Genomic DNA, 56619 nt, shown 5'->3' with positions numbered 1-56619 from the left:
CCACCGCGGCCTGGCGCAGCTGATACCCACCGCGTTCCGCGACCACCTGGTCCTCGGCTACGAGATCGTCAAATGGGACGGCGATCTCGGCCGCATGGCCGCCTACCAGCCGCTGTCGACGGAGATCGCCGAAGAAAAAGTGCGGCTGCTGCAGGAGCACTACGCCTCGCAGCGCCACCGGCCCTGGTACGACCGCGAAGCCTTCCTCGGTCTTGCGCGAATCCGCGGCATCGAATGCCACGAGCGATACGCCGAGGCGTTCGCCGTCACCAAACTCACGCTCAACCTGGGGGGTTGAACCATGCGCGTACTCCTTACCGGACACCAGGGATACCTGGGCACCGTGATGGCCCCGGTCCTCACCGCCGCCGGACACGAGGTCGTCGGCCTCGACTCCGGCCTGTTCGCCGACTCCGTCCTCGGCGACACACCCGCCGACCCGCAGGGGCACCGGGTCGACCTGCGCGACGTCACGGCGGAACACGTGGCCGGAGTGGACGCGGTGATCCACCTGGCCGCCCTGTCCAACGACCCGCTGGGCTCGCTGGCGCCGGAACTCACCTACGACATCAACCACCACGCCTCCGTACGGCTGGCCCGGCTGGCCCGCGACGCCGGTGTGCGGCGCTTCCTGTACGCGTCGACATGCTCGGTCTACGGCGCCGCAGGCGGCGACGACCTGGTGGGCGAGGACGCCCCGCTGCGCCCGGTGACGCCGTACGCGGAGTCCAAGGTGCGGGTGGAGGACGACCTGCACGCGCTGGCCGACGACGACTTCACCCCGGTGTACATGCGCAACGCCACCGCTTTCGGCTACTCGCCCCGGCTGCGCGCCGACATCGTGCTGAACAACCTGGTGGGCCACGCGCTGCTCTCCGGCGAGGTGCTGGTGCTCTCCGACGGCACCCCTTGGCGCCCGCTGGTGCACGCCGCCGACATCGCGCGGGCCTTCACGGCCGCGCTGACCGCCCCGCGCGAGGCGGTGCACGACCGCGCGTTCAACATCGGCAGCGAGACCAACAACGTCACGGTCGCCGAGATCGCCGAGCAGGTCGCCGAGGCGGTGCCCGGCGCGAAGGTGCGGATCACCGGGGAGAACGGGGCCGACCCGCGCTCCTACCGGGTGGACTTCTCCCGGTTCCGCGCCGCCATCCCCGGCTTCGACATCGAGTGGTCGGTCAAGCGCGGCGCGCTCGAACTCGCCGATGCCTACCGGAAGTTCGCACTGACCAAGGAGGACTTCGACCAGCGCTTCACCCGGCTCGCCGTGCTGCGCGCGGCATCCGAGGCCGGCACCGTCGACGACACCCTGCGGTGGCGCCGATGACCCCTCCCGGCGAAGAGATGCACGCCCTGGTGGAGCGGATGTACCCGCTGTGCCGGAGCATCACCGGCGACGGTGTCCGCGCCACCCTGGACATCGTCGGCGAGTACCTCCCGCTGCAGGTGCACGAGGTGCCGACCGGGACGCAGGTGCTGGACTGGACGGTGCCGCAGGAGTGGAACATCCGCGACGCGTACATCGCCGATAGCACCGGCCGACGGGTCGTCGACTTCGCCGCGTCCAGCCTGCACGTGCTCGGCTACAGCATCCCGGTGTCGGCGACCATGCCGCTGTCCGAGTTGCGCGACCACCTGCACACCCTGCCGGACCAGCCGTCCTGGGTGCCGTACCGGACCAGCTACTACAAGCCGGAGTGGGGCTTCTGCCTGGCCCAGGAGACGCTGGACGCGATGCCGGACGGCGAGTACGAGGTCCGCATCGACTCCACGCTCGCCGACGGCCACCTCACCTACGCCGAGCACGTGGTCCCCGGGCAGGTCTCCGACGAGGTGATCGTCTCCTGCCACGTCTGCCACCCCTCGCTGGCCAACGACAACCTGGCCGGCATCGCGGTGGCGACGTTCCTGGCCCGCGCGCTCGCCGAGGAAACGCCGTACTACACCTACCGGTTCATCTTCGCGCCCGGCACCATCGGGGCGATCACCTGGCTGGCCCGCAACGCCGAGCGGGTGGAGCGGGTCAAGCACGGCGTCGTGCTGGCCTGCGCCGGGGACCGGGGCCAGTTGACGTACAAGCAGAGCAGGCGCGGCGACGCGGAGATCGACCGGGTGATGCGGTACGTGCTGACCGCATCCGAACGCCCGCACCAGGTCAACGAGTTCACGCCGTACGGCTACGACGAGCGGCAGTACTGCTCGCCCGGGTTCAACCTCGGTGTGGGCTCGCTCACCCGGACCCCGTACGCGGGCTACCCCGAGTACCACACCTCGGCGGACAACCCGGACTTCGTCTCCCCGGAGGCGATGGCGGACACCCTCGCGGTCTGCCGCGAGGCGTTCGCCGTCCTCGACCGCAACCGGCAGTACATCAACCTCAGCCCGTACGGCGAACCGCAGTTGGGCCGGCGCGGGCTGTACGACGCTCTCGGTGGCCGCAGCGACACCAGGCAGGCCCAGATGGCCATGCTCTGGGTGCTCAACCTCTCCGACGGCGAGCACAGTCTGCTGGACGTCGCCGAGCGGTCCGGGCTGCCGTTCGACACCGTCGCCGCCGCGGCCGATGCCCTGCACGGCGCCGGTCTGATCAAGGCGTGACGCCGATGACGATCGAGGGGGAGAAGACGACCAGACCGGCCGGGTCCGCCAAGCGGGCCCTGGTCGGCCGGCTGTCCTGGGGGCTGGCCGACCAGGCGGCCTCCAGCATGTCCAACTTCGCGGTGGGCATCTACGTGGCCCGCTCGCTGGGGGTGACCGCGTTCGGCGTGTTCAGCCTGGCCTGGGTGACGTACGGCGTGGTGCTCAACGTCTCCCGCGGCCTGTCCACCGACCCGCTCGTGGTGCGCTTCAGCGGTGCCCCGGACGCGTCCTGGCGCGGGGCGGTGGCCCGGTCGACCGGGACCGCACTCGGCGTCGGTACCGCCATCGGCGCGGTGTGTCTGGCGGCCGGGCTCGGTCTCGGCGGCAGGCTGGGGCCCGCGTTCGCCTGCCTCGGCGTCATGATGCCGGGGCTGCTGCTGCAGGACGCCTGGCGGTTCGGGTTCTTCGCCGCAGGCAACGGGCGCAAGGCGTTCGTCAACGACGTCGTGTGGGGCGTCGCGCTCGTCCCCGCCATGGTCGTCGCGGCCCATGTGGGCAGCGTGGCCGCCTTCGTGCTCGCCTGGGGCGCGTCCGCCGCCGTGGCCGCCGCGTACGGCTGCATCCAGTCCGGCATCAGGCCCCGGATGGCGGAAGCACGCGGGTGGCTTCGCGAACAGCGCGATCTCGGCTACCGGTACCTGGTCGAGAACGTCAGCCTCAGCGGCGCCAGCCAGCTGCGGGCCTACGGACTCGGCGCGATCGTCGGGGTCGGCGCGGTGGGTGCGGTGCGGGGCGCCGAACTCCTGATGGGCCCGTTCCTCGCCGTGCTGATGGGCCTGTCGCTGGTCACCGTCCCGGAGGCGGCACGCGTGCTGCGCCAGGCCCCGCACCGCCTCGGCGCGTTCTGCCTCCGGCTGGGCGGTGGACAGGCCGGCGCCGCGCTCCTGTGGGGCGGGGCCCTGCTGCTGATGCCCGACCGGCTCGGCGACCTCGTGCTCGGCGATGTGTGGCGCTCCTCCTCGCATCTCATCCTGGCGATCACCTTCAGCGTCGCGGGCGCGGGCCTGGGCACCGGCGCGGCAGCCGGGCTGCGCGCGCTCGGCGCGGCCCGGCGCAGCCTGCGCTGCCAGCTGTTCGCCTCCGTCTGCTACGTCGGCGGCGGGCTCGGCGGCGCCGCCCTGGCCGGCACGGTCGGCTCGGCCTGGGGTGTCGCTGCCGCGACCCTCAGCGGCTCGGCCGTGTGGTGGCTGCAACTGCGGTCGGCCCTGCGTGAGTGCGACCACAACTCCGTTCCCGAAGTGAGGACCTCATGACGGCCCAACCCAGGCTGAGCATCGGCCTGCCCGTGTACAACGGCGAGGAGTATCTCGCCGAGTCGCTCGACGCCCTGCTCGGGCAGACCTACGAGGACTTCGAGCTGGTCGTCTCCGACAACGCCTCGACCGACGGAACCGAGGACATCTGCCGCAAGTACGCCGCGCAGGACTCCCGCATCCGCTACATCCGGCTGCCCCGCAACGTCGGGGCCACCCCGAACCACAACTACGTCTTCACCCAGTGCCGCGGCGAGTTGTTCAAGTGGGCCTCGCACGACGACCTCTACGCCCGCGACCTGCTGCGGCGCTGCATCGAGGCCCTCGACGAGCAGCCCGACGTCATCCTCGCCCACGCCGACCAGGCCGTCATCGACGGCGACGGCCAGGTCAAGGTGCCCTACGAGTACACGCTCGCCACCGACTCCCCGCACGCGCCGGACCGCTTCCGCAGCCTGCTGTTCGAGCCGGGCGGCGACGACTTCTACGGGGTGATGCGGGCCGACATGCTGCGCCGGGTCAAGCCGCTCGACAGCTACCACCACGCGGACCGCACCTTCGTCGCCGAGATCACCCTGCACGGGCGCTTCCACCAGGTGCCGGAGCTGCTGTACTTCCGTCGCGACCACCCCAACCGGGCCGAGCGGGCAAACCCGTCCAAGCGCGCCCGGTGCGTCAACCTGGACCCGCGCCGGGCGGGCCCGCTGCACCCGACGCCCCGGCTGCTCGCCGAGTACCTCTGGGGCTTCGCCGCGGCGATCCGACGGGCGCCGCTGTCCCCGGCCGACCGGCGCGAGTGCTACCGGCACATGGGCGCCTGGATGACCAGCCGGGTCCGGCCGGGCGCCGGCGAGCGCGTCGAGGACCGTGCCCCGATCGACCCGGCGGCGCTCAGCGTCTCCGTCGACGCCCTCGTCGCGGGCCGCGAAGGGCGGCGGGCATGAAGACGGCACCACGGGTGGGCGTATTCGGCCTCCTCGGCTCCGGCAACCTCGGCAACGACGGCTCGCTGGAAGCGGTACTCGGATACCTGCGCACCGAGCACCCGGACGCGGCCGTGGACGCCCTGTGCGGCGGGCCCGAGGCCGTGACCACCCGGTTCGGGATCCCCGCCACACGGCTGCACTGGAACCGCGCGGAGTACCGCACCGCGTCACGCGCGGGCGCAGTCGCGTCGAAGGGCCTGGGCAAACTCGTCGACGTCTTCCGCACCGCCGCGTGGGTGCGACGGCACGACGTGGTGATCGTGCCGGGCATGGGCGTCCTGGAGGCCACGCTGCCGCTGCGGCCCTGGGGCTTCCCGTACTCGCTGTTCCTGCTCTGCGCGAGCGGCCGGCTGCTCGGCACCCGGGTCGCCCTGGTCAGCGTCGGCGCCGCCGAGATCCGCAACCGGCCCACCCGGGCCCTGGTGCGCTGGTCGGCGCGGCTGGCCGCGTACCGCTCCTACCGGGACGCCCAGTCCCGTGACGCGATGCGGGCGATGGGCGTGGACACCGCACGCGACGAGGTCTATCCCGACCTCGCGTTCTCCCTGCCGACGCCGACGGCGAGCGCACCCTCGGGCTCACCGGGCACGGTCTGCCTGGGCGTCATGGACTTCCACGGCGGGAACGACGACCGCGCCCGCGCCGACGAGATCTACCGGCGCTACCTCGACGGGACGATCCGTTTCGTCCGCACGCTGGTCGAGGAGGGCAGGCCCATCCGGCTGCTCACCGGCGACCAGTGCGATGTGGCGGTGGTCGAGGCGATCCTCGACGCGGTGGACTCGCCGCTGGTCACTGCCGCCGAACCGGCGTCACTGGCCGACCTGATGAAGGAGATGGCGGTGGCCGACACCGTGGTCGCGGTCCGCTATCACAACCTGATCTGCGCGCTGAAGACCGGAACCCCGGTGCTCGCCCTGAGCTATGCGGCCAAGAGCGACGCGCTCATGGACCGGATGGGCCTGGGCGCCTTCTGCCACCCCGCGCGCGAGGTCGACGCCGACCGGCTGCTCGAACAGTTCCGGACGCTGGAGAAGCGATCGGGAGAGCTGCGCCAAGTCCTCGCCGAGCGCAACCAGGCCGCGGCAGAGCAACTCGCCGAGCAGTTCGCCGCGTTGACCGCGGCGCTGTTCCCGACGACCGACCCCTCTCACACCCTGCGGAAGGCTTGATGAAAGCGACCGAAGTCCCGGAGATCGCCGGCGCGTACCTGTTCGAGCCCACGCCGTACGCCGACGAACGCGGTTTCTTCTGCCGCACCTTCGACGCCGACGTGGTCCGCTCGGTGGGCCTCGACCCGAACGCCTTCGTCCAGGACAGCGTCTCCCGCTCGGTCCGTGGTGTGCTGCGCGGCCTGCACCTGCGCTCCGGCGCGGGCGAGGCCAAGCTGGTGCGCTGCTCGTACGGGAAGATCTTCGACGTCGTCGTGGACCTGCGCCCGGAGTCTGCGACGTACCGCAACTGGGTCTCTTTCGAGCTGTCCGGTGAGACGCAGAAGACCGTGTACATCCCGGCGGGATGTGCCCACGGCTTCCAGGCTCTTACCGAAATCGCAGACACCTCTTACCGTATCGATCGTCAGCACGATCCGTCCGAGGACGTGACGATCGCCTTCGACGACCCGGAACTAGCCATCCCCTGGCCGCTGCCGGTCACGTCGATGTCCCAGCGGGACCGTGAGGCGCCTAGCCTCAGCGAGGTCCTGAAGCACAAGGAGGGTGAAGTCGGTTGACCACCGAACACACCGTAGAGACATCGGAGTTCGTCCTGCCCCGGTCGCGGGCGGCGAACGAGCGGCTGCACGCCATGATCCCCGGAGGCGCGCACACCTACGCCAAAGGCGACGACCAGTACCCCGAGAACCTGGCCCCGGTCATCAGCCACGGCCGCGGCGCCCATGTGTGGGACGTCGACGGCAACCGCTACATCGAGTACGGCTCCGGCCTGCGCTCGGTCAGCCTCGGCCACGCCCACCCACGCGTGACCGAGGCGGTGCGGCGGGAGATCGACCGCGGCAGCAACTTCGTCCGGCCGTCCATGGTGGAGGTCGAGGCCGCGGAGCGCTTCCTGGCCACGGTGCCGACCGCCGAGATGGTGAAGTTCGCGAAGAACGGCTCCGACGCCACCACCGCCGCGGTGCGCCTGGCCCGCGCCGCCACCGGCCGCCCGCGGGTGGCCCTGTGCGCCGACCATCCGTTCTTCTCCACCGACGACTGGTTCATCGGCACCACACCGATGTCCGCCGGCATTCCGGAGGCGACGAACGAGCTCACCGTCTCCTTTCCCTACGGGGATCTGGCTGCCACGGAGGAACTCCTCACCCGGTACCAGGACGAGGTCGCCTGCCTGATCCTCGAACCCGCCACCCAGACCGAACCGCCGCCCGGCTACCTCGCCGGGCTGCGCGAGCTGGCCGACCGGCACGGCTGCGTGCTGATCTTCGACGAGATGATCACCGGCTTCCGCTGGTCCGAGTCGGGCGCCCAGGGCCTGTACGGCGTCGTCCCCGACCTCTCCACGTTCGGCAAGGCGCTGGGCAACGGGTTCGCCGTCTCCGCGCTGGCCGGGCGTCGCGAGCTGATGGAGCGGGGCGGGCTTCGGCACTCCGGCGAGCGGGTGTTCCTGCTGTCCACCACGCACGGGGCGGAAACGCATTCGCTGGCCGCCGCGATGGCCGTGCAGAGCATCTACGCCGAAGAGGGCGTCACCGCTCGGCTGCACGCCCTCGGCGAGCGGCTGGCGGCCGGGGTCCGCGAGGCCGCGGCCGGCATGGGCGTCGGCGAGCACATCGTCGTGCGGGGCCGGGCCAGCAACCTGGTCTTCGCCACCCTCGACGAGAACGGGCAGCCGTCCCAGGAGTACCGCACCCTGTTTCTGCGCCGGCTCCTCGAAGGCGGGGTGCTGGCACCGTCGTTCGTGGTGAGCAGCGCGCTCAGCGACGCCGACATCGATCACACCGTCGATGTGGTGGCCCAGGCATGTGCGGTCTACCGGAAGGCACTGGACGCCGGTGACCCCACCCCCTGGCTGGCCGGACGACCGGTGAAGCCGGTGTTCCGCCGCCTGGCGTGACGTCAGCGATGTTCCAGCCGACCGGCGTCGGCCGTGCGAACGGCCCGCCGGTCGGCCACACGGTCGACCAGCCATGCGGTCGGCGGTACCACCGCCAGTGCGGTGCACCAGCCGCCCAGCGCGTCGGTCGGGTAGTGCGCACCCAGGGCGACCTGCGCCCAGCCCATCGCGGCGCCGGCCACCAGCGCCGCGCCGAGCACGAGTGACATGCCGGCCGCCCTGCCGAGGCCGAGCCTGCCGGTCGCGGGCAGCGCCGCCGTGAGGGCGAGCGCGGTGAAGAAGGCGGTGTGCCCGCTCGGGTAGGACAGATTGTCGGCGCCGTGGATGGTCCGTCCCGCCACGTGCTTGAGCAGCGTCGCCGTCCCCACGGTGATGCCGACACCGGCCACGGCGAGCACCGCGACGCGAGGACGCCGAAGCAGCAGGCAGCCCACGACGGCGGCCACGATCACCATCGCCGACCCGGCGGGTTCCCCCAGGAAGTCCAAGGTCAGAGCGACGTACCGCCACGGTGGCCGGACACTGTCCGCGGTCGGTGGGAAGATCCACCGGTCCACCCTGCCGGGCTCGCCGTGACCGGCGTACAGGACCCCGATCGCGGCGACCACCAGGGCGGCGAGGACCGCTGTCAGCCCGAGCCAGGGCCGCAGCGACGGGGGCAGTACCGCGGCCTCCGGCCGGCCGGTCACACGCTCACCGCGCCCGGTCGGCCCACGCCGACGTCCAGGTCCGCTCCTGCCAGGCGATCCAACGCGAGCCCCCCGTCGTGTCCTGTTCCCCCACGCGATCATAACTGCCGCGTGGAAGCCCGTTCCGGGCCTTTACGACTCTGTGGGGGCCGTCAGACTGCGCGTCGGGCGGGGGGCTGCGTACGTCCGCTCCTACGGGTAGTTGGTCAGGTCGGCCACGTTGGTGCCGGAGTTGGACGGGCCGCCCGTGTTGTTGATGACGTGGCTGATGGTGCCCGTGCCGCCGAGGGAGACCGTCACCATGCTGGTGAAGCGGACGCCGGAATTGTTCGGCGCCTCGATGGCGTGCGCGGCCACGACAGCGGGGTTGACGTTGAAGTAGCAGTAGCTGCCGAGGCCGTAGGCCTGGTGGCTGGTGACCGAGTCGGCGACCTTGTAGGCCGCGTAGCCCTGGGTGGAGCCGTTCATCCAGGCCGCCTGGTTCGGCGGGTCGTAGGGCATCTCGTTCTGGAAGAAGTACGTGCGGCCGCCGTTGCCGTTCCAGACGGTCTGGTACTTCTGGAAGTGCTCGACGAACAGGCCGTACATCGTCACGTTGTCCCCGTTGACGATCATTCCGGTGTCCGCGGTGTTGCTGGTCCAGCCGACACCGCTGCCGTGGTCGGCCCGCCAGATCCACATGTGGTCGCCGATGACGTTGTCGCTGTTGACGATCAGGGCGGTGGTCACCTTGCCGACGCCCGCGCCGCCGACGCGGAAGTAGACGTCGTGCAGGGAGGTCGGGTCGGCCGTGTGGGAGGCGGAAGAGCCGCTGGGCCCGACCTCCAGCAGGGAGGGCGAGTTGGTCGTGCCCGCGTCGAACAGCAGGCCCGCGATCTTCACCCCGTCGACGTCGGCGACCTTCATGGCGGTGATGCCGTTGTCGGGGACGAAGGTGGCCAGGCCCAGGCCGAGGACGACCGTGTCGGCACGGTTGATCTGCAGGGTCTGGTCGAGGTGGTAGACACCGGGGGTGACCAGGAGGTTCTTGCCCGCCGCGAGGGCGGAGTTGATCTGCGAGGCGGTGGCGCCCGGCTTGACGACGTAGAAGGAGTCCAGCGAGAGCGAGGAGCCCGAGGTGCCGCCCGTCCAGCTGGTGCCCGAGGAATCGGACCGCAGGGACGGCACGAACACCTGGTAGTTGCCGGCTCCGTCGAGGTACAGGAACGGCTTCTCGCGGGAGACCGGGCTCTGGGCGACCGTCGTGTACGGCGGGTTGGGGAAGCTGGTGCCGGGGACTCCGGTGCTGCCGGTGAACACCATGTTCCAGTTGGAGCCGGTCCAGCTGCCCAGCTGGGAGTTGCGGGTCAGCCACTGCTGCTGGCTGCCGGAGTTGACCTGGCCGTCGATCTTGCTGTCGGCGAGGAGACCGCCGCTGGACCAGCCGCCGTCGTCCAGGGCGAGATTGCCGCGCAGGTGCATCCGGCGGTACGGCGCCGCCTGTGAGACCGCCCAGCGGTCGGCGCCGCCGGCCGGGTTGACCGACAGGTTCTCCGCGCCGCGCCAGAAGTTCTGGGTGGCGTTGCCCTGGAACCAGTCGGCCTCGGCGTGCACCGCACCGTTGATCGTCACCGCGTCGGGGGAGAGGCCCAGGCCCAGCACCTGCGTGGAGAAGCCGACGTTGACGTCGGCGCTGTAGGCGCCCGGCTTGAACAGCACGGCGTAGCGCTGGGAGCCGAACTGGTTGGTCTCCTGCTGCTGGAAGATCGTGTTCAGCCTGCTCTGGATCGTCGAGGACGACATCGACGGGTCGAAGACGACCACGTTCGGACCCAGGTCGGGGTCGGCGGCCGACTGGGCCACGGGGACGACCTGGAAGCGCTGGGCCGCGGTGCCGTTGCAGGTGTACTGCACGAACTGCACGCTGTCGGCGGTCGAGGCCGCGGGGTCGTCGAGGCACTTGCCGCTGTTGCGGTTGACGAAGTGGTAGGCGCCGCCGCCCTCGTCCACCGGCAGCCACTGCTGGTTGGCGCCGCCGCCGTAGGTCCACAGGTGGACCGGGGCGTTGTCGGCCGTGGAGACGTCGGCGACGTCCGCGACCTGGCCCGTGTCGTTGGCGTTGTTGATCCGGACGTATCCGTCGCTCGTGGCGGTGAAGCTCCACCGCTGGGCCGCGGTGCCGTTGCACGAGTACTGCTGCACGACGGTGCCGTTGGCGGTGGCGGCCGCCTTGGCGTCGAGGCAGCGGCCGCTCGCGGCGTTCATGACGGTCGCGAAACCGGTGGGCAGGGCGGTGGCCGCGGCGTGCGCGGGGGCGCCGGTGAGCAGGGACGCGGCAGCCGTGGCCACCACTGCGGCCGCGGCGGATCTGCCGCGCCGGGGGAGGGAAGGCATGGGTTGTTCTCCTGGTCTCGTGCGGGGAGGTCAGCCGGTGTATCCGGCGAGGACGCGGGTGTAGTCCCAGTCGGACTGGCTCACGCCGGAGCAGCTGTCGGCGGAGCCGCCGGTGCAGGGCCGGTCGCGGTTGGCGGACCAGAACGTGAGCCGGGCCAGATGGTGCTGCTGGGCGTAGCCGAGGATGGTCCGGAAGTCGGCCACCGTGACGGTCTCGTTGTTGTCGGTGATGCCGTTCATGGACGAGATGCCCATGTCCCGGTAGGCCGTGTCGTCGCTGTAGCCGTACGCGTTCTTCAGCGCGTTCTTGAGCCCTTCCGCGGCCTGGGTGGTGAGGCTGCCCATGTTCTGGCCGGCCCCGCCGAAGTCGAACGGCATGATGGCCCAGGCGTCGACGGTCAGCCCGGAGGACGCGGCCCGGTTGATCAGGCTCGTGTCGGGACCGCTCTGCCCGGTGCCGATGGTGATGTACACCTTCAGGCCGGGGTTGGCGGCCTTCACGGTCTTCAGCGCGTCCACGGTCCGCTGCTGCACGGTTCCGTTGCTGTAGGCGTCGGCTTCCAGGTCGATGTCGATGGCCTTGAGGCCGCCGTAGGCGTTGATGACCTTCTGGTACGCCGCCGCCAGCTCGCTCGCGCCGGCGCAGGAGCTCTCCAGCTTGTTGCCGCTGTAGCCGCCGAAGGAGGGGATCACGTCGCCGCCGTTGCCGCGCACGGTGTTGATCGTCTGCTGGTCGACACCGCCGGTCAGCGCCCGGCTGCCGTCCCACTGCGGGTTGCAGTAGCCGTTGCTGAGGACGAAGGCGAGCGTGTAGTACTTCACGCCGGTCGCGTTGGTGATCGTGGTGGGGCTCGGCGGGTCGCCCCAGCCGTTGTAGAGGTACGGCGCCACGGCCATCGGCGCGGACGGGGCGGTGCCGTCACCGGCCGCGGGAGCGGTCCACTTCTGGTTGGCGCCGCCCGTGCAGGTCCAGATCTGGGCGCGGGCGCCGTTGGCCGAGGAGTTGTCGGTGACGTCGAGGCACTTGTTCGCCTGCGGGTTGACGATGTCGTGGGCGGCGCTGACGGTCCACTTCTGGTTGGCGCCGCCGGTACAGGTCCACAGCTGGAGCTTGGCGCCGTCGGCGGTCGAGTTGCCGGTCACGTCAAGGCACTTGCCGAGGGCGCGGAGGGTGCCGTCGGAGCCGACGGTCCACTGCTGGGCGGCGGTGCCGTTGCAGTCGTAGAGCTGGACGGCCGTACCGTCCGCGGGGTTGGCGCCGGCGACGTCCAGGCACTTGCCGGCCAGCCCGGTGATCGTGCCGGTGGCGGCGTGGGCGGGGGACGCGGCGAGCAGGCCGGTGGACAGGGTGAGAGCGGTGACCGCCAGGGCGGCGGATGCGGGGAGCGGCCTGGGTCTGGGCATGGCGGGGGAGCCCTTTCGTGGGGGGTGGGGTGCTCGGGCCGCGTTCACCTTGTGAACGGGCGAGTGCACGCGCGGGGTTGGGGCTGCCGGTGAAACTAAAGGTATGGACCACTTTCGTCAAGGTGTGAAGTAAGAGTTGATGTAAGGGAGTTGTCGCACCCGGACCCCGGCCCCGAGCCGGATCTCGGGAGACAGTGTCCGCCCGCGCTCTGTGTGCGTGCGGACACTGCCGCGTTGAGCGGCGGAGCGTCAGCTGCGCAGGAGCCGCAGGTCGATCACGTCCGCCATGGCCTTCATGCCCGTGTCGTTGGGGTGGATGTGGTCGCCGGAGTCGTACGACGGGTTGAGGGCGGCCGGGTTGGCGGGGTCACGCATGGCCCGGTCGAAGTCGATGACGCCGTCGAAGGCGCCGCCGGTGCGGATCCACCGGTTGACGCTCTGTCGGATCGCCTCGGCGGCGGGCGTGTAGTAGCCGTTGCCCTGGTCGGGCATCAGGGTCGCGCCGATGATGTCGACGTGCGCGGTGTGTGCCTGGTCGATCAGGGTGCGGTAGCCGTTGATGAGGTCCTGGGCGGTGAGCGGCCGGCCGTCGGGGCCGGCGTTGTTGCCGATGTCGTTGATGCCTTCGAAGAGGATGACGTCCTTGACGCCCGGTTGTCCGAGGGCGTCGTGACCGAAGCGCTTGAGGGCGCTGACCCCCTGCCACAGGTTCGGGACGTCGGTGAGGACCCGGTTGCCGCCGATGCCGGCGTCGACGACGCTCAGCCTCTGCGGGCCCGGTCCGGCGCCGAGCCGGCGGCCGAGGAAGTCGGGCCACCGGGTGTAGGTGCCGGTCGAGGAGTGGTAGCCGTCCGTGATGGAGTCGCCGATGGCAACGACGGTGCCCCTCGCGCTCGATGACAGAACGTCGAGGCCCGCGAGGTAGTACCACGAGGTCGTGGTCGTGCCGAACGCGGCGGCGCTGTCGTCACCCGTGTGGTTGCCCGAGGCGATGTAGGTGGTGTCGAAGGCGTCGGAGTGCCAGGTCGACATACCTGGCGCACCGGGGACGTAGAGGCTGACGAGCAGGTTCTCGCCGACGCCGACCGGGATCGGGACGACGTCACTGACCGCCTCCTCGCCGGCCGGGATCGTGAGGCGGCGGGAGCCGGCGAAGGTGACGTTGCGGATGGTTCCGCGTGTCGCCTCGCCGCCGTCGGCCTGGACGGCCACGTCCACCTCGCCGACATCGAGGGGGGCGCTGCTGAACCGGTTGGACAGGGTGATGCGTGCGCCCGAGCCCGCGACACTGCTGTGCACCACCATCCGGATGGTCTGGTTGTCGAAGGACGGGCCGCCCGTCGTCATGCTGGGCGACCAGGCACTGACCCTGGTGGCTCTGGCCTGCGACGAGGAGGTGGCCGCGCCTGCCACCGTGGCGGTGCTCAACGGAACGACCGTGAGTGCCACGCCGGTCAGGGCGCCGCACACGGACAGCAGTGATCTGCGACGCGGTGGGCGACCCGCCGCCGGTCTTCCCTTTGCAGAGGACATCGTCGTTCTCTCCGCTCTTGTCGTGGTCCCATCGGGAGTAGGGCCGGACCGGACTCAGCCGAAGTTGCTCAGCGTGACGGACGCCCCGGGCTTGAGGCTGACCTTCCGAGCAGTGCCGCCCGCGAAGACGGTCGTGTCGCGGCCGCCGACGCTCCTCAGCGTCAGCTGCGTGACCTTGCCGCCTCGCCACGTGAGGTCGGCGACGAAGCCGCCGCGGACACCGACGCCGGACACCGAGCCGGAAGCCGCCCAGGCGGCGGGCAGGGCGGGCAGCAACTCGACGTGACCGGGGCGCGAAGAGAGCAGCATCTCGATCATCGCGGAGGGGGTGCCGAAGTTCGCGTCGATCTGGAAGATGCCGCGGCCCCCTCCCATGTCCATGATGTCGAAGAGGTTGGACGCGCTGCCGTTGCTGCCGTTCACCGACGGCTTCAGGTTGTTGACGACCAGCTGGTAGGCCTTCTCCGCGTTCTTCAGCCGCGCCCAGCACAGGCTGCGCCAGGCGTTGGACCAGCCGTAGCTGTTCATGCCGCGGGCGGTCAGCAGGGCCTTCGCGCCGGCGAGGATGTCCTTCGGGGTGGAGTCGTCCGGGCGGATCCGGTCGCCGGGGAAGAGACCGAACAGCGGGGAGAGATGACGGTGTGTGGTCTCGCCGAGGTTGTCGGGCGACATCCACTCCTCCAGCCAGCCGGTCGTGGGGCTGACCACGGGCAGGTAGAGGCGCTCACGCAGGCCGTCGACGGTCGTGCCGTAGGAGAGGTCCTTGCCGAGTACGCGGGTGGCGGTGCGGTAGTTGCCGAAGAGGTTCCAGACCGCTTCCTGGGCGTAGGTGATGCCCTTGGCGTCCTGCGGGCCCTGCTCGGGCGACCAGTCGCTGTCGTCGATGAGGACTTCGCGCGGGGCTCCCGAGGCGTCGGTGACGGTCGTGGTGATCAGGCGGGCCTCCCAGAACTCCACGGCGCCCTTGAGGAGGGGATAGATCCTTTCGAGGTAGGCGCGGTCCTGGGTGAACTCGTAGTGCTCGAACAGGTTCTGGCAGATCCAGGCATTGCCTGCGGGGTGCCACCACCAACCGCTGCCGCCGTATGGGTTGGTGGAGAAGGCCACAGCCCAACCGGCAACCTTTCCGCTGGAGTTGCGGAACCTGTTGGCCGAGGTGGCGAACAGTCGCTGCGTGACGTCCGTCCACGAGGGCAGCTGTGCGAGGCAGTAGTCCGCGAAGGCGTCGAAGCAGCCGGACAGTCCCGTCCGGTCGGCCATCCAGTAGTTCATCTGGACGTTGATGTCGGTGTGGTAGTCGCCCATCCAGTCGGGGTCGTTGCCGTCCAGCCAAGGGCCTTGCAGGCCCATCGGCAGGCTGCCCCGCGATCCGGAGATCATCAGGTAGCGGCCGAACTGCAGGTAGGCCGCCTCGAGTTCGGGGTCGGGGACGTCGTCCCGGTAGCGCGCCTGCACCCGCTGCCAGGTGTCCAGCCTGCGCTGGGCGGCGGACGACGTACCGAGATTGATGTCCTGCTGCTCGAACACCGGCCGGAAGTCGGCGACATGGGTGTGCAGCAGGGTGCTCGCGGAGTGGCCGGCGGCGGCCAGGACCTTGGTTCGCGCCAGGCGTTCCGGTTCCACGGACGGGTCGCGGAACCCGGCGGCCGCGTCAGGGGCGTAGTTGGTGCCCCCGCTGACCACGACGGTCAGGTCCTTGCAGTGGCGGAACGAGATCGACGTACCGTCGACGGCGACCGTGCCCGCGCTGCTGTGGGCCGTGACGGCGGCGCCGTACTTCAACCCGTTGGCGAAGGACGCCCCGAACGAGGCACAGGGCTCCGTGCGGTCGGCCGTGGTGGTCTCGCCGTGCGTGCCGGTGAGGGAGACGGTGCCGGTGTAACTGCCGCCGCCCTGCTGGGAGAAGTACAGGACGATGACGTCGTCCGGGCGGCTGGCGAAGACCTGCCGCTGGTAGGTGACGCCGGACAGGTCGTACGAGGCGCTGACGAAGCCCTGGGCCAGGTCGAGGGTACGACGGTAGTTGTCGACCGAGCCCAGGTCGTGCGCGGGGATGTCGACGGTGAGTTCGGCCAGCAGGGTCAGCGAGCCGAAGTCGTCACGGCCGTAGGGGAATTGGCCGTCGCTCTGCAGGGTGTCGTTGAGGCCGCCGGTCCACAGGGTGGAGTCGGTGATCGTCAGCAGTTCGGCGGCGGGGTCGTTGCTCGTGAGCGCTCCGAGGCGCCCGTTGCCGACGGGCAGACCCTGTTGGATCATCGAGGTGCGGGATCCGGGGGCCTGCCACCACAGCTGGTTCTTCGCGGCGGCGGCCGGGGACAGCAAGGGGGAGGAGGCGGGCCGGACGGGGGCCGCCGAGGCGGTGAAGGCGGGCAGACCGCCGAGGGCGGCGACCGCGCCGGCCGTGGTGGCGAAGGTGAGAAAGCGTCTGCGGCTCGGGTGATCGTTGGGTGAATCGGGGTGCTGAGTGTCCACGTTGTGCACTCCATGTCCGGGGGAAGGGCGCATGCGGGAACGACGGACGGGGGCCGTCGGGAGGCGTACTGATCAGGACGGGAGGCTTATCAGGCGGACTTGGGTACGTCGATCCGGTCGATGTCGGGGGAGTAGTCCCAGCCGCTGTCGAAGGTGATCGTGTTGGAGCCCGCCTTGAGGGCCAGCTGGACGCTGACGGTCTCGACCGTGTTCCAGTCACCGGTGGACGGGAACCTCAGACTGGTGCCGTGGCCGCTGTTGGAGTAGACGGTCACCGAGCGGGCATCGCCGCTGACGTAGCCGACGTTGACGGTGTAGATGCCGTCCTTCTTCACCGTGATGTCGTTGAACTGCAGCTTGCTGTCGAGGTAGAGGTCGCCGACTTTCTTGCCGCCGGAGCAGGCCTCGCAGGAGGCGACGGAGGCGTTGCCGGTCAGGGTGTTGTTGCCGGACTCGGCCTCGTAACGGGTGGTCGCGAGGGGAGTGCCGCCGGGCTTCACGGTGAACAGCCGGGAGCCGTGCGCGGGCAGCGTCGAGGTGATCCGGTTCTTGTACGTGCCGAGGTTCTGGTGGTTCCACAGGTCCCGCACGGCGGCCGCGCCGGTGAAGCCGAAGGACGCCCAGTCCGCGGTGACGGAGGCCGGCGAGCCGCCGAGGTTGAACAGCGCGACGGTGTAGCTGCCGTCGGGGTTCCTGGTCCCCCAGACCTGCTGGTCGCCCATCGGGGTGAGGGGACGCGCGACGGGCGAGGTGTTCTGGTCGACGCCTATGACCTCCTGGTTGGTGAGCAGGGAGAGGCCGTAGCTGTCGAGCTGAGTGAGGTCGTCACCGGTGAACAGGGGCGACTTGTTGATGGCCCACAGCGTCATGTAGCTCTGCCGCTCGGCCTTGGTGAGGCCGTCCATCGCACCGTTGCCGACGTCGATCGCGTCGAGGTCGTTCCAGCCGCCGGGGCCCGCCTCGCGGCTCCACGCGGGGGCGTCGTTCCACCGGTCGTTGACCGAGTTCTCCCAGGTGACCAGGGTGTTGCAGTAGCACTCCACATCGGTGTCGATGCGCCAGCCGTTGGAGTACTTCTTCCAGTCCGCGGCGTGGGAGATGTCGAGCGACCAGGACAGCTCCAGGTGGATCGGCCGCCCGGTGTCGGCGATGGCCCGGTGCCAGGCGGCGACGTCGGCGACGTTGTTGTAGTTGTCACCGGACTTGGACGAGCCGGGGCCCACCCCGTCCAGCTTGAGGAAGTCGTAGCCCCAGCCAGCGAGCAGCTGCGCCTGCGCGTCGATGTACTGCTGCGCGCAGGGGTTGTCGAAGTTCAGCTTGTAGGCGCTGTCCCAGCCGTTGGTGGTGCGCAGGTCCGGGTAGACGACGTCCGCGGTGGTGCAGCCCGGGGCGTCGTGGATCGGTGTCCTGCCGTCGCCGTACGCCCCCTTCTCCAGGCCGACGGGCAGATAGATGCCGGCCTTGAGACCCTTGGCGTGGATGTGGTCGGCGACCGACTTCATGCCGTGCGGGAAGCGCACAGGGTCGGGGGTCTGCCGGCCGTACTGGTCGAACTCGGAGGTCCAGTTCTTGTCCATCCACCAGCCGGCGTCGATGTTGACGTGGTCGTAGCCGTATTTCTTGAGGGTGGCGGCCAGGGCGTCGGTCTGCTTCAGTACGTTCGCCTCGGTGAGGTAGCTGTAGTTGCCGTCAGGGTTCAGGCCCGGGTACTGGGAGGACTGCATGCTCCAACTCGACCAGCCCATGTAGGGCTTGGCCGCCGGGCCGGAGGGGGTGTCGGCCGCGACCGGAGCCGAACTGGCCGCTGTGACCCCGGACGTGGAGGCGAGGGGCGCTGCCTGAGTGGCGGCGGCCGGGACCACGGCGCCGAGCCCGGCCGTGACGGCCAGGACCAGCACGGCTCTGAGGGGACGGCGCGTGAAGACGGGGAGGGCTCTGGAGGGGGATGAGGGCATGGCTCGCCTCCTGCTTGTGCGGTGAGTGGAGTGGTGCGGCGGTACCCGGCGGGGGCGGGGTATCGGTGATTTCGGGCTAAGGGAGGCCGGTGACCGTCGCGGACTGCGGGCTGCGGCTCTGCAGCATCGTGGCTACTCCTCGTACGTCTCCGACCCCATGAAGGACTGGATCGCGGTGGCCGCGGCCCCGCGCGCCCACTCCTCGAAGGGCAGCGGACGGGTCATCACGTCACACTGCGAAGCGGTACCGAAGGCGGACGCGGCGAACGCGTCCCGGATGCCTTCGGCGAACAGGTCGTACGCGGCCAGGCCCTCCCCGGAGATGACCACCCGCTCGGGGCCGAGGAGGTTCACCAGGGAGGCGATGGCCTTGCCGATGGCCTCGCCGGCCTGCGCATAGACCGCTCGGGCACCGGGGTCTCCGCCATGGGCCAGGTCCAACGCCTCGCCCACATCACTCAGTTGCCTGCCCGTGGCCGCGCTCACCGCGCGGAGGATCGCGGGGTCCGCCGCGATCGCCTCCACGCACCCGCGGTTGCCGCAGTGGCAGAGCGGCCCCCTCGGGTCGAGGGACAGATGCCCGATCTCACCGGCCACGCCGTGCGCGCCCGACACCACCCGCCCGTGCACCACCAGGCCACAGCCGATGCCGGCACCCACGGTCACCAGGGCGAAGTCCGAGAGCCCGACTCCGGCCCCGAACCAGTGCTCGGCGACCGTGAGCGCCCGCACATCGTTGTCGACGGTGACCGGCAGACCGGTCGCGGTAGCGGCGAGCTCGGCGAGCGGTACGTCACGCCATTCCAGGAAGGGCGAGTAGCGGACCACACCGTTCGCGCGGTCCACGTCCCCCGAGATCGCGATGCCCAGCCCCCGTACCTGCACACCGAATCCGACGGCCTCGATGAGCAACTCCTGGACCAGCGCGGTGATGGCGGGCAGCACGGCCTCAGGCTCGCGCCCCGTGAGGGCCACGTGCCGGGACACGCGGATACGGCAGCACAGGTCGGCCAGCACGCCGATGATCTCGTCGCCGGTCACCTTCACCCCGATGAACAGCGCCCTTCCCGCGTCCACCGACACCAGGGTGGCCGGACGCCCCACCGCGGGCCGCGCCTCTTCGTCCGCGCCCTCGACGAGATAACCGAGTTCCATCAGCGGACGGACGGCCTTGGTGACCGCGGCCGCAGAGAGCTTGGTGCGCCGCCCCACCTCGGCCCGGGTGAGCGGGCCGTGGGAGAGCAGCGTGGTGAAGACCAGGGAGGCGGCCGGAGTCATGCTGGGGGCCGACTCCCGGGAGAAGGTCGGGCGCATGGCCGGAAACCTAAGGTCGGATCTTTTCCGCTGTCAATGAAAAAACCATTCTTCCTCTGAGTATTGGGAAGAGCGCTATAGATCCATCGAAGACATTGTCTATCGTCGCCATCTGTCAGGGAATCGAAGGTTTAGATCTTCAAGGCACCGCTCCGGCAGGGCGGGATCTTGCACATCCATGTGTCACCCGTCAGTATGGTTACGTGAATCATGCATTTCCCTGCGGGACGCTCCCTCTGGACTTCGTCGGCACGTTGCGGGCGCGACGCAACGGCGAGCCGCTCGAGAAGCTCGCCACTCCCGAGCTGCTCGACGACTGGTTCCTGGAGTCCGGGATGCTCGATCTGGCACCCGGGGCGAGCGAGGCCGACCTCTCCCTCGCCGTGGAGCTGCGTGAGGCGATCTACTCCCTGGTGGCGGCCCGTATCGAACGGCGGCCGTTGCCCGCCGAGGCGGTCGCCGAGGTGAACCTGCAGGCGTCCGGTCTCCCCGTGACCGTGCGGCTCGGTCCCGACGGTGCCACCCGTACCGGCACGGTTGTCCAAGGGCTCGCCGCCCTCGCCCGTGAAACCGTCGAGATCATCGGCGGTGAGGAGGCCGCGCTGCTGCGCGAGTGTTCCCGCCCCGAGTGCACCCAGGTCTACCTCGACCGTTCACGGGGCCGCCGGCGGGAGTGGTGCGCCATGCGGACCTGCGGAAACAGGGTCAAGGCCGCCGCGTACCGGGCGCGCCAGCACGGCGCGAAGAGCTGACGCCGGGGGAGTGGAGGGTTGTGACCGGTCCATCAGCCACCTCTCTCCGGGCGCGGTACGTCGAACAAGCCGTGTCCGACCTGGCGGAGAACCGCCGCCGACAGCGCGAACTGACCGAGAAGATCAAGATGTTGAAGCAGGAGGAAGCCCTCCTGACGGACATCCTCCGGCTCGCCGAACGGAGCGAGGAGGCGAGCCCTTCTCCGGCGCGTCCGCTCGGAGATGTCCTGATCGAACTGCTCGGCACCCAGGACCGGCCGCGATCGGCGAGGGCTCTGTGTGACGCGCTGAAGGAGCGGCATCCGGACCGTTCGCCCACCCCGCAGGTCGTGCGCGGCACCCTCGAGTCACTCGTCGCGAAGGGGCGGGTGCGTCGCCACAAGCGGGAGCGGGCGGTGTCGTACTCCCTTGCGGAGCACACGACGGACTGACGTCCCCCTGTTCAGAGGTGGTCCGCGTCGACCACGGCCTGGGCGAAGGCCGTCGGTGCCTCCTGGGGCAGGTTGTGGCCGATGCCGGTCAGTGTCCGGTGCTCGTACTTGCCGGTGAACTTGTCGCGGTACATGGCACCGTTGCCGGGCAGGGTGAAGGGGTCCTTCTCGGGGTCGAGGGTGAGGGTGGGCACCGCGATGGGCGGTGCCGTGGCCAGCTTCTCCTCGTAGCGGTCGTAGCGGGGTTCGCCCTCGGCCACGCTGAGCCGCCAGCGGTAGTTGTGGATGACGACCGCCGCGTAGTCGGGATTGTCGAAGGCGGCCGCGGTGCGCGCGAAGGTGGCGTCGTCGAAGGCCCAGGTCGGCGAGACGACATCCCAGACCAGCCGGGTCAGCTGGGTGCGGTGGTCGTGGTCCTCCATGGCCTTCTTGCCGCGCTCGGTGGCGAAGTAGAACTGGTACCACCATGTGTGTTCCGCGGCCGCCGCGAGCGGTTCGAGCTGGGCCTTGCGGTCGGTGATGAGGTAACCGCTCACCGAGACCAGGGCCTTGACGCGCTCGGGCCACAGCGCGGCGAGGATGTCGCCGGTCCGTGAGCCCCAGTCGAAGCCTGCGATCACCGCCTTGTGGATCTTGAGGGCGTCCATCAGCGCGATGATGTCCAGGGCGATCGCCGACTGCTGTCCGTTGCGGAAGGTGCGGGAGGACAGGAACCGGGTGGTGCCGTGGCCACGGAGGTAGGGCACGATCACGCGGTAGCCCTCGGCCGCAAGGAGCGGAGCGACATCGACGTAACTGTGGATGTCGTACGGCCAGCCGTGCAGGCAGATGACCACCGGGCCGTGAACGGGGCCCAGTTCGGCATAACCGACGTCCAGCAGGCCGGCCTTGACCTGTTTGAGCGAGGGAAACGAGGTGTGCGTGCCCGCGGTGGCCGAGAGGCCCGGCGCGGCGCTCGAAACACCCTGAAGGCCGGCCAGTGAGGCGGCGGCCGCTCCCGTGCCCAGACCCATGGCCGTGTTGAAAGTACGCCTGTTGATCATCTGAAGCCTCCCGCGTATTGGGGCAAGTCCCGCACGGCTGCCGCGAGTTCGGCGGCAGGGCGACTCTGGCACAGGCTGCATCACCTGTCAAAGCGGTTACGAAGTGAGATGGATAACCGATTGGAAGGGTGACGAGTCTTGTCGCCCCAGCCGTCACCTGTCAGAGTGGTTACTCGATCGAGGCATCGACCGATGAAGAAATGGAGTTCGGCCATGAACAAGGAACCGACGACGGACCCGGCCGCGTCATCGCGGCACGCGCGCTACGGCACGCTCCCCGAGCGCATCCGCTTCGAGGACATGACCGAAGAGGTGGAAGCCGGCCACGGGGGCGGGGTCGCCTCGTACCACCCCGAGGGCGCCTGGAAGTACTACTCGTGCCTGGCCCTGGACCTGGGGCTGTAGGCGTCCGTTCGTCATGACAGGAAAGCCAATGAGACGACTTCTGACCCTTGTCGCGGCCGGAGTGCCGTTGGCGGTGGCCTTGTGTCTGCCGACCGGAGCCTCCGCCGACAGCCGGGGCTCCGCCGCCCCCTTCAACTGCTCGACCGTCTCCGTGCGGGCCCCGGCCGGCACCGAGGCGGAGTCCGTGACGGTGACCCGCCAGGAGGGCGGCACCGTGAACGGGACCGGGATCCTGGGCGGTTCGGTCACCGGCGTACCGGCCTACTGCGAAGTGACCGTCACCCTCACCCATCCCGGCGACGGTGACCACGCCAAGGTGCGGACATGGCTGCCCGCGCAGGGCTGGAACGGCCGTTTCCAGGCGCTCGGCGGCAGTGCCTACGCCGCCGGGGACAACGGAGTGGGCCTGGGTACGGCGATCAAGAACGGCTATGCCGCCGCCACCACCGACGCAGGCGTGGGCGACGTCCTGGACACGGGCTGGGCGCTGAACAGCAAGGGGCAGGTCGACACCGCGCTGCTGAAGAACTTCGCCGACCGCTCCCAGCACGAGATGGCGCTCGTCGGCAAGCAGGTCGTCGACGAGGTCTACGGCAAGGCCGCCTCCTACTCCTACTGGAACGGCTGCTCCACCGGAGGACGCCAGGGCTATATGGAGGCCCAGCGCCACCCGGACGACTTCGACGGCATCCTCGCCGACGCACCCGCCGTCAACTGGGACGAGTTCGAGGTCGCCACCCTGTGGCCGCAGGTGGTGATGAACGAGGAGAAGACCCGCCCGGGCATCTGCAAGCTCAACGCCTTCAACCAGGCCGCCCTCAAGGCCTGCGACCAACTGGACGGAATCAAGGACGGCCTGGTCGCCGACGCCGAGCGGTGCACCTACGATCCCCGCAGTCTGATCGGCACCAAGGTCGTCTGCGCCGGCAAGGAGGAGACCGTCACGGCAGCCGACGCGGCCGTGGTGCGCAAGATCTGGGACGGCCCGCGGACCAGCTCGGGCAAGAGGCTCTGGTACGGCCTGCCGGTCGGCGCCGACTTCACGTATCTCGCGGGCGACGCCCCGTTCTCCGTCCCGGCCGCCTGGGTCGCGTCATGGGTGAGGAAACAGCCCTCCTTCGACACCTCGAAGCTGACGTACGACCAGTTCACGCAGGTGTTCAGGCAGTCCCAGGACGAGTACGGCAAGCTCATCGGTACGGACGACCCGGATCTGTCCGCGTTCCGTGACGCCGGGGGCAAGCTCCTCACCTACCACGGTCAGGCGGACCAGCTGATCCCCACCCGGGGCACTGTCGACTACCGCGAGCGCGTCGAGCGGAAGCTGGGCGGCCCGCACCGGGTCGACGACTTCTACCGCCTCTTCCTCGCTCCGGGCACCGCCCACTGTGCGCTCAAGGGCGCGGTGGACGACCTGGCGGCTCTGACGAAGTGGGTCGAGCAGGGCAAGGCACCCGCCACACTCACCGCGTCCCTGACCAACGCCTCCGGCCGGACGCTCACCCGCGACCTGTGCCGCTACCCCTTGATCTCCCACTACAAGGGGCAGGGCGACCCGGCGGGCGCCGACAGCTTCCGCTGCGTCCCGCCGCACCGGCACTGACCGGCCTCGCTGCATCAACCGTGCAGCCCACCTTCCCGACACATCCCGACCCAAGAGGGGGTCCCGTCATGGCAGTCAGCTACACAGCCGTCGTCAATGTCACCGGAGAGGGCCGCAACGGCGGCACCGTCCGCTCGCAGGACGGCCTCCTGGACCACAGCCTGGCCATACCCAAGGAACTCGGCGGGGCGGGCGACGCCACCAACCCGGAACAGCTCTTCGCCGCCGGCTGGGCGGCCTGCTTCCTCGGCGCCCTGCGCCGTGCCGCCGCCATCCGCAGGATCAAGCTCACCAGCACCGCCATCACCTCCGAGATCACGCTCACGCACGGCGACGACGGCGAGTTCACCCTCTCCGCCACGCTCAACCCCGTTCTCGGCGGGGTCGACGAGCACACCGCCCGTGAGCTCGCGGAGGCCGCCCACCGGATCTGCCCGTACTCCAAGGCCACCCGCGACAACATCCCCGTGACCATCAACGTGAGCACGACCTCTCAGAACGGTGACGTGCGGTGAAGGCCCGCAAGGGTACGAAGCCTGTCGGCGGACGGCGGTTCGCGACGGTTGCCGCCGCGACACTCGTAGCGGGTGCCATGGCCGGTACGCTCGCCGCCACCGCGAACGGCGCATCCCGGCCTGCTGGGGAGGGCGTGCAGGCCAGGCCGACCATCGTCCTGGAACACGGTGCCTTCGCCGACGGCTCCAGCTGGAACGGCGTGATGCGAAGACTGCACGCGGACGGCTACTCGGTCGTCGCGGCAGCCAACCCCCTACGCGGTCCGCACAGCGACGCTGCCGCCCTGCGTACCGTCCTCGACCACGTCAAGGGCCCCAAGATCCTCGTCGGCCACTCCTACGGCGGCTCGGTGATCAGCGAGGCCGCCGCCGACGACCCCCAGGTCAAGGCCCTGGTCTACGTCGCGGCCTTTCTCCCGGCACCCGGCGAGAACGCCCTCGGTCTGACCAACGAGTACCCGGGCTCCACCCTCCCCGACGCCCTCGACCCCGTTCCCTCCACCAATGCCGACGGCACCACCGGAACCGACCTCTACATCCAGCAGGACAAGTTCCGCCACCAGTTCGCCGCCGACGTCCCCGCGAACCAGGCCGCCCTGATGGCCGCCGCCCAACGGCCCATCGCCCAGGCGGCGCTGGAGGAGAAGGCCACCGTCGCCGCCTGGAAGGACAAGCCCGCCTGGGACGTCGTCACCACGCAGGACCTCAACATCCCTGCCGCCGTTCAGCGCTTCATGGCCCGGCGCGCCCACGCCCACACCATCGAGGTCGCCGCCTCGCACTCGGTGGCCGTATCGCATCCCCGGCTGGTCGCCGATGTCATCGAAAGGGCGGCACGGGTCACGCGCTGAGGCCCTCGCCGCCGAGGCACGCGGTTGCTGCGCCGGCCCTCTCGGCCGGCGCAGCAACCGGCAGGTCCCCCAGGCCCGTTGCCCGCACAGCGGTTGTCACGAGGCAATCTGCACCTTGCTGTGATCGCCGAGGACGAAACGGTGGGAAGCGGGCTTGCGGGGCGCGGGAGTGACCTCGACGTTGCGGCCGATGAGGGAGGCCTCCACCCGTCGGACGCCGCTCACCGAGGAGTCGCGCAGCACGATGGAGTACTCGATCTCACTGTCCTCGATCCGGCAGTCGCCGGCGATCGAGGTGAACGGGCCGATGTACGAGTCGGTGATCACGGCGTTCGCACCGACGACGGCCGGGCCCACGATCCGGCTGCCGGTCACCTTCGCCCCCGGCTCGATCCGCACCCGGCCGATGATCTCGCTGTCGGCGTCGACCGTGCCGTCGATCCGGCGCTCCAGGCGCTCCAGCACCGAGCGGTTGACCTCGAGCATGTCGGTGACGTTCCCGGTGTCCTTCCAGTATCCGGAGATGGTCGTGGAGCGCACCTCACGCCCGTCGTCGATCAGCCACTGAATGGCATCCGTGATCTCCAGCTCGCCGCGCGAGGACGGCTCGATCGACCGCACCGCCTCATGGATCGCCGGGGTGAACAGATAGACGCCGACCAGCGCCAGCTCGCTCTTGGGATGCGCGGGCTTCTCCTCCAGGCCGGTCACCTGGCCCGACGCGTCCAGTTCGGCCACCCCGAACGCGGTCGGGTTCGGCACCTTCGTCAGCAGGATCTGCGCCTGGGGCCGGTCCGTGCGGAAGGCGTCCACGAGATCCGTGATGCCGCCGACGACGAAGTTGTCGCCGAGGTACATCACGAAGTCGTCCTCACCGAGGAACTCGCGGGAGATCAGCACCGCATGGGCGAGCCCCAGCGGCGCCGCCTGCGGGATGTAGGTGACGTCGATGCCGAACGCGGAACCGTCCCCGACCGCCTCCCGGATCTCCTCCGCGGTGTCCCCGACGACGATCCCGACCTGGGTGATGCCGGCCTCGGCGATCGCCTCCAGGCCGTAGAACAGCACCGGCTTGTTCGCGACCGGTACGAGCTGCTTGGCCGACGTATAGGTGATGGGGCGCAAACGGGTGCCTGAACCACCGGATAACAGAAGTGCCTTCATTCGGATGACCCTACTCAGGCCGGAGTCGCTGACGAGGGCATTCCGTGCGTCTACGTCTTCCGCACAGGGGTGGTTCGCCAGGTGAAATGTGCTTCACTGGTGGCCGGCGGAGTCGCACAAGGACGGAGGCCGCCCAGTGGCGGCTGCCTGAGGAGCCATCATGAGCAGTGCGGAGTTTCCAGAGGCCGGCACCACGGCGGGCGCGGTGCGCGGCCGCCGCGAGGGGGGCCTTGCCGTCTTCCGCGGCATCCCGTATGCGCAGCCGCCGGTGGGCGAGGCCCGCTTCGCGGCGCCGCGACCGGCGGAGCGCTGGGACGGCGTCCGGGAGGCGTACGCGTTCGGTCCGCCGCCCCCGCAGGAGCCGCTCGGACCCGACGCGGAGCCCGTCGGTACGCCCGGGGCCGGTGACGACTGGCTGACGGTCAACGTCTGGACGCCGGAAGCGGACCCGGCGGCGCGACGGCCCGTGATGGTGTGGTTCTACGGCGGCGCCTACAAGTTCGGCTCCTCCGACGACCCCGCCTACGACGCCGGTCGCCTGGCCCGGGACGGCGAGCTGGTCGTGGTGACCTTCAACTACCGCGTGGGCATGGAGGGGTTCGCGCGCATCGAGGGCGCCCCGGCGAACCGGGGACTGCTCGACCAGGTGGCCGCCCTGGAGTGGGTGCGGGAGAACATCACGGCCTTCGGCGGCGACCCGGACCAGGTCACCGTCTTCGGCGAATCGGCCGGCGCCGGATCCATCGCCTCGCTGCTGGCCATGCCGCGCGCCCGGGGCCTCTTTCGGCGGGCCGTCGCGCAGAGCGTGCCGGGCACGTTCTTCTCGGACGCGCTGGCCGCGGACATCGCCCAGGCCCTCGCGGGCGAGCTGGGGCTGCGCCCGACGGTGGCCGACCTGTCCGGGGTGGACCCGCGCAAACTGACCGAGGCGGGGGCCGCGTTGAGCGCCCGCATGCGCGAGTACCTCCACCGGTGGGGTCCGGTCGCCCTCACGCCGACGCCGTATTCCCCCGTCGTCGACGGCGAGATCCTGCCCACCGCACCCTGGGAGGCACTGGCGGGTGGATCCGCACGGGACATCGAGCTCATCGCCGGCCACAACCGGGACGAATACCGGCTCTTCCTCCTGCTCGCCGGGCTGCTCGGCCAGGTGGACGACAACCTCGCGTCGATGGCGCTGGCGCTGTTCGGCCCCACACCGGACGCCGGGCAGGCCTACCGGGCCGCCTTCCCGGAGGCCTCCGCGGAGACCTTGTTCGAACTCGTCCAGTCCGACCGGCTGTTCCGCATGCCCACGCTGCACCTCGCTCAGGCACAGGTGGCGGGCGGTGGCCGGGCGCACCTGTACGAACTCACCTGGTCCGCCCCGGCGAACGGCGGCGCCCTGGGTGCCTGTCACGGCCTGGACGTGCCCTTGACCTTCGGTGTGTACGGCGGCTTGGGAGCCATGCTCGTCGGACCCGTCCCCACACCCGAGACCGAGGCACTCTCCGCACGCTTCCGCTCGGCCTGGACCGCCTTCGCCGCCACCGGCGACCCGGGCTGGCCCGCCTACGACGACGCACGGCGCCTGGTCCAACTCCTCGACGCCGAACCCACGGTGGCCGCCTACCCCGAGGAAGCCTCCCGGCGTCTCTGGGAGCGGCACACGTTCGCCCCCTTGGGCCTGGCGACGCCGTAACGGAGCCTGCTCGGGACGAACGCCTGTCGAGCCGGCTCGGCATCTGACGACGGCTGCGGAGCCTACGGCAGGTGCCCCAGTTGCCGGGCAACGGCGTCCCGCGCGGGAGCAGACAGCAGTGAGCCGGCACGTGTGAGGAAGCCGTACAGCCCGGGGCCGTACTGCTTGGCCAGTTCCGCGTTGTGTGCCAGTACGTCGAGTTCGTTGGCGGCCGTGATGTCGAGGAACGCCCTCAGGTCGTCGGGGGAGGGCTGGTGTTCGCGGCCGGTGAAGCGGTCCCGGAAGGTGACCGCCGGGCTGCCGTCGATGCGTGGGTAGACGGCGGCGCGGTCACAGCCGGCGTACAGGTACACCAGTCCCTCCGCCCGGTCACCGATCAGGTCGACGAGCGTTGCCCGTTCGGTGAGGGGCAGCAGGGACGTGGCGAAGCCGTCGGTTCCGTAGGTCGCGTGACACAGCCCCGCGGTCCGGATCTCGGGGCCGGCTCCCCATGCGGCCAGCATCTCCTGGACCCGCAGCAGGTGCTCGAGCAGTGTGCCGCCCGGGTGGGGTAATCGGCCGGCTCCATGGCCGCGCAGGAATTCCTCGACTGCCGCCTGATTCCCTCCGCCGCTCGGGGACCGGAGCCGGGCCTGTGTCATGGTCGGACGTCCTCTCACGTGTGGTGATCTCGCAAGGAGGATCAGCCTATGGCGCGGTGTTCACCAGCTGATTCCGGCCGCCACCGGCAGGTGGTCGCTGCCGGTGGCCGGCAGCACCCACGAGCTGTCCGGCTGCACGCCGCGGACCAGGATCTGGTCGATCCGCGCCACCGGGAACCTCGCCGGCCAGCTGAAGCCGAAGCCGTCCCCGGCCAGCTGCTGCGCGGAGCGCAGTTGCGAGGTGAGGCCGGCGAACGCGCGGTCGTCGGTGGTGCCGTTGAGATCGCCGAGCAGCACCACCCGCTCGCTCTTCTCGGCGGCGACGGCCTTGGCGAGCATCTGCGCGTTCCTGTCCCGCGAGTCCGTCGCGAAGCCCGCTCGCGGATTCACCCGTGCGGATCCCAGGTGGGCCACATACACCGCCAGCGGACCGTGGTGCGTGGCCACCGTGGTGCGCAGCGCCCGGTTGTAGGTCAGCTTGACGGAGGCCGGTTTGGTGGCCGCCAACGGCCCGTAGTCCATCCCGGTGTCGATCGGCCGGGTGTCCGAGATCGGCAGCTTGCTCCACAGCCCGACCGTGCCCAGCACCGTGTGGTACGGGTACGCCTTCGCCAGTCCCTTCTCGTAGACGCCCCGCGCCTGGGGGGTGAGCTCCTCCAGCGCCAGCACGTCCGCCCCTGAGGCGATCAGGTCGCGGGCGGTACCGGCCGGGTCGGGGTTGTCGGCGCCGACGTTGTGGCCGGCCACGGTGAGGTCGCTGCCCGGGTGGGACTTGTCGCCGAGCATCCCGCCGAAGAGGTGCAGCCACACCGTCACCGGCAGCAGCAGCGCGGCCACCGCGGAGGCGGAGCGGCGCCAGATCGCCCCGGCCAGCAGCACCGGGACGAACACGCCGAACCAGGGCAGGAAGGTCTCCACCAGGCTGCCGAGGTTCCCCACCCGGTTGGGGATCTCGGCGTGCAGCAGCATGAGCAGTCCGAGCAGCAGCGCCGACGCCGCCAGGACCGGGCCGCGCTTCCAGGGCTCGGGCCGGGACGCTCTGCGGATCGCCTGCCGGAGGGGCCCGCTCCAGGCACGGGAGCCGGTGTCCCGGCGGTCGGCGCCGTCGTGTCCGGTCTCCGCCGCGTCCACCTGCGTCATCGTCCGTCCTCGCTCACTGCCGGTCACTGCTGCATCCTCGGGTCCTCGGTGGGGTCGGCATACATCCGCGGACAGCCACGAGCGATCGCACTGATCCGCAGTTCGTAGTGCCAGGTTTCGTTCCGGTAGATCTGGCACAGCCCGTACTCGGCGCCGTGCCGGGACAGCCACGCCGTCGCATCCGAACGCCCGAGGTCGACGGCGTCTCCCGTGACGTGCGGAGAGGTCGCCGCGGTGGCCACCCATCGGGCGGCCTCGTTCTCGGATCCGTACGTGGCGACCGCCTGTCGCAGCAGCTGGTTCTGGTACGCCGTGGAACGCCAGCCGCTGTTGACGTAGAAGGTGACTCCGTCGTGAGCGGCAGCCGACGCCGCCCGGCGCAGGGCCTTGAGCAGCTCCGGATCGAGCTTGGCCACAGCCGGAATCGTGTCGTTGAAGACCGTCACGCCGTCGGGGACGATCCCGTCGGCTTCGCCCAGCGCACCGCCGTGCTCACCGCGACGAGCATCTGAAGGCAATTCGGCCGACGGAGGCGAAAGCGACGAGGAGGACGAGGACTTCGGCACCCGGTAGCCGAGGACCGCGGTCATCACCGCTATGACCACGATCAGGCCGACGACCATCAGGCCGCGCGTCCGGCGGTTCGTTGTGGGTGCCGATGACGGGATTCGAGTCATACCCCCAGTCAAGGCAGCACGGTGTTGCCGGCACGTATGTGGTTTTCGATATGCCGGCGATATGCGCCGGCCCGGAGCGTAAATGACGTGCGGGTGCCGGGTGTCGAGGACGAACCTGGTCCGGCAGAAGCCATCGGGGGGCACAGCGGGCCTTCCCGTTGTCGGTCGTACGAGAGGTCCCTGTGCCGTTCTCCTCCTCCGCCGTATCCGACCCGGGTCGACAAGGGGCGACAAACCTGTGGCGGGACGGCGACTTCCGCCGCCTCTGGGCGGGCCAGACCGTCTCCCAACTGGGCGAGCAGGCAAGCCTGGTGGTTCTGCCGCTCCTCGCCGTCCTGACGCTCAACGCCGACCCCGGCCAGTTGGGCGCCCTGCGCGCGGCGGGCCAGGCGCCGATCCTGCTGCTGTCGCTGTTCGTGGGCGCGTGGGTGGACAGATGGCGGACCCGTACGGTGATGGTGCTGACGGACGCCGGTCGGGCCCTGGTACTGGGCGCCGCCGCCGTGGCCGGGCTTCTCGGATGGCTCGGCCTGCCGGAGCTGCTGGTGGTCGCCTTCGCCGTCGGGGCTCTGTCCGTGTTCTTCGACATGGCCTACCAGGCGTCCCTGGTACGGCTGGTGGAACGCGATCAGTTGGTACGGGGCAACAGCGCGCTCGAGGGCAGCCGGTCCGCCGCGCAGATCGGCGGGCCCGCTCTCGGCGGTGCGTTGGTGTCCGTGCTGTCGGCGCCGATCGCCGTCGCCGCCGGCGCGGTGTGCTTCGTCCTGTCGTTCCTGTCGATTCGACGGATGGGGCGCGGCGAAGCGGTCCCGGAACGCTTGGAGCGTCCTCCGCGGCTGTGGCGGCGCATCCAGGAGGGCCTGCGCTTCGTCGTCGGCGACGCCCTGCTGCGGACCGTGTGCCTCGCGTCGGCCGCCTTCCAGTTCTTCTTCGCGGCCGCGACGACCGTCTATCTGCTGTTCCTGCCACGGGACCTGCACCTGTCGGGCACCGCGATCGGACTCGCCCTCGCCGCGACGGGGCCCGGCGCGCTCCTGGGCTCGCTGCTGGCCGCCCGTCTACCGGGCCGCTTCGGATACGGGCCGGTGCTCGTGTCCGCGGCGGCGCTCGGCGACGGTGTGTTCCTGTTGGTGCCCGCACTGCACGGTTCCGCTGTGGTGACGGTGCCCGCGCTCTTGGCGCTCAACTTCGTCTACGGAACCTTCAGTCAGCTGGTGAACGTCACGGTCATGGCCGTCCGGCAGACCGTCACTCCGGACGGGATGCAGGGCCGTGCGGCCGCGACGATCAACTTCGTCGGTATGGGGATGACCCCGCTCGGCTCGCTGCTCGGTGGCTTTCTCGCGGAAGTGTGGGGCACCCACACCAGCCTCCTGGCCACCGCCGCAGGCATGCTGCTGTCGCCGGTTCTGATGGCCCTCTCGCCGCTCGCCCGCCTGGGACCGCAAGGTGCTCATGTCGCCGATGACGCTTGAGGAAGACGTGCAGGGCGGAGAGGGACCAGCTCTCTCCGCCCTGCCGGCCGACGGCCCGAGGCCCGCACATCACGCCCTGATGACCAGTCGCGGACTAGGCATGCCCGAACCAACTGCCGCCCCACACCGCCCGGGTTCCCGCAGGGCAGGTCAGACGGAAGTCCCACCGGCCCGAGTAGGACCGCCGGAACTCATGGCGGCCGTCGGTGCAGTCCACATACACCGGGTAGGTGTGGCTGTCGCAGGTCACATAGACGCTTCGGTCGCCGTCCGTGCGCCCGTTGAAGCAGGCCACCCCGAGCTCGCTCTCGTCCGGGGAAGCAGCGCGCTGCACGAAGTCGAGCAGCGAGTGCTCCAGCGGGGCGCTCTCCTGGACGGTCCGCCCGTCGACGTTGGTGGCCTGGGCCTGCGCATCGCCGGACGGGCCCGCAGCGCCGGCCGGTACGGACGCCCCTGCCAGCGCGGTGACGGCGATCGCCACAGTGGCGGCAACGTTCCTCATGGACGTCAAGTTCTCCTCCACAGAAGGGACAACGAGCTACAGATGCGAAGGAAGGTAGCGAATTACTCCCGGCACCTCCAGCCAGACATCCACCGGAACGCCACTGGTTGACTGGGCGTGTGTCCGAAGAACTGTTATCCGACACCCGCCCACCGGTCTCCCAGGTATCGGGCAGGATCGTTCGGCGTCGAGGACGGGACAGTTTTCATGGGTACACAGCGCGCGGTGGAGCCGGCGGCACTCGTGGCCGCCGCCCGAGGGGGCGACCCGGAAGCCCAGGACGCCCTGGTCGGCGCGTACCTCCCGCTGGTCTACAACATCGTGGGGCGGGCGCTGAACGGCTCGGTCGACGTCGACGACGTGGTGCAGGAGACCATGCTGCGCGCCCTGGACGGACTGGGCGGTCTGCGCGCCCCCGAGAGCTTCCGCTCCTGGCTCGTGGCGATCGCGATGAACGAGATCCGCAAGCACTGGCAGGACCGGCAGTTCGCCCTGGGCACCGTGGAGGAGGCCGAGGAACTCGCCGATCCGGGCGCCGACTTCGTGGACCTCACCCTCGTACAGTTGCAGCTCTCCGGCCAGCGCGAGGAAACAGCGCGCGCCACGCGCTGGCTGGAGCCCGACGACCGGGGGCTGCTGTCGCTGTGGTGGCTGGAGTGCGCCGGCGAGCTGACCCGAGCCGAGGTGGCTGCCGCCCTCGAGTTGTCGCCGCAGCACACTGCGGTACGGGTACAGCGGATGAAGGCGCAGCTGGAGGCGGCCCGCGTGGTGGTGCGTGCGCTCGACGCGCAGCCGCCGTGCCGGGAACTGTGCGGCATGCTGGGCACCTGGGACGGGCGGCCCTCGGCGCTGTGGCGCAAACGAATAGCCCGGCACGCCCGTGGCTGCGGGCGGTGCTCGGGCCTGTGGAGCGGGCTGATGCCCGTGGAGGGGCTGCTGGCCGGGCTGGCACTGGTTGCCGCGGCGCCCTCGCTGCTGACGGGCGTGCGCGCCGCCTGGGGAGGGATGGCCGAAGCCGGGATGGCCATGCCCGGCGCGGCGCCGTCGCCCTCCGGCAGCTCCGGTGGCCGTACCGGATCGGGCCCGGGGGCCGGACACCGTGCCGCGCGCGGGCGGGCGTCCCGGAGCGAGGTGCGCCGCCGCCGGCGCAACCGGCGCCGGGCCGTCGGCGGGGCGGTCGTGGCGGCTTGTGTGGCGGGCGGCGGCCTCTGGTACTTCGGCACGGATCCCGGGGCCGGCGGCGAAGGGGCGAGCGCCGAACACACCGCGGGTGCCCCTGTCGTGGAGCTGTCGGAGTCCGGTGCGGTCGACACTCCGCCGCCGGCCTCCACGTCTGCGTTTCCCTCCGCGTCATCGACGAAGAAGGCGAGCTCCTCCAAGAGCCCGCGCCCCGCGAAGAAGGACGCGCCGGCTCCCCGCCCGTCCGCCCGCCCGACGCGGACGGCGACCGGCACACCCGAGGTGTCGTCGACGCCCTCGGAGACCGTTGCGCAGGTGGTCGCCCTGGTGAACAAGGAACGGGCCGCCAACGGCTGCGGCGCGCTCACCGAGGACCCGCAACTGGAGAAGGCCGCGCAGGGCCACTCCGACGACATGGCCGCCCGCGACTTCTTCGACCACACCGATCCGGACGGCCTCGACCCCGGGCAGCGCATCACCGCCGCGGGCTACAAGTGGTCCACGTACGGGGAGAACATCGCCCAGGGCCAGCAGACGCCGGAGGCGGTGATGGAGTCCTGGATGAACAGTCCCGGCCACCGCGCCAACATCCTCAACTGCTCGTTCAAGGACATCGGCGTGGGCGTCCACGACGGGTCGGGCGGGCCGTGGTGGACGCAGGACTTCGGCGCCAGGCTCTGACGCGCGAGCGGCAGTTGCCGGGCAGGTGCTCAGCGCACCGGGAAGCCGAACGAGTACCCCTGCTGCTTCAGCCACGGCAGGATCTCGCGCAGGGCCGCCACGGTCTGCGAGCGGTCTCCGCCGGCGTCGTGGAAGAGGATCGTCGGGCCGTTGGACAGCTCGTTCTTGACGGTGGTGATGATGGCGGCGGTGCCGGGGCGTTCGAAGTCCTTGGAGTCCACGTTCCAGCCCAGCGGCCGCATCCCCTGCCCGGCGGCGAGGTGCCTGCTGTAGGGCGTGAAGGCACCGCCCGGGGCCCGGTAGTACAGCGGCCGGACGCCCCCGGAGGCCTTGGTGATCATGCCGGCGGCGTCCAGGATCTCCTTGGACTGGTAGGAGTTGGGCTTCTTGTCCATGGTGGTGTCGTGCGACACCGTGTGGTCGCACAGCCGGTGCCCGGCCGCCACCACGGCCTTGACCAGGTCCGGGTGCGCCTGGGCCTGGGTACCGACCATGCAGAAGGTGGCCTTCACCCCGCTGTCCTTGAGCACTTGGAGGACCTGCGGCGTCCAGACCGGGTCCGGCCCGTCGTCGATGGTGATGTTGACGCCCCGGGCGCCCCGGTCCGAGGCGTGGACGATGCTCGCCGCCACCGGGGTCGTCCGGCCGGCGCCCGCCGCCGAGGAGGGGTGGGCCGAGGTGCCCGAGTGCTGCCCGCTGAAGGGGCCCGCCTGCGCGGTCCACACCGAGGTGGCCGCCGCCACCGCCGTCACCCCGACCGCCGCCGCGAATACCCGGCCGTACCAACCCCGCCCGCCATGCCGCGCCATTTCTGCCCCGCCCCTGTCATCCCGGTGTTGCTTGTGCACCTGTCAGGACGGCGAAAGGTTGCTCAGGGATCCGTCTGTTACTGATCACGGACAATTCCGCGGGAGTTCCGGGACGGACGACCGGCACATGGGGGCGGAGCAGGGGCGATGCCTCCGCCGGGGAGCCGGTTCTGCAACGCCCTGGGGGCCGGCCGATGTGGCGCGCGACGGCCGCGGTGCCCGCCGGGCGTCGAGGCGGGCTTGCGGCCCGGATCCGCCCGTACCTGCGGTCGCTTCTTCTGCGACGGGACGTTCTCGGGGACGGCGTACCAGGTATGGGAAGTGGTGTCGCTGCCCGCCGCGAGAAGGCTGCTGCCTCGGGCAGCAGGCGAGTTCACCCGGCTCACCGTCAACGAGCCCGGCGCCGCTGACGGCCCCGTGCGACCGCCGCTGTAGAACGGCCCCTCAGGCCGCCGGGCGTATCAGCCCCGATTCGTAGGCGAACGTCACGGCCTGCACGCGGGCGCGGGCGCCGATCTTGGCGAGGATGTGGCTGACGTGGGATTTGACGGTGGTCGGGGCGATGGACAGACGGATGGCGATCTCGGTGTTGGACCAGCCTGAGGCGACGGCGGTCAGGACGTCGCGTTCGCGTTCGGTGAGGGTGTTCAGTCCGGCCTCCCGCCCGGCGGGGCGGCCGGCCGGCTGCTCGCGGACCGCGTCGATGAGCGCACGGGTGAGGGCGGGCGTGATCGCCGCGTCTCCTGCGGCCACCACGCGGATGGCCGCGGTCAGTTCGTCCGGGGCGGCGTCGGTGAGGAGGAATCCGGCCGCGCCGGCGCGCAGGGCGGCGTAGGCGTGCCTCTCGTGCGGGGTCGAGGTCAGGACCAGGACGCGGGGAGGGGGCCCGGCCGGCGTGGCGGTCTCGGAGGATGAGAGGAACCGCGGGAGGTGTGCGGGGCGTGCGATGCGCCGGATGGCTTCGATGTCGTCAGTGCCGGCGAGGTGGCTGTCCATCAGGACGACGTCCGGACGGAGCGCGGAGCACTTGCCGACCGCCTCGGCTGCGCTCGCTGCTTCGCCGACCACGGTCAGATCGGGCTCTGCCGTCAGGAGCATGCGCAGGCCGACGCGTTGCAGGGACTGGTCGTTGACGATGAGTACGGAGACCATGGCTGTCCTTCCCGCCTCTAAACGAAACGGTTTCGTTCACCTGGAGAACAGCATAGCTCTCCCTATTAGCGAAACGGCATCGTTCTCCTTATGGTCTGGGTCACATCTCCCGACCGTCTTCGACGGCGGCGACTCGCCGGGGAGCGGTCAGGGCTCGCGGTGCTCGTGTGCCGCCTGCTCCAGAGCCTCCGCCTCGGCCTCCGCGATCCGCTGCTCGGCCTCCACGTCGATCGAACGAGTCAGCAGCCAGTACAGCGCCGCGGCGACCGGCAGACCGATGAACAGCGAGATGTCGGCTCCGTCGAGTGCGTCGGCGACGGGGCCGGTGTAGAGGGTGCCGACGGAGAAGAAGGGGATCATGACGGCGAAGCCCACCAGGTAGGCGATGATGCCGTGCCAGCCCCAACGGCCGTAGATTCCACGGGGGTTGAAGATCTCGGCGATGGCGTAGTGGCCGCGGCGCACCACGTAGTAGTCCATCAGGTTGACCGCGGTCCACGGGATGAACAGATAGAGCACCAGCAGCAGGAAGTTGTTGAAGTTCTCGAGGAAGTGGGAGGTCGCGGCCAGTGCGCCGACCAGGGAGAGCGCCGCCGTCAGCCCGATGGTCACCAGCCGCACGCCGAGCGTCGGCGTCACCCGTCTGATCGAGTCGATGGCGCTGATGAGGGTCAGCGAACCGCCGTACATGTTCAGCGCGGTGACGGAGACCAGGCCCAGCACGGCGAAGAGCAGCACGATCGCGCCGAACCCGCTGAACACCTTGTCGCCGGCCGCGTTGATCGACTTGATCGTCTCGAAGTCCTTGCCCGCCCATGCGGCGAGCAGCGCCCCGAGGACCATCAGCCAGATGCCGCCGAGCGCCGAACCGAAGTAGGTCCAGTAGAAGGTCTTGCGGACGGTCACGCCCGGCGGGAGGTAGCGCGAGTAGTCGGACACATAGATGGCCCAGCTGATCTGGTAGCCGGCGACCACGCCGAACTGCGCGAGGAACGGTGTGGCCTTGAAGGCGCCGAGGTCGAAGGAGCCCGCCGGGTAGTGCAGCGTGGCCAGGACACCCACCGTGAAGATCCCGAAGACCACCAGGAAGGAGTACGTCAAAAACTGCTCGGCCCGGTGGATGACGTCGTAGCCGACCAGCGCGATCACCAGGGCGACGACGGTGACCACGACCACCCACAGCTTGACGCCGCCGTGCACCGTGGTGTGCATCGCCTCACCGGCGAGGATGGTGTTGAAGACGTTGAAGCCCGCGTACTGCACATAGGCGAACAGCCACACCAGCAGGGCACCCACATAGCCGAACTGGGGCCGCGACTGGATCATCTGCGGGAGGCCCAGCTGCGGGCCCTGGGCCGAGTGGAAGGCCATGAAGAAGGTGCCGAGGACGGTGCCCGTCACGATCGCGATCAGCGACCAGATGAGGTTGCCGCCCTCGGTGATGCTGATCAGACCCACCGCGAGGGTGGCGATCTGCGCGTTCGACATGAACCACAGCGGGCCCAGATGCCACAGCTTGCCGTGGCGCTCGTCCAGCGGGACGTAGTCGATGGAGCGGATCTCCAGGCCCGACACCCGCGGTTCCGACGAAGTGGTCACGGCACCTCCAGTGTGATGACCCGCCCCTGTGGCCGGATTCATTCCCCGGAGGCGTCCGGTCAAGCGGTCATTGCCGACCCTTGACCGGACGGATCACCGAGGTCAGACCGCCGGGCTGGGAAACGTCGGGTACTCCACCCCGGAGACGTGCTGGACGACACGGATGACCTGGCAGGAGTAGCCGAACTCGTTGTCGTACCAGAGGTAGAGGATGGCGTTGTCGCCGTCCACCTTGGTGGCACCCGCATCGATGATCGAGGCGTGGCGCGAGCCGATGAAGTCGCTGGAGACCGCGTCGGGAGCGGTGGTGAAGTCGATCTGGCGCCTCAGCGGCGAGGTCAGCGACACATTGCGCAGATAGTCGAGGACCTCCTCGCGGTCGGTCTCGCGGCCGAGTCGCAGGCTGAGGATCGCGATCGAGACATCCGGCACCGGCACGCGGATCGAGCTGCCGGTGATGGGCGCCTTGAGGTCCGGCAGCGCCTTCGCGACGGCCGAGGCGGCACCGGTCTCGGTGATGACCATGTTGAGCGGCGCGGAACGGCCGCGGCGGTCGGCCTTGTGGTAGTTGTCCAGCAGGTTCTGGTCGTTGGTGAACGAGTGGACGGTCTCCACATGGCCGCGCAGCACGCCGTACTCGTCCGCCATGGCCTTCAGCGGCGGCACGATCGCGTTGGTGGTGCAGGACGCGCAGGACAGGATCTGCTCGTCCGGCTTGATGGTGTCGTGGTTGACGCCGTGCACGATGTTGGGGACGTCGCCCTTGCCCGGAGCGGTCAGCACGACCTTGTCGATGCCGGGGCGCAGGTGCTGGGACAGGCCCTCGCGGTCGCGCCACTTGCCGGTGTTGTCGATCAGGATGGCGTTGCTGATGCCGTACGCTGTGTAGTCGACCTCCGACGGGTCGTTGGCGTAGATCACCTTGATCGCGTTGCCGTTGGCGAAGATCGTGCTGCTCGCCTCGTCCACCGTGATGGTGCCCTGGAACTGGCCGTGGATGGAGTCCCGGCGCAGCAGCGAGGCCCGCTTGACGATGTCCTGCTCGCCGCCGCCGCGCACCACGATCGCGCGCAGCCTGAGCCCGTTGCCGGAGCCCGCCTTCTCGATCAGCAGGCGGGCCACCAGGCGGCCGATGCGCCCGAAGCCGTAGAGGACGACGTCACGGCCCTCGCCGCGCTCGATCTTGTTGGCGCCGGTGGCGCCCGCGACGGCCTCCGCGGTGAACGCCTCCACCGACAGACCGCGGTCGTCGGCCTTGTACGTCGCCGCGAGCATGCCGATGTCGATCTGCGAGGGGCCGAGGTCGAGCGCGGTGAGCGCCACCAGGAACGGCAGGGTCTCGGTGACCGAGAGCTCCTCGCCGGCGATCTGCCGCGCGAACCGGTGCGTCTTGAGGATGCTGACCACCGACTTGTTCACCAAGGAGCGGCTGTGCAGCAGGACCGTCACGTCCCGCTCGCGGTGCAGCTTCCCGATGATCGGGATCATCGACTCCGCGATCTCCTCGCGGGTCTTCCAGTTGGTGAACGAGTCGTCGTTGACAGTCACAGATCCATCTTTCGAGCTAGGCAGCGCTCATATGTTAATCCCTGTTTGATCGATCGTTTGAGCGGGGTTCGTCACACCGCTCCTCGCAGGCGTCCAGACCCGGAATCGAGACGATCCGGCCGCCCGTCCGTACCTGACGGGCATGGGGCACGCCCGCCCCGCGACCGCCACCGGACCGACCGAGGGACGTACACCATGAACGCAACCGCAGCCATCGGCGTGACCGGCCTGGGCGTGATGGGCCGCAACCTGGCGCGGAACTTCGCCCGCAACGGCTACACCGTCGCCGTCCACAACCGCACGGCGGGCCGCACCCGCGCGCTCATGGAGGTGTACGGGGACGAGGGAACCTTCGTCCCCGCCGAGACGCCCGCGGACTTCGTGGCCGCCCTCGAACGCCCCCGCCGACTGATGATCATGGTGCAGGCCGGGGAGGCCACCGACGCGGTCATCGACGAGTTCGCCCCGCTCCTCGAGCCCGGCGACATGATCATCGACGGGGGCAACGCCCACTTCGCCGACACCCGCCGCCGCGAGGCAGCCCTGCGCGAACGCGGCATCCACTTCGTCGGCACCGGCGTCTCGGGCGGCGAGGAGGGCGCCCTCGAAGGGCCGTCGATCATGGTCGGCGGTTCGGTGGAGGCGTACGCCGTCCTCGGCCCCATGTTCGAGACCATCAGCGCCAAGGTCACCGGCGAACCCTGCGCCGCGCACATCGGCAGCGACGGCGCCGGGCACTTCGTCAAGATGGTCCACAACGGCATCGAGTACGCCGACATGCAGCTCATCGCGGAGGCCTACGACCTGCTCCGCCAGGTAGCCGGCTACACCCCCGCCGAGATCGCCGAGGTCTTCAGCCACTGGAACAAGGGCCGGCTCGGCTCCTACCTGATCGAGATCACCGCCGAGGTGCTCGCCCACACCGACCCCGTCACCGGCGCCCCGTTCGTCGACATCGTCGCCGATTCCGCGGGCCAGAAGGGCACCGGCCGCTGGACCGTGCAGACCGCGCTCGACCTTGGCTCGCCGGTCACCGCCATCGCCCAGGCCACCTTCGCCCGCGCGGCCTCCGGCCAGCGCGACCTGCGCGCCGCCTACTCGGGCCTGCCCGGCGGCACGCGGTCCCCGCTCAGCCGCACCGAGGCCGAACGCTTCACCTCACAGGTCGAGCACGCCCTGTACGCGTCCAAGGTCATCGCCTACGACCAGGGCTGGAAGATGATCCAGGACGCGGCCGCCGAGTACGGCTGGAAGATCGACCTCGGGACCGTCGCCCGGATCTGGCGCGGCGGCTGCATCATCCGCGCCTCCTTCCTCGACCGCATCCGCGCCGCCTACGCCTTCGACCGCGACCTGGTCAGTCTGCTCGGCGAGATGGAGTTCGCCATGGAGATCACCGACGCGCAGGTCCCCTGGCGGGAGATCATCGCCTCCGCCGCCCGGCGCGGCATCCCCGTCCCCGCCTTCTCCGCCGCCCTCGCCCACTACGACACCCTGCGCGCCGGCCGCCTGCCCGCCGCGCTCCTGCAGGGTCAGCGGGACTATTTCGGCGCCCACACCTACCACCGCACCGACTGCCCCGGCACCTTCCACACCCACTGGACCGCGCCGGAACGCTCCGAGACGACGATCTGACCAGCCGGGCACCTACACCTGCGCCCATGTCCGCCCGCCGCGGTCCCGGGCGTACTGCCCCGGCAGCGGGGAGGGCAGGGCGGGCCCCTTGCCGAGATTGCGCCAGGCGATCCCGCCCAGCACCGGTGCCATGAACATCAGCAGCAGCCAGATCGCCTTGGGCAGGTGGCGGACCCGTGAGTCCGGGGTCCTGACGCAGTCCACGAAGGCGTGCAGGCACAGCACGACCACCACGGCGTACAAGGCGAAGGCGACAAAGGCGGTCATCGATCCGGTTCCTCCCTGAGGGTCCCGGTGCCCGAACGGGTACCGGGATCTTTCCTGTTCGCCCCCTCATCGGACGAGGCTGCCCTTGCGGTTCACGGGATCGCGCCCCTGTGCGCAGTCGTGGCCGGCGCACCCGTCCGGTGCGGCCTTGACGCCCCGACCTGCGCCGACAAGGCTTCGGGCAACACCAGCCCGGACAGGTAGGACGACGATGGCAGACTCCCCGGACACTCCCGACAACAGAGCCGCGGGCCGGCCGCTCCAGGTCGAGACGCACGGCCTCGACGTCATCGCCGACGCCGAGCGCAAGGGCACCCCGCGGACCCTGTTCTGGCCCTGGTTCGGCGCCAACGTCTCCATCCTGGGCCTGAGTTACGGCGCCTTCGCGCTCGGCTTCCGGATCTCCTTCTGGCAGGCGCTGACCGCGGGCGTCATCGGCATCGTCTTCTCGTTCCTGCTCTGCGGGTTCATCGCGGTGGCCGGCAAGCGCGGCTCGGCGCCGACCATGGTCCTCAGTCGCGCCGCGTACGGGGTGCGCGGCAACCGCCTGCCCTCGGTGATCTCCTGGGTGCTCACCGTCGGCTGGGAGACCGTGCTGTGCGCGCTCGCCACCATGGCCACCGCGACGGTGTTCGCACGGCTCGGCTGGGGAGGCGGCACGGAGACCAAGGTGGTCGCTCTCGTCCTGGTCGGCGCCCTCACCGTGATCGGCGGCGTGATGGGCTTCGACCTGATCATGCGGCTGCAGACCGTGATCACGGTCGTCACCGGCGTCCTGACCGTCGTGTACATCGCGCTCGTCGCCGACCACATCCACTGGAGCACCGTCAGCGCCCTCCCGGCGGGCTCCGCCCAGGAGTTCATCGGCGCCCTGGTGTTCATGATGACCGGCTTCGGTCTCGGCTGGGTCAACGCCGCCGCCGACTACTCCCGCTATCTGCCCCGGAGTTCGTCGAGCCGAGGGGTGATCGGCTGGACCACCTTCGGCGCATCCGTGGCCCCGCTGCTCCTGCTGGTCTTCGGCCTGCTGCTGGCCGGCTCCTCCACCAGACTCGACACGGCCGTCGCCGCCGACCCGATCGGCGCCCTCACCACCATCCTGCCCACCTGGTTCCTGGTCCCCTTCGCCGTGGTCGCGGTGCTCGGCCTGGTCGGCGGCGCGGTCCTCGACATCTACTCCTCGGGCCTCGCCCTGCTGTCGGCAGGCATCAGGATCCCCCGCTATCTGGCCGCCTTCGTGGACGGCGTCCTGATGATCGCCGGCTCGATCTACATCGTCTTCTTCGCCGACGACTTCCTCGGCCAGTTCATGGGCTTCCTGACCACCCTCGGCGTCCCCATCGCGGCCTGGTGCGGCATCATGCTCGCCGATCTCGCCCTGCGTCGCCGCGACTACGACGAGGCAGACCTCTACCGCCCCGCGGGCCGTTACGGCGACGTACCGCCCGCCCCGCTGCTCCTCACCCTCGCCGCCACCGCGCTGGGCTGGGGCCTGGTCACCAACTCCGCGGCCGACTGGCTCAGTTGGCAGGGCTACCTCCTCGAACCGCTCGGCCTCGGCGGGAAGTCCGGCGCCTGGGCCTACGCCAACCTCGGCGTCCTCGCCGCCCTCGCACTCGCCTTCCTCGGCACCCTGGCCCTGGGCAGCGCCCGCGTCCGCGCCCAGGAGGCCGAAGCGCCGAGCCCGGCCGCGGGGGAGGAGGTGCCGATCGCATGACCCCGTCCACCACCGGACTGCTCGCCGTCATCGACATGCAGCGCGTCTTCGCCGACCCCGACAGCCCCTGGGCCACCCCCCGCTTTTCCGAGGCCGCGGCAGGAGTACGACGCCTGCTGCCGGCCTACGGCGACCGGGTCGCCTTCACCCGCTTCCTGGCCCCCGCCCAGCCGGACGGCGCCTGGCAGGCCTACTACCAGCAGTGGCGCTTCGCCCTCCAGCCGCCCGACGCCCGACTCTGGGAGCTGGCCGACGAGTTCGCCCACGGGGCACGGCACGTCGTCGACGCCCCCACCTTCGGCAAGTGGACCCCTCAACTCGCCCGGCACCTAGGCCCCGAGGGGCGCCTGGTCCTGGCCGGCGTCAGCACCGACTGCTGCATCCTGTCCACCGCCCTCGCCGCCGCCGACGCCGGTGTCGAGGTGCTCGTGGCCGCCGACGCCTGCGCGGGCGCGGACGACGACTCGCACACCAAGGCGCTGCACATCATGGACCTGTACCGCCCGCTGATCCGCGTGACCACCGTCGCCGAACTGCTCGGAGAGGCGGGGTGAGCGACGACCGGCCCAGGCGCCGGTGAACCACCGAAGCAGCGCGACCCGGCTGTCCCCGGAAGGAATCCACCGTGCCCCTGCCCAGCCTCCTCGCGGTTTTCGCGCACCCGGACGACGAATCCCTGTCCGCGGGAGGCGTGCTCGCGCAGCACGCGGACTCCGGGGCCCGGACCGCTGTCGTCACCGCGACCTGGAGTGAGGGGACCTGGCGGGCCGGGGAGCTGGCGGAGGCGTTGCGGGTGCTGGGGGCCGGGAAGCCGCGGATGCTCGGGTACGCCGATGCGCGGGTACCGGAGTCGGCGCCCGGGGCCGCGCGGCTGTGCGACGCACCGCTGGACGAGGCGGTGGGGCGGCTGGTGGCGCACATCAGGGAGTTCCGGCCGGAGGTCGTGGTCACCCACGACGGTTACGGCGGGCTGAGCGGGCATCCGGATCATGTTCAGACCCACCGGGTGACGGTGCCGGCGGTGGAGGCCGCCGGGTGGGCACAGCTGTATCCCGAGACCGGCTCCGCCGTAGTTCTTCTCGACCACGATCGCGTCGGCCTTGAGTTCGAGGGCGAGATGGTATGCCGAGGCCAGGGCCGGAGCATGGCGGTCCGCCTTGTCGTCGATCTCGTCCAGGTACTTGAGTACGTGTGGCCGGCGGCTTGGTGCATCTTCGCCTAGGACGGTCCGGCTGTTGAGGACTGGGTTGCCGAGCAGGCCCTGCCAATCCTGCGTGGACGCTCGGCCCATGCGGCCTCCTCGATCACGGAAAAGGCCGACGAGCACCGCCTCGTGGTCGGCGCCAGCCGGGCGGCGCGGCGGGGTGAAAGAGCGCGTGTACTCTCTTGAGAGCAAGGAGCCGTACCTGCCTTACGACCAGACACTCGAGCGGGCGTGGTCGATCGCGACCGAAGTGGTTGAATGCGCGTGCCGACATCTGAGCGCGACCGCTTCGACATCACCAGCTTCAGGCGGAGCGTCGAGGGCGCCGAAGCTCCTCTAGCGCCGCATCGTGATCGACAACAGCCAAGACTGCGAGAAGTACTGGCGTTTCTACGCCACACGAAGGTGGGAACGGCACTACCTCGGTGCCGAACACGGAGACTGCGTCCTCGGCGACTGACCGGGGACGTCACTCGAAGCAAGCCACACCCATCGCAGGCCGCATCCCGTCCCTGACGCTCCCTCTAGTACTCCAGCCGTAGATCGTGATCTCCGTTACCGGGCTGTTGCGGTTGCCGCTGGCGCCCCGGTCAGGCCGACGCAACTGTCAGTCGACCGGCTATCTTGCCGGGCATGCAGGCAGTGAACTGGGATGAGGTGCGGGATCGGACCGTCGCTCTCTACGCACGGCAGAGCACCGATCTCGGCAGACAGGAGCTCCCGGAAGTCCTGAGCGAGACGCAGGTGCGCCAGGCCGAGGAACAGTTCGGGGTGGAGTTCCCCGAGGGCTACCGCCAGTACCTGTTGCATGTCAGTGCGGGCGGCCGGGTGCGGAAGCTGCAGTTCAACGGGTCGCGCTGGGATTGGGAAGGCGCTCGATATGGGGACCACGAGAAGCTGCATGTCCCCTTTCCCGACCACGACGCCGCGTTGGCGGCAAGCGAGGATGCGTGGGACCGCCAGCCGAAGCGGGAGGACTACCTGTCCGATGCGGCCTACCAAGCTGATCACAACGCCTGGCAGGAGGCCGCCGATGCAATCGAAGCCGCTCGGGTCACCGGGGCCGTCTTTCTCCACGACGACGGCTGCGGCTTCTACACGCTTCTCGTGGTCAGCGGGCCCATGCGAGGGACCATGTGGTTCGACGGGCGTGCAACGTGCGATCGCCTGAACCCGCTGCTCAACGATGGCCGCCGAGCGGCGACGTTCGCGGAGTGGTACCTCGACTGGCTGGCCCACGAGGAGTCGCTGACAACGCCCGAACAGCGCCGTGCCGCTCACGAGAGCTGGCACGCAGGCGTCGGCACGCCCATCTGGTACCGCTGGTTCGACTCGTAGCCCCAAGACCCTTAGTGGTTCGCGATCTCGCTGGTGGAGGCCGGCGCGGGGATAGGCGCGGCCACCGCTGATCATCGGTCTGTGAAGACTAACAATCTTGCGGTGGCCGCGGGGGACAGCGTGGTACCTGCCCAATGGCAGACGCTGTTCGAGGACCTGATGGCGCGGATTGCGGGACAATTCAGCCGGGTCGAACCTCGGCGTCGCGCAGGGCAGTTGCTGCTCGGGCTGATGGCGGACCTGCCCCGGAAGAACTGCTGGACCATCGCCGAGCACGCTGGGGACACCACCCCGGACGGCCTGCAGCATCTGCTCGGCCGGGCCAAATGGGACGCCGACCTCGTTCGCGACGACCTGCGTGCGTTCGTGCTGGAGCACCTGGCCGACGACCAGGCCGTGCTGGTGGTCGACGAGACCGGCGACCTGAAGAAGGGCAACCGCACCGTCGGAGTCCAGCGCCAATACACCGGCACCGCCGGGCGGATCGAGAATGCGCAAGTCGCCGTCTACCTGACCTATACCTCCAGGCACGGACATGCTGCTGTCGACCGCGCGCTCTACCTGCCCAAGTCCTGGACGAGCGACCCGGAACGCTGCCGGCAGGCCGCCGTCCCCGAGGAGTTGCTCTTCGCGACGAAACCGCAGCTCGCCCACTAGATGATCGAACGCGCCCTGGACGCGGAAGTTCCGGCCGCGTGGGCGGCCGGCGACGAGGTCTACGGCAACAACCCGAAACTCCGTGCCGCCCTGGAGAGGCGCCAGCTCGGCTACGTGCTGGCGGTCTCCAGCACGCACCGCGTCCCCACTCCGGCAGGCCCTCAACGCGCCGACCACCTGACCAAGAAGATCCCCAAGCCGGCCTGGCAGAAGCTGCCCGCCGGACGCGGTGCAAAAGGCCACCGTTGGTACGACTGGGTACAGGTCGCCCTCACCGCTCCCGGCCTGGTAGGCCAGCAGCACCTGCTGATCCGCCGCAACCGGCGTACTGGCGAACTCGCCTACTACCGCTGCTACTCGCCCCGCCCGGTGCCGCTGTCCACGCTGGTCGAGGTCGCGGGAAGCCGTTGGACGGTGGAGGAGATTTTCCAGAGCTCGAAGACGCTGACCGGGCTGGACGAGCACCAGGTCCGCCGCTGGGACTCCTGGCATCGCTGGGTGACCCTTGCCCTGCTCGCACATGCCTTCCTTGCCGTCACAGCCGCCCTCGAACGCCGTGACCAGCCCGCGAGTGACGACGGCACAAGACTTGGCGGGCTGATCCCGCTCACCTGCAACGGGATTCAGCGCCTGCTCACCGCTCACCGTGCTCGACCAGTCCAAGACCCGGTCCAGCGATGGCGCTGGTCCACATGGCGACGACGCCACCAAGCCCGTGCCCGTCGCAGCCACTACCGAATCCAAGCCGAACTTCAGCCATGAAGATCACGATCTACGGCTGGAGTACTAGGAGCAGCAAGTAATTCTTTGGCGTCCTCTGGCCCTGCAGTTGTGGCAGATGTGGTCGATATTTGGGGAGCAGCCGATGCTGAACCGTTGTTGCCGCTAGGATTTTTCCATGAACAGCGTGCTCACAGAGCTTACGTTCGGAGACCAGAGAGTCCTTGTCAGCACTGTGATTCCAGCCGGTTCGGAGGAGACAAACGCCGGCAACCGTCTGCGAGATCGCGCAGTCGATGCCTTGCAGCAGGCGGGAGAGGCCATCGAGGCGGTGGCCAAGAGCGTCTCAGAGACCGCAGGGCGGTTGGCGAGGGCGGCGGCGGCCCCGAGCGGCATCGAGGTTGAGCTTGGGCTCGCTTTCACGGCTCAGGGTGGTGTCGTTGTCGCTGGCGGAGGTGTCCAGGCATCCATCGTCGTGCACCTGAGCTACGACATGACGCCTGCCACACCCTGATCCCGTCACCGACCCTTGCCATCCAACCCGAAGGAATCGACCCATGAGTCCTCGTCATGGAAACCAGGTGGGCGGGATCTTCGGAGAAGACGGCAGGCCGACAGGCACTTGCTTTGCGGTAGCACCGCTCATCGTGGTGACGGCAAGTCATGTTCTCGACCAGTTGTCTGCCGAGGTGGGCGGCAACGTCGAGGTTGGCGTACTGGATGGTGCGGAGGCGCTAATCAGCGCGACCGTTCTCGCGAAGGACCAGATCAGTGACCTGGCAATTCTCCGAGCGCAGCGGGAGTGCCTTGAGCCGATCAAGGGTGTCGTTCTCTCCGACGCCGTTTTGCCCTTCACCAAGGTAACCATCACCGGTGTGCCCGATATCACCGACAAGCACAAGTACGACTGGCTTGATGCCGCTGGCGAATGGCAGGGTAGCGCCCAGCGCGACGGTCTTGTCCACCTTGGCCGACTGGAGTCCAAGGCTGTCATGCGAGGCATGAGCGGCGCGCCAGTGCGCCGGTCCGATGACGGTCTCCTGCTAGGGATCGTGTCATCCCGATACAACTCACAGGATGGCTGGCTGCGGGACTCGGTGTGGGTGGCCCGAACCGAGCACCTCATGCAGTTGCTCGAGCAGGTCGTGCCGCCATCGGAGCTGCTCGCGGTCAACGTGTACGAGGAGACTCCGTCCACCAGCCAGGTCGGCGAGGCGGAGTTCCGCCGTCTTGTCGAGGAGTACTTGGACATCGATGGCTATGACGTGGCAGCGGGCGAGGTGATTGAGGGCAAGGAATTCGACCTACTCGGCCGCACTACTCGGTATCACCAGGACTGGCTGGTCGGCGTCGTCTGCATGGCCAACGGACAGCCCTTGTCCGAAAAGGATCTGGAATTCCTGTGGTTCGGGTACGAGAGGTTGTGGTCCACCGGGGCGATCAACGAGCTGCTCATCGTGACCGAGGTGCCCCCGTCTGTGCAGGCCGTGAGGTTCGCGGACTCTCGGCCCGGGCTGGTGGTTCGCACGCTGGACGCCCTGGTCGCCAGTGGCCTGAACCTGCGCGGCTACCTGCGCATTGCGGCGCAGTTATTCAGGGATTCTCCCGACGGCCTTGCAAGCTACTACGTCGCGCCAGCCACGCATGACGGCCTGGACTTGGAAACCGAGGTCCTCAGGTGGATCGACGACGACCCGAAGTCCACCATTCCGCTCGGTCGCCCGGTAGCAGTGCTCGGCTCCTACGGGCTGGGTAAATCCTCGTTCGCGATCCGGCTAACCTCGGTCCTCGCGGCGCGGGCGGCCAAGAACGACCTCGCCCGCGTTCCCGTCCTGATCAAGCTCGGCGACGTCTCATCCGAGCAGAGCCTCGAAGGACTCATCGGAGCGCACTTCACCGCGGCCAATCAGGTGCAGGGCTACTCGTTTCCTAAGTTCCTGGAACTGAACCGGCGCGGTAAGTTTGTCGTTATCTTCGACGGCTTTGACGAAATGAAACACCTCGTGACCTGGCCGGAATTCAAGTTTAATCTCGCCCAGATCGGACGCCTAGTCGGCGAGAAGGCCAAGGTTATGTTGCTCGGGCGGCCCACCGCATTCGAGAACGACGAGGAGCAGGCAGAGGCGCTGCACGGGCAGATCCCGGGACGGCTCTCCAAAAGTCATGAGCCAGCGAGCGCGGACTACTTTGAGGTCGAACTTGCGCCCCTGGAGACTCCCCAGATTGCGCAGTTTCTCGAGCGGTATCTTTGCTACGTGGAGTCGATCAATGGGCGACCCTTCGACACGGAGCGAATATGGCAACAGGTTCAGTCACCTGAGTTGCGAGATATCTGTCGGCGCCCGGTCCAGCTGCGCATGCTCGCAGACATCCTCCCCAACTACACCGGCGACATCGAGGACCTGAACCTGGAGACGCTGTACGACACCTTCGTGGATCAGCTGATCACCGAGGTGATGCTGCGAGAGGAGAGCAAAAAGCACCGATTGGCGTTCGACCGAGCCGTCCGGCGTGATTTCCTTGCGCGGATCGCATTCTGGATGTGGGAGCAGCGCAGCACGGGAATCCTGACCGCGGATCAGTTGCCCGACGAATTGGTTGCGCCGTACGCAGCCGGCCGGGACATCTCCGTGACGCGTCGAGACCTGGTGGCAGCGTCCCCGCTCGACCGGCGGTACGGCGAGCGCATCCGGTTCGCCCACAGGTCGTTCCAGGAGTTTCTGGTAGCAGAGGAGACCCTGCGCCGAGTGAAGTCCGGTGCTATGACCGTGGCTGAGTACGACGCCTTGGCGACCGATGAGGTGGCGACCTTCGTCAAGCTACGGCGTGGCCCAGGCGATGATGCCGCTGTTGCTGCCCTGCTGAGGGATCTAACCGGAGTGGTGTCATGGCGGGCCGCGGACAGTCTGCTGGCCTCCCCGGGGCTCCTGCGTGATTTGGAATTCGCGATGACGACCAAGGATGTCCGAAACCGGAAAACGATGCACGGATGGGAGATCCTGCTCCCGTTCATGCGTGTCGTCGACGGCGGAGCCCAGACTCCGCTAGGCCCGGCGGCCCTCGCCGAACAGGTACGCCTCTCGCGCGATAGTTCGGGGGGCATCGCTCTGCTCTGCCTGTTCCTGTCCGGTTGCCTGAACGCCGAGCGCAGCGCGGACGGCCCTCAAGTCGTCGCAGAGATCCTTAGTCTTCTTTTGCGAGGTCAACGAGGCATTAGGGAAGTGGTAGACGGTAGGGAATTCAGTAAAGGTGACAACAAGCAGAATCAAGGGCAGCGGAGGGGCGACTACCCTCTGCAATCCCGGGGCCAACGGCGGCGTGACAGGTCCGCCTATGAATACCAGTTTGCTGATGACCGCATACCTTTCATCCCTCTCGGCGAGTCCTTCGTCGGTGACGCACGGGCGGGCGCGCGGACCGGTGCCCCTCGCCTCGGCAGGTACATAACACCCAGTCACCTGTTCCAGCGATACGATAAGGCGACTCGCCAATCACTGGCGGTCTCGAGTGGGTCGCGGGTCGAGATCCGCTGGTTCCCCGAACCGGTCATTGAGATCGCTAAGGTGCTGCGCTATAGCAAAAACACGATCGACATGCGGAGCCTCGGTCCGATCTTCGCGTCATTTCTTCCTGAGGTTGCATTCATCCGCGACTGGATGGGAACGGCTGGCCTGCGTAGGCAGATCAAGCTTGCCGACGTGATTCGTGTGGACCCGGAGATTGGTACAGAGGCGGAACAGGTGGCTGGCGCCTGGGAGAGATACGAGAGCAAACTCGACTTGATCTAGGCTTGAATCTGTCAGCGATCTTAAGGTTTCCAGGTGTGACAGCGTTTTAATCGGGCATGCTCGTTGCTCTTTAGAGGTCGACTTGGTTGTCGAGGTGTCCGTTATCCTTCACCCTGTCCTGGTGCGCAGGTCCCACCGGTCGTGTCCCTCGCCTGCGGTGGGCTCGCCGGCGTGGCGGGTGATGCGCGGGAAGGTGTCGGCAGGCAGGGCGCTGAAGTGGCGTAGCAGTTCGTCGCGGTCGACCGCCCAGACGGCGTCGTCATCTGCCGAGCGCCGACGCACGATCGATGCCACAAGGCAGTAGGCGGCCACGTACAGCAGAAGGGCGTCGATGGTCCAGGCGGCACTCTGCGGGGCGACGCCCCCGGCGAGCAGGATCGCCAGCATTCCTTCCGTCTTGAGATTGGTGGGAGCCATGGCGAGCGCCGCCGAGCGCCGCCCGCTCGGCGCCTGGGTGCTGGACTGCGGGCCCAGATCGGGGTGCTGCGCGGAGACGCCAAGTCGGCCGCGCTGCGCACGGTCGTCGTCGACCTGCTGAGCACTCCCGCCGGCACGACTTATGCCGTCAAGACGATCTCCGGCGCCACCCAGCGCATCGACCTGCCCGGCGGCCATCCGCTGGTCGGGCGGTACGTGCCCGATCTGTGGCTCGCGGTCGGTTCCCAACTGGTCGACCACGGTCACGGCGGCGGGTTCCTGCTGCCCGACCGCGCTGCGGACGGCGCGTTCGCCCGCCTCGCCGCCGGCCTGGGCCGGGCGAGTGAGCAGCGTGAGCGACGAACACGCCACGCCGACCGGGGTGTTGGTACGCCCGGACGGTGGTCGCCCGGGCCTGCGACACCGCCGACACCACCGGCCTGGAAGCCGCCGCGCACCGATGGGCCGGCGCGCCCTCGTCCTCGCCGGGAGCGCCGGCCGCCGAGCTGACCTCCTGCCCGGTGCCTGCTCATCGGCCGGCCCCGGTCGCTCGGTGGCGATATGTGATTGCGCACCCAGTGCAGGACACGACAGGGTTTCCGGACACCCCACCCGTCAGGAGGCGTTTTCGTGGCCGTCCCTCCCGTGCGACACCACCGACTGGCCCTCCTCGGCGGCGGCTTCAGCCTCGACGAGGACGGCCTGCTCGACGACTGGCTGCTGCGCCACACGCGCGCCGCCCGGCCCCGGGTGTGCTTCGTACCCACCGCCAGCGGGGACGCCCCCGCGTACATCGAACGGTTCTACGACGTCTTCCGGTCACGCCACACCGGTGAGCCGACCGTACTGCCCTTGTTCCGGCGGGAGTTGGACGACGACGGCCTGCGGGCGTTCTTGCTGGCGCAGGACGTCGTGTACGTGGGCGGCGGCAACACCGCGAACCTGCTGGCGGTGTGGCGCACGCACGGCGTGGACCGGCTGCTGCGCGAGGCCTACGACCGGGGCACCCTGCTGTGCGGCATCAGCGCAGGCGCCAACTGCTGGGCCGAGGGATCGCACACCGACTCCTTCGGCCCCCTCACCTTCCTGCCCGACGGCCTTGGCCTGCTGCCCGGCTCGGTCTGCCCGCACTACGACAGCGAGCCGGGCCGGCGTCCCTCGTACCGTGCAGCGGTGGCCGACGGCTCGCTGCCCGCCGGGTGGGCGCTGGACGACGGGGTGGGCGCGCTGTTCGTGGACGGGGAGCTGACGGAGACGGTGACGCGGGTGCCGGGCGCCCAGGTGTACCGGGTGGAGCCGGACGGGCGCGGCGGAGCCGACGAGCGGCCCCTGCCGTGCCGTCTGCTCACCTGAATCCCGGGCGACCTTGGCCTTATCCGGTCGGTACCCGCAGGGCACTTGCCGTGTTCAATCACCTCTATCGCGTGACGTGACCGACGGCCGTACCCGTCAGGAGGCACCGTGCTCGCCGCTCCCGAACCCGACCTCACCGAACACGACATCATCGAGCGCGCCGTCGCGCTCAGGCCCGCCCTGCTCGAACGTCAGCCGGAGACCGAGCGGTTGACCCATTACCCCAAGGACACCCACGACGACTTCCTCCAGGCCGGCTTCTACCGGATGCTCCAGCCGCGGCGTTACGGCGGCTACGAGTTCGGCCTGCCGGTCTTCTACCGCGTGGTCACCGAGATCGCCCGCGGCTGCCCCTCCACCGGATGGGCGCTCTCGCTCACCGCCGCCCATGTCCTCCAGGTCGCCACCCTCTTCGACGAGCGGGCGCAGGACGAGATCTTCGGCACCGACGGCGACTTCCGGGCCGCCTCCACCGCCGTACCCGTCGGGGTCGCACAGCCCGACGGCGACGGCCATGTCGTCCTGGACGGCACCTGGCCGTACTCCTCCGGCGCCCCCTACTCCACGCACTACGTCGGCCAGACCCTGCGCGCCCCGGCCGCACCGGGCGAGGCACCGGGACCGCCCGTGCTGTTCGTCGCGCCGCGCTCGGTGTGGACGGTCCTCGACGACTGGCACGGCGTGCTCGGCCTGCGCGGCAGCGGCTCCAACAGCATCCACATGGAGCAGGCCCGTATCCCCGCCCACCTCACCCGCGAGGCCTTCCTGCTCGACCTGCCCGTCGAGGGCGGCAGCACCGGCTCGGAACTGCACGGCAACCCGATGTATGCCGGGCGGGCGCCGAGCTTCTTCCACGGCGAGCTGGCCGCCATCATGATCGGCACCGCGTACGCGGCCGCCGACGAGTACGCCCGGATCGTCGCCGCCCGCCCCCTCACCCTGGAGCCCGACCGCACCCGCGCCGACCTGCACGACTACCAGCGCCACCTCGGCGAGGCGCTCGGCATCGTCGACATGGCCGAGGCGGCGCTGCGCCAGACCGCGCAGGACTGGATGGAGACGTGCCGGCGCAACGTCGCGGGAGAGGCACCCTTCACCGTCGTCGAGGACAACCGGCTCGCGCTGATGTTCCTGAACGCCGGGCGCGCCGCCTGGGACGTGCTGCAGGGCATCCTCTTCCGCACGGCCGGCTCCCGGCACGCCCGCGACGGCGAGCGGATGCAGCGCTACTTCCGGGACGCGGCCACGTACTGGACGCATGTGGGAGCGAGCATGGCCGAGCCCCTGACCCGCCGGGTCGGCTGCGACCGCCTCGGGCTGCCCTCGCAGGACATACCGCTGATTCCCTGAGGCAACCACCCGTGGTGAATTCCTGGGGAACGGACGAATGGGCTGGTTGGGATCGGGTACGCGAGCAGGACCGTGCCGGGGGCCGATCATGTCCCGGGCGGGCCGTACGACCGCCGCTACCAGGGGATCTGCCATGGAGATACCTGCCAACGACCACACCACCACACCTGCCCGGCAGGCGCTGGACGCGCTGGCCGTGAACACCGAGGACACGGCGGCGCTGGACACGCTCGCCGGCAGTGAGGTGCTCGTTCCCGTGCCCGACGACGCAAGCCAGGAGGACGCAGTCGATCCGAGCGCGGTGGCGCTGCCCGTCCTCGAGCAGCCGGGCGGCGACCCGGTGGTGCCCGTGTTCACCTCGGAGGGGGAGATGGCCGGGCTGCTGCCGTTCGTCTCCCGCTACCGTCTGGTGCCGCTCGGTGCGCTGGCCTCGCAGTGGCCCGCCGACGATCTGTCGCTGACCATCGACGCCGGGTCCGAGCACCCGCTGACGCTCACCTCCGAGGGCGTACGGACCCTGCTGGCCCGGCCCTGACGACCGGCGGGTGAGGCAGGGGAAGGCGCCGGGCCCGGGAGATGAACGGCGCCGTCCCCGCTCATGCCCGGGCGCCCGCGCCGTGGCAGACGATACGACCGCAGCGGCCGCCGCGCCGCTCCCGGACACGCGGCGACCGCCCGCAGAACACGGCGGATCGTGGCATTTCATCGGGCCTGTCTCCTTGAGCGGCAAGCGTTCTTGGAGCATCACAGGCTCTTGCCCGGGTTGAGGATCCCCCGCGGGTCGAACACGTCCTTGAGCCGCCGCTGCAACGTGTGCGCGGCGGGCCCGAGTTCCTCGGCGACCCACTGCCGCTTCAGCACCCCCACGCCGTGCTCGCCGGTGAGCGTCCCGCCCAGCCGCAGCGCCAGCGCGAAGATCTCGCCCGCCGCCTCCCAGGCCGCCTCGGGCAGCCGGTCCAGGGCGGGATCGACCACGATGATCGGATGCAGGTTGCCGTCCGCCGCATGCGCGACGGTGAAGACCGGCACGCCGTGCCGCGCGGAGATCGCGCGGATCTCCCCTACCGCCTCCGCCAGCCGGGAACGCGGCACCGCGATGTCCTCGATCAGCGGCCGGCCCAGCCGTTCCAGCGCGGGCAGAGCCTGCCTGCGGGCCGCCAGCAGCTGTTCGGCCTCGGCCGGGTCCTCGGTCGTGGTCCGCTTCCGCATCGACCGCTCCGCACGGCTGGTCGAAGCAGTGGAGCGCCGGAGCGTGGACGTCGCGGTGTACGTCACCGAGGCCGCCGCCACCGAGGGCACCCGCGTCGGCGGCCTCCCGCTGACCTGGCACGCCGTCCCCGGCTGGGAACGCCCGGTCGCGCCCGCTCCGGTGCCGCTGGTCGCCATCGAGGGCCCGTGCGCCATCTGCCGCCGGGCGATCGCGACCCTCGCCGCGCACGGCGTGCCCGCCACGGTCGTCGGCGACGCGGGGTATCTCGCGGGCGTCATCGACATCGCCCGCACCGGCGAGGGCGTGGCCCTGCTCGCCGCGGTCGGGCCCGCCCCCGACGGCCTGACCCTCTACGCGGGTCTCCCGTCCGTCACCCCGATCCCCAGGAGCGCCCTGGCCCGCCCCGGCGCCGACCCGGCGACGGCCGAGGCCGCCTTCGCCGCCGTACGGGATCTGCTGCGCCAGGAGTGAGACGCAGGCGGCCGACGTAACGTGATCGCATGGAACAGCGCATCACATTGATCACGCTGGGAGTGTCCGACCTCGCCCGCGCCAAGCGCTTCTACGAGGCCCTGGGCTGGCGGGGCCAGGAAGTCGAGGAGACCGTCTTCTTCCAGGCGGGCGGTCTGGGGCTGGTCCTGTGGAGCCGCGAGAAGCTCGCCCGGGACTGCGGCCTGGAGCCCCGAGCCGCCGGAGGCTTCGGCGGAATAGCCCTCGCGCACAACGTCCGCTCGGAGGCGGAGGTCGACGCCCTGCTCGCCGCCGTCCAGCGGGCCGGCGGAACCATCACCAAGCCTGCGGCCACCAACGCCATCGGCTTCTACTCCGGCGCCTTCGTCGACCCGGACGGCCACGCCTGGGAGATCGCCCACAACCCCGGCTTCCCACTGGCCGAGGACGGCTCACTCACGCTCCCCGATTTCGGCGCCGAATAGGGCCCGGTGAACCGTCCGTTCACATGCCCCGGCCCTCGGCACGCGACGGCCGCCCTCAGAGGGCGCGTCTTGGAGCACGGGGGCGAGCGCCGGCTGGTCTCCTGCCGCGGTCTGAGCGGCTGGGTTACGGAACGTGCGCGTCTCGCCCGACTGCCGGCTGACGGGGAAGGGCCGGCCAGAAGCCGCCGTGGCGGGTACGCGAGGCTTCGCGGCCGCAGACAATGCCCATCGCTTTCCTGAAGGACGGGGGCGAGCGCCGGCTGGTCTCCTCCCGGCGGTCTGACGGCCGGGCGCTGAACCCGCGCCCCTGGCTCGACTGCCGGCTGACGGGGAAGGGCCGGCCAGGGTCGCCGTAGCCGGGGACGCGAGGCTTCGCGGCCGCAGATGGTGCTCGTCGCTTTCCTGAAGGACGGGGGCGAGCGCCGGCTGGTCTCCTCCCGGCGGTCTGACGGCCGGGCGCTGAACCCGCGCCCCTGGCTCGACTGCCGG

48 protein-coding genes and 2 pseudogenes (1 of these 50 cut by a window edge) are annotated in these 56619 nt (G+C 69.8%); 30 read left to right on the top strand and 20 right to left on the bottom strand.

What is annotated here, in order from left to right; translation table 11 throughout:
• The 8 genes in view from ACWC1K_RS20880 to ACWC1K_RS20845 are tightly spaced (at most 5 nt apart) and all read left to right on the top strand, a layout consistent with a single transcriptional unit that may run on beyond the window.
• On the top strand, nt 1–298 hold the 3' portion of the coding sequence (locus tag ACWC1K_RS20880; protein ID WP_450833229.1) for a PIG-L deacetylase family protein. It extends 350 nt beyond the left edge of the window; 298 of the gene's 648 nt are visible here — the last part of the coding sequence; the start codon falls outside the window, past its left edge; it ends in the stop codon at nt 296–298.
• 3 nt (nt 299–301) lie between these two features.
• Nucleotides 302–1327 (top strand): NAD-dependent epimerase/dehydratase family protein, encoded by a 1026-nt coding sequence (locus ACWC1K_RS20875; protein WP_450833227.1) that lies wholly within the window; start codon nt 302–304, stop codon nt 1325–1327.
• Entirely contained in the window at nt 1315–2598 is a 1284-nt protein-coding gene (locus ACWC1K_RS20870; protein ID WP_450833226.1) for a DUF4910 domain-containing protein, read from the top strand. Before ACWC1K_RS20875 ends, ACWC1K_RS20870 begins: the two co-directional genes overlap by 13 nt.
• Before the next feature lie 5 nt (nt 2599–2603).
• Complete coding sequence (locus tag ACWC1K_RS20865; protein WP_450833224.1) at nt 2604–3893, top strand: hypothetical protein; 1290 nt, start codon at nt 2604–2606, stop codon at nt 3891–3893.
• Nucleotides 3890–4837: a glycosyltransferase family 2 protein gene (locus tag ACWC1K_RS20860; RefSeq protein ID WP_450833222.1), complete on the top strand. Its 948-nt coding sequence runs from the start codon at nt 3890–3892 to the stop codon at nt 4835–4837. Before ACWC1K_RS20865 ends, ACWC1K_RS20860 begins: the two co-directional genes overlap by 4 nt.
• Nucleotides 4834–6051, top strand: a complete 1218-nt coding sequence (locus ACWC1K_RS20855) for a polysaccharide pyruvyl transferase family protein (RefSeq protein WP_450833221.1) — start codon at nt 4834–4836, stop codon at nt 6049–6051. The genes ACWC1K_RS20860 and ACWC1K_RS20855 overlap by 4 nt, the downstream gene beginning before the upstream one ends.
• A complete protein-coding gene (gene rfbC / locus ACWC1K_RS20850; protein WP_450833219.1) occupies nt 6051–6611 on the top strand; it encodes a dTDP-4-dehydrorhamnose 3,5-epimerase in 561 nt (186 codons plus the stop codon). The genes ACWC1K_RS20855 and rfbC overlap by 1 nt, the downstream gene beginning before the upstream one ends.
• Nucleotides 6608–7951 carry a glutamate-1-semialdehyde 2,1-aminomutase gene (locus ACWC1K_RS20845; protein WP_450833218.1) on the top strand — a complete coding sequence of 448 codons (1344 nt, stop codon included), beginning with the start codon at nt 6608–6610 and terminating at the stop codon, nt 7949–7951. Before rfbC ends, ACWC1K_RS20845 begins: the two co-directional genes overlap by 4 nt.
• Before the next feature lie 2 nt (nt 7952–7953).
• On the opposite strand, the gene ACWC1K_RS20840 is transcribed toward ACWC1K_RS20845, so the two are convergent.
• From ACWC1K_RS20840 to ACWC1K_RS20810, 7 genes are all read right to left on the bottom strand, one after another.
• On the bottom strand, nt 7954–8640 hold the full coding sequence (locus ACWC1K_RS20840) for a phosphatase PAP2 family protein (protein ID WP_450833216.1): 687 nt from the start codon (nt 8638–8640) through the stop codon (nt 7954–7956).
• A gap of 192 nt (nt 8641–8832) precedes the next feature.
• Nucleotides 8833–11013, bottom strand: a complete 2181-nt coding sequence (locus tag ACWC1K_RS20835) for an RICIN domain-containing protein (RefSeq protein ID WP_450833215.1) — start codon at nt 11011–11013, stop codon at nt 8833–8835.
• A gap of 30 nt (nt 11014–11043) precedes the next feature.
• Nucleotides 11044–12417, bottom strand: coding sequence for a lectin (locus tag ACWC1K_RS20830; protein WP_450833214.1), 1374 nt, complete (start codon nt 12415–12417; stop codon nt 11044–11046).
• A 249-nt stretch (nt 12418–12666) separates the two neighbouring features.
• Nucleotides 12667–13845 (bottom strand): GDSL-type esterase/lipase family protein, encoded by a 1179-nt coding sequence (locus ACWC1K_RS20825; RefSeq protein WP_450833212.1) that lies wholly within the window; start codon nt 13843–13845, stop codon nt 12667–12669.
• A 159-nt stretch (nt 13846–14004) separates the two neighbouring features.
• Nucleotides 14005–16422, bottom strand: coding sequence for a glycosyl hydrolase family 95 catalytic domain-containing protein (locus tag ACWC1K_RS20820; protein WP_450833210.1), 2418 nt, complete (start codon nt 16420–16422; stop codon nt 14005–14007).
• An 89-nt stretch (nt 16423–16511) separates the two neighbouring features.
• Nucleotides 16512–18377, bottom strand: a complete 1866-nt coding sequence (locus ACWC1K_RS20815; protein ID WP_450833209.1) for an alpha-galactosidase D — start codon at nt 18375–18377, stop codon at nt 16512–16514.
• A gap of 132 nt (nt 18378–18509) precedes the next feature.
• The gene (locus ACWC1K_RS20810; protein WP_450833207.1) at nt 18510–19691 is read right to left on the bottom strand and encodes an ROK family protein; all 1182 of its coding nucleotides are present in this window, start codon (nt 19689–19691) and stop codon (nt 18510–18512) included.
• A 203-nt stretch (nt 19692–19894) separates the two neighbouring features.
• Here ACWC1K_RS20810 and ACWC1K_RS20805 point away from each other — a divergent pair, with 203 nt between their 5' ends.
• Complete coding sequence (locus ACWC1K_RS20805; protein ID WP_450833205.1) at nt 19895–20443, top strand: CGNR zinc finger domain-containing protein; 549 nt, start codon at nt 19895–19897, stop codon at nt 20441–20443.
• A 20-nt stretch (nt 20444–20463) separates the two neighbouring features.
• Nucleotides 20464–20874 carry a hypothetical protein gene (locus ACWC1K_RS20800; RefSeq protein WP_450833203.1) on the top strand — a complete coding sequence of 137 codons (411 nt, stop codon included), beginning with the start codon at nt 20464–20466 and terminating at the stop codon, nt 20872–20874.
• A gap of 11 nt (nt 20875–20885) precedes the next feature.
• Here the strand turns inward: ACWC1K_RS20800 and ACWC1K_RS20795 are convergent, their stop codons facing one another.
• Nucleotides 20886–21917 carry an alpha/beta fold hydrolase gene (locus tag ACWC1K_RS20795; protein WP_450833202.1) on the bottom strand — a complete coding sequence of 344 codons (1032 nt, stop codon included), beginning with the start codon at nt 21915–21917 and terminating at the stop codon, nt 20886–20888.
• Nucleotides 21918–22130: 213 nt separating this feature from the next.
• On the opposite strand from ACWC1K_RS20795, the gene ACWC1K_RS20790 reads away from it, so the two are divergent.
• The 4 genes from ACWC1K_RS20790 to ACWC1K_RS20775 all read left to right on the top strand — a co-directional run bounded on the left by ACWC1K_RS20790 (nt 22131) and on the right by ACWC1K_RS20775 (nt 25291).
• A complete protein-coding gene (locus ACWC1K_RS20790; RefSeq protein ID WP_450833200.1) occupies nt 22131–22322 on the top strand; it encodes a hypothetical protein in 192 nt (63 codons plus the stop codon).
• A 28-nt stretch (nt 22323–22350) separates the two neighbouring features.
• On the top strand, nt 22351–23925 hold the full coding sequence (locus tag ACWC1K_RS20785) for a tannase/feruloyl esterase family alpha/beta hydrolase (protein WP_450833199.1): 1575 nt from the start codon (nt 22351–22353) through the stop codon (nt 23923–23925).
• Nucleotides 23926–23993: 68 nt separating this feature from the next.
• Nucleotides 23994–24440 (top strand): Ohr family peroxiredoxin, encoded by a 447-nt coding sequence (locus ACWC1K_RS20780; protein WP_450833197.1) that lies wholly within the window; start codon nt 23994–23996, stop codon nt 24438–24440.
• Nucleotides 24441–24517: 77 nt separating this feature from the next.
• Complete coding sequence (locus tag ACWC1K_RS20775; protein ID WP_450833196.1) at nt 24518–25291, top strand: alpha/beta fold hydrolase; 774 nt, start codon at nt 24518–24520, stop codon at nt 25289–25291.
• A gap of 96 nt (nt 25292–25387) precedes the next feature.
• On the opposite strand, the gene ACWC1K_RS20770 is transcribed toward ACWC1K_RS20775, so the two are convergent.
• Nucleotides 25388–26455: a glucose-1-phosphate thymidylyltransferase gene (locus tag ACWC1K_RS20770; RefSeq protein ID WP_450833194.1), complete on the bottom strand. Its 1068-nt coding sequence runs from the start codon at nt 26453–26455 to the stop codon at nt 25388–25390.
• 160 nt (nt 26456–26615) lie between these two features.
• On the opposite strand from ACWC1K_RS20770, the gene ACWC1K_RS20765 reads away from it, so the two are divergent.
• Entirely contained in the window at nt 26616–28136 is a 1521-nt protein-coding gene (locus ACWC1K_RS20765) for a carboxylesterase/lipase family protein (protein ID WP_450833192.1), read from the top strand.
• A 62-nt stretch (nt 28137–28198) separates the two neighbouring features.
• On the opposite strand, the gene ACWC1K_RS20760 is transcribed toward ACWC1K_RS20765, so the two are convergent.
• The 3 genes from ACWC1K_RS20760 to ACWC1K_RS20750 are packed head-to-tail and all read right to left on the bottom strand — an operon-like array spanning nt 28199 to nt 30594.
• A complete protein-coding gene (locus tag ACWC1K_RS20760) occupies nt 28199–28777 on the bottom strand; it encodes a DUF6817 domain-containing protein (protein ID WP_450833190.1) in 579 nt (192 codons plus the stop codon).
• Nucleotides 28778–28837: 60 nt separating this feature from the next.
• Nucleotides 28838–29917 carry an endonuclease/exonuclease/phosphatase family protein gene (locus tag ACWC1K_RS20755; protein WP_450833188.1) on the bottom strand — a complete coding sequence of 360 codons (1080 nt, stop codon included), beginning with the start codon at nt 29915–29917 and terminating at the stop codon, nt 28838–28840.
• A 23-nt stretch (nt 29918–29940) separates the two neighbouring features.
• Complete coding sequence (locus ACWC1K_RS20750) at nt 29941–30594, bottom strand: M15 family metallopeptidase (RefSeq protein ID WP_450833186.1); 654 nt, start codon at nt 30592–30594, stop codon at nt 29941–29943.
• A 182-nt stretch (nt 30595–30776) separates the two neighbouring features.
• On the opposite strand from ACWC1K_RS20750, the gene ACWC1K_RS20745 reads away from it, so the two are divergent.
• On the top strand, nt 30777–32069 hold the full coding sequence (locus ACWC1K_RS20745) for an MFS transporter (protein ID WP_450833184.1): 1293 nt from the start codon (nt 30777–30779) through the stop codon (nt 32067–32069).
• Between the two features lie 94 nt (nt 32070–32163).
• Here ACWC1K_RS20745 and ACWC1K_RS20740 read toward each other — a convergent pair whose 3' ends face one another.
• On the bottom strand, nt 32164–32571 hold the full coding sequence (locus ACWC1K_RS20740) for a hypothetical protein (RefSeq protein ID WP_450833183.1): 408 nt from the start codon (nt 32569–32571) through the stop codon (nt 32164–32166).
• Nucleotides 32572–32778: 207 nt separating this feature from the next.
• On the opposite strand from ACWC1K_RS20740, the gene ACWC1K_RS20735 reads away from it, so the two are divergent.
• Nucleotides 32779–34431, top strand: coding sequence for a sigma-70 family RNA polymerase sigma factor (locus tag ACWC1K_RS20735; protein ID WP_450833181.1), 1653 nt, complete (start codon nt 32779–32781; stop codon nt 34429–34431).
• A gap of 29 nt (nt 34432–34460) precedes the next feature.
• Here ACWC1K_RS20735 and ACWC1K_RS20730 read toward each other — a convergent pair whose 3' ends face one another.
• The 4 genes from ACWC1K_RS20730 to ACWC1K_RS20715 form a co-directional block, all read right to left on the bottom strand.
• Entirely contained in the window at nt 34461–35240 is a 780-nt protein-coding gene (locus ACWC1K_RS20730) for a polysaccharide deacetylase family protein (protein ID WP_450833180.1), read from the bottom strand.
• Nucleotides 35241–35684: 444 nt separating this feature from the next.
• Nucleotides 35685–36392: a LuxR C-terminal-related transcriptional regulator gene (locus ACWC1K_RS20725; RefSeq protein WP_450833178.1), complete on the bottom strand. Its 708-nt coding sequence runs from the start codon at nt 36390–36392 to the stop codon at nt 35685–35687.
• Nucleotides 36393–36539: 147 nt separating this feature from the next.
• Nucleotides 36540–37991, bottom strand: a complete 1452-nt coding sequence (locus tag ACWC1K_RS20720; RefSeq protein WP_450833177.1) for a purine-cytosine permease family protein — start codon at nt 37989–37991, stop codon at nt 36540–36542.
• 102 nt (nt 37992–38093) lie between these two features.
• Nucleotides 38094–39539 carry a glyceraldehyde-3-phosphate dehydrogenase gene (locus ACWC1K_RS20715; RefSeq protein WP_450833175.1) on the bottom strand — a complete coding sequence of 482 codons (1446 nt, stop codon included), beginning with the start codon at nt 39537–39539 and terminating at the stop codon, nt 38094–38096.
• A 195-nt stretch (nt 39540–39734) separates the two neighbouring features.
• Between ACWC1K_RS20715 and gndA the strand changes: the two genes are divergently transcribed.
• A complete protein-coding gene (gndA, locus tag ACWC1K_RS20710) occupies nt 39735–41174 on the top strand; it encodes an NADP-dependent phosphogluconate dehydrogenase (RefSeq protein WP_450833173.1) in 1440 nt (479 codons plus the stop codon).
• A gap of 12 nt (nt 41175–41186) precedes the next feature.
• Here gndA and ACWC1K_RS20705 read toward each other — a convergent pair whose 3' ends face one another.
• The gene (locus ACWC1K_RS20705) at nt 41187–41441 is read right to left on the bottom strand and encodes a PLDc N-terminal domain-containing protein (RefSeq protein WP_450833171.1); all 255 of its coding nucleotides are present in this window, start codon (nt 41439–41441) and stop codon (nt 41187–41189) included.
• 211 nt (nt 41442–41652) lie between these two features.
• Here ACWC1K_RS20705 and ACWC1K_RS20700 point away from each other — a divergent pair, with 211 nt between their 5' ends.
• The 7 genes and pseudogenes from ACWC1K_RS20700 (at nt 41653) to ACWC1K_RS20670 (ending at nt 50865) form a co-directional block, all read left to right on the top strand.
• A complete protein-coding gene (locus ACWC1K_RS20700; protein ID WP_450833170.1) occupies nt 41653–43158 on the top strand; it encodes a purine-cytosine permease family protein in 1506 nt (501 codons plus the stop codon).
• Nucleotides 43155–43712 (top strand): cysteine hydrolase family protein, encoded by a 558-nt coding sequence (locus ACWC1K_RS20695; RefSeq protein WP_450833168.1) that lies wholly within the window; start codon nt 43155–43157, stop codon nt 43710–43712. The genes ACWC1K_RS20700 and ACWC1K_RS20695 overlap by 4 nt, the downstream gene beginning before the upstream one ends.
• A gap of 71 nt (nt 43713–43783) precedes the next feature.
• Nucleotides 43784–44221: pseudogene (locus ACWC1K_RS20690) on the top strand (PIG-L deacetylase family protein); the annotation flags it as partial.
• A gap of 774 nt (nt 44222–44995) precedes the next feature.
• The gene (locus tag ACWC1K_RS20685) at nt 44996–45700 is read left to right on the top strand and encodes an SMI1/KNR4 family protein (protein ID WP_450833166.1); all 705 of its coding nucleotides are present in this window, start codon (nt 44996–44998) and stop codon (nt 45698–45700) included.
• A gap of 159 nt (nt 45701–45859) precedes the next feature.
• A pseudogene (locus ACWC1K_RS20680) lies at nt 45860–47160 on the top strand (IS701 family transposase).
• A gap of 95 nt (nt 47161–47255) precedes the next feature.
• The gene (locus ACWC1K_RS20675; RefSeq protein WP_450833164.1) at nt 47256–47591 is read left to right on the top strand and encodes a CU044_2847 family protein; all 336 of its coding nucleotides are present in this window, start codon (nt 47256–47258) and stop codon (nt 47589–47591) included.
• Nucleotides 47592–47634: 43 nt separating this feature from the next.
• Nucleotides 47635–50865: a trypsin-like peptidase domain-containing protein gene (locus ACWC1K_RS20670; RefSeq protein ID WP_450833162.1), complete on the top strand. Its 3231-nt coding sequence runs from the start codon at nt 47635–47637 to the stop codon at nt 50863–50865.
• Between the two features lie 108 nt (nt 50866–50973).
• On the opposite strand, the gene ACWC1K_RS20665 is transcribed toward ACWC1K_RS20670, so the two are convergent.
• Nucleotides 50974–51654 (bottom strand): hypothetical protein, encoded by a 681-nt coding sequence (locus ACWC1K_RS20665; protein ID WP_450833161.1) that lies wholly within the window; start codon nt 51652–51654, stop codon nt 50974–50976.
• A gap of 258 nt (nt 51655–51912) precedes the next feature.
• On the opposite strand from ACWC1K_RS20665, the gene ACWC1K_RS20660 reads away from it, so the two are divergent.
• From ACWC1K_RS20660 to ACWC1K_RS20650, 3 genes are all read left to right on the top strand, one after another.
• Entirely contained in the window at nt 51913–52635 is a 723-nt protein-coding gene (locus ACWC1K_RS20660; protein ID WP_450833160.1) for a Type 1 glutamine amidotransferase-like domain-containing protein, read from the top strand.
• A gap of 108 nt (nt 52636–52743) precedes the next feature.
• Nucleotides 52744–53985, top strand: a complete 1242-nt coding sequence (locus tag ACWC1K_RS20655) for an acyl-CoA dehydrogenase family protein (protein ID WP_450833159.1) — start codon at nt 52744–52746, stop codon at nt 53983–53985.
• Between the two features lie 133 nt (nt 53986–54118).
• Complete coding sequence (locus ACWC1K_RS20650) at nt 54119–54520, top strand: SseB family protein (RefSeq protein ID WP_450833157.1); 402 nt, start codon at nt 54119–54121, stop codon at nt 54518–54520.
• Between the two features lie 209 nt (nt 54521–54729).
• On the opposite strand, the gene ACWC1K_RS20645 is transcribed toward ACWC1K_RS20650, so the two are convergent.
• Nucleotides 54730–55194, bottom strand: a complete 465-nt coding sequence (locus ACWC1K_RS20645) for an FAD-linked oxidase C-terminal domain-containing protein (protein ID WP_450833155.1) — start codon at nt 55192–55194, stop codon at nt 54730–54732.
• Here ACWC1K_RS20645 and ACWC1K_RS20640 point away from each other — a divergent pair.
• Entirely contained in the window at nt 55178–55666 is a 489-nt protein-coding gene (locus tag ACWC1K_RS20640; RefSeq protein ID WP_450833153.1) for a hypothetical protein, read from the top strand. The two genes, ACWC1K_RS20645 and ACWC1K_RS20640, sit on opposite strands and share 17 nt — an antisense overlap.
• A gap of 29 nt (nt 55667–55695) precedes the next feature.
• The gene (locus tag ACWC1K_RS20635; RefSeq protein ID WP_450833151.1) at nt 55696–56130 is read left to right on the top strand and encodes a VOC family protein; all 435 of its coding nucleotides are present in this window, start codon (nt 55696–55698) and stop codon (nt 56128–56130) included.
• Nucleotides 56131–56619 lie beyond the last annotated feature (489 nt).

The organism is Streptomyces sp. NPDC001492 (genome assembly GCF_053597275.1).
This window is presented reverse-complemented; position numbering and strand designations above follow the sequence as displayed.

What these genes read in the sequence shown, in the direction of transcription:
- ACWC1K_RS20760 (WP_450833190.1), bottom strand. Translation starts at nt 28,777, where the DNA reads ATGACACAGGCCCGGCTCCGGTCCCCGAGCGGCGGAGGGAATCAGGCG.
- ACWC1K_RS20685 (WP_450833166.1), top strand. Translation starts at nt 44,996, where the DNA reads ATGCAGGCAGTGAACTGGGATGAGGTGCGGGATCGGACCGTCGCTCTC.
- ACWC1K_RS20755 (WP_450833188.1), bottom strand. Translation starts at nt 29,917, where the DNA reads ATGACGCAGGTGGACGCGGCGGAGACCGGACACGACGGCGCCGACCGC.
- ACWC1K_RS20865 (WP_450833224.1), top strand. Translation starts at nt 2,604, where the DNA reads ATGACGATCGAGGGGGAGAAGACGACCAGACCGGCCGGGTCCGCCAAG.
- ACWC1K_RS20695 (WP_450833168.1), top strand. Translation starts at nt 43,155, where the DNA reads ATGACCCCGTCCACCACCGGACTGCTCGCCGTCATCGACATGCAGCGC.
- ACWC1K_RS20735 (WP_450833181.1), top strand. Translation starts at nt 32,779, where the DNA reads ATGGGTACACAGCGCGCGGTGGAGCCGGCGGCACTCGTGGCCGCCGCC.
- ACWC1K_RS20700 (WP_450833170.1), top strand. Translation starts at nt 41,653, where the DNA reads ATGGCAGACTCCCCGGACACTCCCGACAACAGAGCCGCGGGCCGGCCG.
- ACWC1K_RS20650 (WP_450833157.1), top strand. Translation starts at nt 54,119, where the DNA reads ATGGAGATACCTGCCAACGACCACACCACCACACCTGCCCGGCAGGCG.
- ACWC1K_RS20705 (WP_450833171.1), bottom strand. Translation starts at nt 41,441, where the DNA reads ATGACCGCCTTTGTCGCCTTCGCCTTGTACGCCGTGGTGGTCGTGCTG.
- ACWC1K_RS20830 (WP_450833214.1), bottom strand. Translation starts at nt 12,417, where the DNA reads ATGCCCAGACCCAGGCCGCTCCCCGCATCCGCCGCCCTGGCGGTCACC.
- ACWC1K_RS20835 (WP_450833215.1), bottom strand. Translation starts at nt 11,013, where the DNA reads ATGCCTTCCCTCCCCCGGCGCGGCAGATCCGCCGCGGCCGCAGTGGTG.
- ACWC1K_RS20810 (WP_450833207.1), bottom strand. Translation starts at nt 19,691, where the DNA reads ATGCGCCCGACCTTCTCCCGGGAGTCGGCCCCCAGCATGACTCCGGCC.
- ACWC1K_RS20860 (WP_450833222.1), top strand. Translation starts at nt 3,890, where the DNA reads ATGACGGCCCAACCCAGGCTGAGCATCGGCCTGCCCGTGTACAACGGC.
- ACWC1K_RS20790 (WP_450833200.1), top strand. Translation starts at nt 22,131, where the DNA reads ATGAACAAGGAACCGACGACGGACCCGGCCGCGTCATCGCGGCACGCG.
- ACWC1K_RS20770 (WP_450833194.1), bottom strand. Translation starts at nt 26,455, where the DNA reads ATGAAGGCACTTCTGTTATCCGGTGGTTCAGGCACCCGTTTGCGCCCC.
- ACWC1K_RS20815 (WP_450833209.1), bottom strand. Translation starts at nt 18,377, where the DNA reads ATGCCCTCATCCCCCTCCAGAGCCCTCCCCGTCTTCACGCGCCGTCCC.
- ACWC1K_RS20670 (WP_450833162.1), top strand. Translation starts at nt 47,635, where the DNA reads ATGAGTCCTCGTCATGGAAACCAGGTGGGCGGGATCTTCGGAGAAGAC.
- ACWC1K_RS20785 (WP_450833199.1), top strand. Translation starts at nt 22,351, where the DNA reads ATGAGACGACTTCTGACCCTTGTCGCGGCCGGAGTGCCGTTGGCGGTG.
- ACWC1K_RS20675 (WP_450833164.1), top strand. Translation starts at nt 47,256, where the DNA reads ATGAACAGCGTGCTCACAGAGCTTACGTTCGGAGACCAGAGAGTCCTT.
- ACWC1K_RS20635 (WP_450833151.1), top strand. Translation starts at nt 55,696, where the DNA reads ATGGAACAGCGCATCACATTGATCACGCTGGGAGTGTCCGACCTCGCC.
- ACWC1K_RS20750 (WP_450833186.1), bottom strand. Translation starts at nt 30,594, where the DNA reads ATGACTCGAATCCCGTCATCGGCACCCACAACGAACCGCCGGACGCGC.
- ACWC1K_RS20875 (WP_450833227.1), top strand. Translation starts at nt 302, where the DNA reads ATGCGCGTACTCCTTACCGGACACCAGGGATACCTGGGCACCGTGATG.
- ACWC1K_RS20645 (WP_450833155.1), bottom strand. Translation starts at nt 55,194, where the DNA reads ATGCGGAAGCGGACCACGACCGAGGACCCGGCCGAGGCCGAACAGCTG.
- ACWC1K_RS20740 (WP_450833183.1), bottom strand. Translation starts at nt 32,571, where the DNA reads ATGAGGAACGTTGCCGCCACTGTGGCGATCGCCGTCACCGCGCTGGCA.
- ACWC1K_RS20855 (WP_450833221.1), top strand. Translation starts at nt 4,834, where the DNA reads ATGAAGACGGCACCACGGGTGGGCGTATTCGGCCTCCTCGGCTCCGGC.
- gndA (WP_450833173.1), top strand. Translation starts at nt 39,735, where the DNA reads ATGAACGCAACCGCAGCCATCGGCGTGACCGGCCTGGGCGTGATGGGC.
- ACWC1K_RS20780 (WP_450833197.1), top strand. Translation starts at nt 23,994, where the DNA reads ATGGCAGTCAGCTACACAGCCGTCGTCAATGTCACCGGAGAGGGCCGC.
- ACWC1K_RS20765 (WP_450833192.1), top strand. Translation starts at nt 26,616, where the DNA reads ATGAGCAGTGCGGAGTTTCCAGAGGCCGGCACCACGGCGGGCGCGGTG.
- ACWC1K_RS20730 (WP_450833180.1), bottom strand. Translation starts at nt 35,240, where the DNA reads ATGGCGCGGCATGGCGGGCGGGGTTGGTACGGCCGGGTATTCGCGGCG.
- ACWC1K_RS20775 (WP_450833196.1), top strand. Translation starts at nt 24,518, where the DNA reads ATGGCCGGTACGCTCGCCGCCACCGCGAACGGCGCATCCCGGCCTGCT.
- rfbC (WP_450833219.1), top strand. Translation starts at nt 6,051, where the DNA reads ATGAAAGCGACCGAAGTCCCGGAGATCGCCGGCGCGTACCTGTTCGAG.
- ACWC1K_RS20795 (WP_450833202.1), bottom strand. Translation starts at nt 21,917, where the DNA reads ATGATCAACAGGCGTACTTTCAACACGGCCATGGGTCTGGGCACGGGA.
- ACWC1K_RS20725 (WP_450833178.1), bottom strand. Translation starts at nt 36,392, where the DNA reads ATGGTCTCCGTACTCATCGTCAACGACCAGTCCCTGCAACGCGTCGGC.